General features: G+C 63.1%; 41 protein-coding genes. 27 read left to right on the top strand and 14 right to left on the bottom strand.

The features are described 5' to 3' along the window. Positions 1–365 precede the first annotated feature (365 nt). Genes KBA32_RS03125 through KBA32_RS03140 form a run of 4 tightly spaced genes read right to left on the bottom strand, consistent with a single transcriptional unit; the run spans position 366 to position 3,808 of the window. Positions 366–1,493: a sodium ion-translocating decarboxylase subunit beta gene (locus KBA32_RS03125; RefSeq protein ID WP_294355156.1), complete on the bottom strand. Its 1,128-nt coding sequence runs from the start codon at positions 1,491–1,493 to the stop codon at positions 366–368. Positions 1,494–1,496: 3 nt separating this feature from the next. Next, the gene (locus tag KBA32_RS03130) at positions 1,497–1,919 is read right to left on the bottom strand and encodes a biotin/lipoyl-containing protein (protein WP_294355158.1); all 423 of its coding nucleotides are present in this window, start codon (positions 1,917–1,919) and stop codon (positions 1,497–1,499) included. After that, positions 1,919–2,239, bottom strand: a complete 321-nt coding sequence (locus KBA32_RS03135; protein WP_294355160.1) for a hypothetical protein — start codon at positions 2,237–2,239, stop codon at positions 1,919–1,921. The genes KBA32_RS03130 and KBA32_RS03135 overlap by 1 nt, the downstream gene beginning before the upstream one ends. 15 nt (positions 2,240–2,254) lie before the next feature. After that, a complete protein-coding gene (locus KBA32_RS03140; RefSeq protein ID WP_294355163.1) occupies positions 2,255–3,808 on the bottom strand; it encodes an acyl-CoA carboxylase subunit beta in 1,554 nt (517 codons plus the stop codon). A gap of 219 nt (positions 3,809–4,027) precedes the next feature. On the opposite strand from KBA32_RS03140, the gene fusA reads away from it, so the two are divergent. Both fusA and plsB read left to right on the top strand, forming a co-directional pair. Beyond that, complete coding sequence (fusA, locus tag KBA32_RS03145) at positions 4,028–6,082, top strand: elongation factor G (protein WP_294355165.1); 2,055 nt, start codon at positions 4,028–4,030, stop codon at positions 6,080–6,082. A 40-nt stretch (positions 6,083–6,122) separates the two neighbouring features. Beyond that, positions 6,123–8,597: a glycerol-3-phosphate 1-O-acyltransferase PlsB gene (plsB, locus tag KBA32_RS03150; protein WP_294355168.1), complete on the top strand. Its 2,475-nt coding sequence runs from the start codon at positions 6,123–6,125 to the stop codon at positions 8,595–8,597. An 18-nt stretch (positions 8,598–8,615) separates the two neighbouring features. On the opposite strand, the gene KBA32_RS03155 is transcribed toward plsB, so the two are convergent. Continuing rightward, the gene (locus KBA32_RS03155; RefSeq protein ID WP_294355171.1) at positions 8,616–9,392 is read right to left on the bottom strand and encodes a lytic transglycosylase domain-containing protein; all 777 of its coding nucleotides are present in this window, start codon (positions 9,390–9,392) and stop codon (positions 8,616–8,618) included. 470 nt (positions 9,393–9,862) lie between these two features. Between KBA32_RS03155 and KBA32_RS03160 the strand changes: the two genes are divergently transcribed. The 8 genes from KBA32_RS03160 to KBA32_RS03195 all read left to right on the top strand — a co-directional run bounded on the left by KBA32_RS03160 (position 9,863) and on the right by KBA32_RS03195 (position 21,452). Continuing rightward, complete coding sequence (locus KBA32_RS03160; RefSeq protein WP_294355173.1) at positions 9,863–10,909, top strand: VanZ family protein; 1,047 nt, start codon at positions 9,863–9,865, stop codon at positions 10,907–10,909. Between the two features lie 96 nt (positions 10,910–11,005). Next, positions 11,006–11,314, top strand: coding sequence for a ferredoxin (locus tag KBA32_RS03165; RefSeq protein WP_294355176.1), 309 nt, complete (start codon positions 11,006–11,008; stop codon positions 11,312–11,314). Further along, entirely contained in the window at positions 11,311–11,949 is a 639-nt protein-coding gene (locus KBA32_RS03170; protein WP_294355177.1) for an alpha/beta fold hydrolase, read from the top strand. Before KBA32_RS03165 ends, KBA32_RS03170 begins: the two co-directional genes overlap by 4 nt. 292 nt (positions 11,950–12,241) lie before the next feature. Continuing rightward, on the top strand, positions 12,242–12,601 hold the full coding sequence (locus KBA32_RS03175; RefSeq protein ID WP_294355267.1) for a response regulator: 360 nt from the start codon (positions 12,242–12,244) through the stop codon (positions 12,599–12,601). A gap of 40 nt (positions 12,602–12,641) precedes the next feature. Then, positions 12,642–13,004: a response regulator gene (locus KBA32_RS03180; protein ID WP_294355179.1), complete on the top strand. Its 363-nt coding sequence runs from the start codon at positions 12,642–12,644 to the stop codon at positions 13,002–13,004. A 14-nt stretch (positions 13,005–13,018) separates the two neighbouring features. Next, positions 13,019–13,528, top strand: coding sequence for a chemotaxis protein CheW (locus KBA32_RS03185; RefSeq protein ID WP_294355182.1), 510 nt, complete (start codon positions 13,019–13,021; stop codon positions 13,526–13,528). A 200-nt stretch (positions 13,529–13,728) separates the two neighbouring features. Beyond that, positions 13,729–15,768 carry a methyl-accepting chemotaxis protein gene (locus tag KBA32_RS03190; RefSeq protein WP_294355184.1) on the top strand — a complete coding sequence of 680 codons (2,040 nt, stop codon included), beginning with the start codon at positions 13,729–13,731 and terminating at the stop codon, positions 15,766–15,768. A 35-nt stretch (positions 15,769–15,803) separates the two neighbouring features. Beyond that, a complete protein-coding gene (locus KBA32_RS03195) occupies positions 15,804–21,452 on the top strand; it encodes an Hpt domain-containing protein (protein WP_294355187.1) in 5,649 nt (1,882 codons plus the stop codon). Here KBA32_RS03195 and KBA32_RS03200 read toward each other — a convergent pair. Further along, complete coding sequence (locus KBA32_RS03200; RefSeq protein ID WP_294355190.1) at positions 21,430–22,878, bottom strand: deoxyribodipyrimidine photo-lyase; 1,449 nt, start codon at positions 22,876–22,878, stop codon at positions 21,430–21,432. The genes KBA32_RS03195 and KBA32_RS03200 overlap by 23 nt on opposite strands. 47 nt (positions 22,879–22,925) lie before the next feature. Between KBA32_RS03200 and KBA32_RS03205 the strand changes: the two genes are divergently transcribed. The 5 genes from KBA32_RS03205 to KBA32_RS03225 are packed head-to-tail and all read left to right on the top strand — an operon-like array spanning position 22,926 to position 26,675. Beyond that, the gene (locus KBA32_RS03205) at positions 22,926–23,486 is read left to right on the top strand and encodes a YqgE/AlgH family protein (protein ID WP_294355196.1); all 561 of its coding nucleotides are present in this window, start codon (positions 22,926–22,928) and stop codon (positions 23,484–23,486) included. Continuing rightward, the gene (ruvX, locus tag KBA32_RS03210) at positions 23,479–23,949 is read left to right on the top strand and encodes a Holliday junction resolvase RuvX (RefSeq protein WP_294355202.1); all 471 of its coding nucleotides are present in this window, start codon (positions 23,479–23,481) and stop codon (positions 23,947–23,949) included. Before KBA32_RS03205 ends, ruvX begins: the two co-directional genes overlap by 8 nt. After that, entirely contained in the window at positions 23,939–24,445 is a 507-nt protein-coding gene (gene pyrR, locus KBA32_RS03215; protein WP_294355205.1) for a bifunctional pyr operon transcriptional regulator/uracil phosphoribosyltransferase PyrR, read from the top strand. The genes ruvX and pyrR overlap by 11 nt, the downstream gene beginning before the upstream one ends. Continuing rightward, the gene (locus tag KBA32_RS03220; RefSeq protein WP_294355208.1) at positions 24,438–25,397 is read left to right on the top strand and encodes an aspartate carbamoyltransferase catalytic subunit; all 960 of its coding nucleotides are present in this window, start codon (positions 24,438–24,440) and stop codon (positions 25,395–25,397) included. The genes pyrR and KBA32_RS03220 overlap by 8 nt, the downstream gene beginning before the upstream one ends. A 3-nt stretch (positions 25,398–25,400) precedes the next feature. Then, the gene (locus KBA32_RS03225; RefSeq protein WP_294355210.1) at positions 25,401–26,675 is read left to right on the top strand and encodes a dihydroorotase; all 1,275 of its coding nucleotides are present in this window, start codon (positions 25,401–25,403) and stop codon (positions 26,673–26,675) included. Here KBA32_RS03225 and KBA32_RS03230 read toward each other — a convergent pair. The 4 genes from KBA32_RS03230 to KBA32_RS03245 are packed head-to-tail and all read right to left on the bottom strand — an operon-like array spanning position 26,672 to position 29,015. Next, the gene (locus tag KBA32_RS03230) at positions 26,672–26,962 is read right to left on the bottom strand and encodes a DUF167 domain-containing protein (protein WP_294355214.1); all 291 of its coding nucleotides are present in this window, start codon (positions 26,960–26,962) and stop codon (positions 26,672–26,674) included. The genes KBA32_RS03225 and KBA32_RS03230 overlap by 4 nt on opposite strands. A gap of 2 nt (positions 26,963–26,964) precedes the next feature. Further along, positions 26,965–27,498, bottom strand: a complete 534-nt coding sequence (locus KBA32_RS03235) for a YggT family protein (protein WP_294355217.1) — start codon at positions 27,496–27,498, stop codon at positions 26,965–26,967. Positions 27,499–27,513: 15 nt separating this feature from the next. Then, entirely contained in the window at positions 27,514–28,329 is an 816-nt protein-coding gene (gene proC / locus KBA32_RS03240; protein WP_294355219.1) for a pyrroline-5-carboxylate reductase, read from the bottom strand. Continuing rightward, positions 28,326–29,015 (bottom strand): YggS family pyridoxal phosphate-dependent enzyme, encoded by a 690-nt coding sequence (locus tag KBA32_RS03245; RefSeq protein ID WP_294355269.1) that lies wholly within the window; start codon positions 29,013–29,015, stop codon positions 28,326–28,328. Before KBA32_RS03245 ends, proC begins: the two co-directional genes overlap by 4 nt. 66 nt (positions 29,016–29,081) lie before the next feature. Between KBA32_RS03245 and KBA32_RS03250 the strand changes: the two genes are divergently transcribed. From KBA32_RS03250 to hydE, 12 genes are all read left to right on the top strand, one after another. After that, positions 29,082–30,128, top strand: coding sequence for a type IV pilus twitching motility protein PilT (locus tag KBA32_RS03250; RefSeq protein ID WP_294355222.1), 1,047 nt, complete (start codon positions 29,082–29,084; stop codon positions 30,126–30,128). 24 nt (positions 30,129–30,152) lie between these two features. Beyond that, complete coding sequence (locus tag KBA32_RS03255; protein WP_294355225.1) at positions 30,153–31,289, top strand: PilT/PilU family type 4a pilus ATPase; 1,137 nt, start codon at positions 30,153–30,155, stop codon at positions 31,287–31,289. 150 nt (positions 31,290–31,439) lie between these two features. Then, complete coding sequence (locus KBA32_RS03260) at positions 31,440–32,141, top strand: 2-oxoacid:acceptor oxidoreductase family protein (RefSeq protein ID WP_294355228.1); 702 nt, start codon at positions 31,440–31,442, stop codon at positions 32,139–32,141. Beyond that, positions 32,134–33,387 carry a transketolase C-terminal domain-containing protein gene (locus KBA32_RS03265; RefSeq protein ID WP_294355230.1) on the top strand — a complete coding sequence of 418 codons (1,254 nt, stop codon included), beginning with the start codon at positions 32,134–32,136 and terminating at the stop codon, positions 33,385–33,387. The genes KBA32_RS03260 and KBA32_RS03265 overlap by 8 nt, the downstream gene beginning before the upstream one ends. Positions 33,388–33,397: 10 nt before the next feature. After that, on the top strand, positions 33,398–34,411 hold the full coding sequence (locus tag KBA32_RS03270) for a thiamine pyrophosphate-dependent enzyme (protein ID WP_294355233.1): 1,014 nt from the start codon (positions 33,398–33,400) through the stop codon (positions 34,409–34,411). Beyond that, positions 34,411–36,030 (top strand): NAD(P)-binding protein, encoded by a 1,620-nt coding sequence (locus tag KBA32_RS03275; protein ID WP_294355235.1) that lies wholly within the window; start codon positions 34,411–34,413, stop codon positions 36,028–36,030. The genes KBA32_RS03270 and KBA32_RS03275 overlap by 1 nt, the downstream gene beginning before the upstream one ends. 248 nt (positions 36,031–36,278) lie before the next feature. Beyond that, a complete protein-coding gene (locus KBA32_RS03280) occupies positions 36,279–38,306 on the top strand; it encodes an FAD-dependent oxidoreductase (RefSeq protein WP_294355240.1) in 2,028 nt (675 codons plus the stop codon). 6 nt (positions 38,307–38,312) lie between these two features. Beyond that, positions 38,313–40,127, top strand: coding sequence for a 2Fe-2S iron-sulfur cluster binding domain-containing protein (locus KBA32_RS03285; RefSeq protein ID WP_294355243.1), 1,815 nt, complete (start codon positions 38,313–38,315; stop codon positions 40,125–40,127). Between the two features lie 16 nt (positions 40,128–40,143). Beyond that, positions 40,144–41,541 carry a [FeFe] hydrogenase H-cluster radical SAM maturase HydG gene (gene hydG, locus KBA32_RS03290; RefSeq protein WP_294355246.1) on the top strand — a complete coding sequence of 466 codons (1,398 nt, stop codon included), beginning with the start codon at positions 40,144–40,146 and terminating at the stop codon, positions 41,539–41,541. 15 nt (positions 41,542–41,556) lie between these two features. Then, the gene (hydF, locus tag KBA32_RS03295) at positions 41,557–42,813 is read left to right on the top strand and encodes a [FeFe] hydrogenase H-cluster maturation GTPase HydF (RefSeq protein WP_294355249.1); all 1,257 of its coding nucleotides are present in this window, start codon (positions 41,557–41,559) and stop codon (positions 42,811–42,813) included. A gap of 158 nt (positions 42,814–42,971) precedes the next feature. Then, the gene (locus tag KBA32_RS17065) at positions 42,972–43,295 is read left to right on the top strand and encodes a GIY-YIG nuclease family protein (RefSeq protein ID WP_367113736.1); all 324 of its coding nucleotides are present in this window, start codon (positions 42,972–42,974) and stop codon (positions 43,293–43,295) included. Continuing rightward, on the top strand, positions 43,292–44,452 hold the full coding sequence (gene hydE, locus KBA32_RS03300) for a [FeFe] hydrogenase H-cluster radical SAM maturase HydE (protein WP_294355253.1): 1,161 nt from the start codon (positions 43,292–43,294) through the stop codon (positions 44,450–44,452). The genes KBA32_RS17065 and hydE overlap by 4 nt, the downstream gene beginning before the upstream one ends. Before the next feature lies 1 nt (position 44,453). Here hydE and KBA32_RS03305 read toward each other — a convergent pair whose 3' ends face one another. From KBA32_RS03305 to KBA32_RS03320, 4 genes are all read right to left on the bottom strand, one after another. Further along, positions 44,454–46,955 (bottom strand): mechanosensitive ion channel domain-containing protein, encoded by a 2,502-nt coding sequence (locus KBA32_RS03305; RefSeq protein ID WP_294355256.1) that lies wholly within the window; start codon positions 46,953–46,955, stop codon positions 44,454–44,456. A gap of 27 nt (positions 46,956–46,982) precedes the next feature. Further along, positions 46,983–47,771 (bottom strand): ABC transporter permease, encoded by a 789-nt coding sequence (locus KBA32_RS03310; RefSeq protein ID WP_294355259.1) that lies wholly within the window; start codon positions 47,769–47,771, stop codon positions 46,983–46,985. 2 nt (positions 47,772–47,773) lie between these two features. After that, positions 47,774–48,706 carry an ATP-binding cassette domain-containing protein gene (locus KBA32_RS03315; RefSeq protein ID WP_294355261.1) on the bottom strand — a complete coding sequence of 311 codons (933 nt, stop codon included), beginning with the start codon at positions 48,704–48,706 and terminating at the stop codon, positions 47,774–47,776. A 1,045-nt stretch (positions 48,707–49,751) separates the two neighbouring features. Further along, on the bottom strand, positions 49,752–50,605 hold an 854-nt coding region (locus KBA32_RS03320; protein WP_294355265.1), incomplete at its 5' end, for a hypothetical protein.

Raw genomic sequence — 50,605 nt, forward strand, 5'->3', positions numbered from 1 at the left:
CACGAGCGATGGCATGAAAGCTGGCGTAACCCCATAGCTCGGCAAGTTCTTGGCGCGAGTAGGTGGCACCTTTATTGATCCGGCACGAAGAAGTCTCAACTCCCGTTCGGGCTGAGCCTGTCGAAGCCCGCCCCCCCCTCGACAAGATCAGGGCGAACGAACTTCAATCATTACCGCGCCGAATCAATAGTTATCTTGGCAAATGAGATGGGCATGATGCTCCCTGAGTGGTACGTCGATATGGGATAGAACGTGGCGTCCGTGTGTATTGATGTCCAAGCGGAAATTATGTGATCTGTATCTCGTGTGAAACAAGAGCACTATGCCTCAAGGCGACAGCTTGCTGCCGCAAATGCTTAACGTCCTCACCCCCCCGCCCCCATCAACGCCAGCAACACCCCGCCGGCAACCACACTCGCGACCTGACCCGCCGCATTCGCGCCCATCGCGTGCATGAGCAGGTAGTTCTCGAAATCCTCTTCGTGCGCCATGCGCTGCACGACGCGCGCGGCCATCGGAAAGGCGCTGATGCCGGCAGCGCCGATCATCGGGTTGACCTTGCCGCCGGAGAGCCCGTTGAGCAGCTTGGCGAAGAGGACGCCGGCGGCGCCGTCGAGGATGAAGGCGAGGAGACCGAGGACGAGGATGAACAGCGTTTCCTTCTTCAGGAAATCGGCGCCGACCATCGTCGAGCCGATGGCGAGGCCGAGGAAGAGCGTCACCGTGTTGGCAATCTCGGTCGAGGACGCTTTGGTCAGGCGCTCGACGACGCCGGATTCCTTCATCAGGTTGCCGAGCATCAGCATGCCGATCAGCGGCGTGGCGAACGGCACAAGGATGCCGACGACGACGCTGACGACGATCGGGAACAGGATGCGCGTGCGCCGGCTGATCTTGCGCGAGCGATAGGGCATGCGGATCTGCCGCTCGCGCCGCGTCGTCAGCAGGCGGACGACGGGCGGCAGGATGATCGGCACCAGCGACATGTAGCTGTAGGCGGCGACGGTGATCGGCCCGAGCATGTGCGGCGCGAGGATGCCGCTCACGTAGATCGACGTTGGTCCGTCGATGGCGCCGATGATGCCGATCGACGCGGCTTCCGGCTGCGTAAAGCCGAGCAGCAGGGCGAGGATCAGCGTGAGGAAGATGCCGAACTGCCCGGCGGCGCCGAGCAGCACCAAGCGCGGGTTTTCCAGCAGCGGTCCGAAGTCGGTCAGCGCGCCGATGCCGATGAAGATGAGCAGCGGAAACAGCTCGTTGCCGACACCCACGTCGTAGAGAATCCTGAGCATTCCATCGGGCGCGATCAGCGGCGAGAGCGGCAGGTTGGCGAGCAGGCAGCCGGCGGCGATCGGCAGCAGCAGCAAGGGTTCGTAGTCGCGCACGATGGCCAGGTACATGAGCACGCAGGCGATGGCCAGCATCACCAGCGATTGCCAGGAGACGTTGGCGACGCCTTGCAGCAGCAGGTCGAGCGTGCGTTGGTCGATCATCGCTCACGTCTCCCGGTACTTGAGGATCAGCTCGCCGTGGTCGACCGTCTGCCCCGCCGCGACGAGCACTTCGGCGACGACGCCGGTCTGCGGCGAGGCGATCGTGTTGTGCATCTTCATCGCGTCGAGCACGGCGACCGGCTGGCCACGCTCGACCGCGTCGCCGGCCTTGACCTTGACTTCTAGGATGACGCCGGGCATCGGCGCGGTCAGCGCACCCTTGCCGCCGGCAGTGACCGCTGGCCTGGACGGCGGTAGTGCGACTGTCGGGCGCGGCGCGATGCTGACGGCCGATGGATTCGCATCCTCGGCCAGCGTCACTTCGTACGCTTCGCCGCCGACGGACACCGCGTAGCGATCAGCCGTCTGCTCCTGCACGTCGATGGCGAATTCGCGTTCGCCGACCTTGAGTCGATAACGTCGCATCATTTCCCCCTCGGCTGCCAGCTCGCGTTCTGCCGCGTCCTCCCGGTTGCCACCCAGCGGCTGGCGGTGGCGTCTTCGTTTGCAGTGGAACCGCGCGCAAGCCGCAGCGTCGAGCGGTGCTTGAGCACGGCGATGGAGATTGCGGCGACGAGGTCGGCTGGCAGGCCGGTTTGCTTGTCCTCATGCGGCGTCAGTGTGGTTTCAGGTGTCCTGTCGAGCGCAAGCGCCAGCGTCAGCAGTCCCCAAAGCAGGGCGAGCAACAGAAAAACCAGCCCCATGCCGAGAACGGTCATCTGCAGGCCCCAAGCCAGGTTTTCCATGTTGGCCTCCGCCGCCTAGACCGGGCTCAGCCCGTGCTTTTTGGGTGGATTCTGCTGCACCTTGGTGCGCACCACTTCGAGCGCGCGCGCCAGGCGCGGCCGCGTTTCGCGCGGTTCGATCACCTCGTCGATCTGGCCGACGTCGGCCGCGCGATACGGGTTGAAGAACTTCTCGCGGTACTCGTCGAGCAGTTCGGCCTCGCACGCTGCCGGATCGGCGGCCTTCTTGATCTCGTCGCGGAACAGCACGTTGACCGCCGCCTGCGCGCCCATCACGGCAATCTGCGCCGTCGGCCAGGCGAAGGTGATGTCGTTGCGCATCTGTTTGGAACCCATCGCGACGTAAGCGCCGCCCATCGCCTTGCGCGTGACGATGGAGATTTTCGGCACCGTCGCCTCGCAGTAGGCGTAGATGATCTTCGCGCCGTGCCGGATCACGCCGCCGTACTCCTGCGCCGTCCCCGGCAGGAAGCCCGGACAATCGACAAAGGTGATGATCGGCACGTTGAAGGCGTCGCACAGGCGAATGAAGCGTGAAATCTTGTCGGACGCATCGATATTGAGTGCACCGGACATGAAAGCCGGCTGGTTGGCGACGACGCCGACCGGGTAGCCGTCGAGCCGGGCGAAGCCGATCACCGCGTTGGCGGCGAAGATCGGCTGGATTTCGAGGAAGCTGCCGCGGTCGAAGATCGCTTCGATCGCGTCGCGGATGTCGTAGGGCTGGTTCTCGTCGTCCGGGATGAGCACGTTCAGGGTGTCGTCCATGCGTGTCAACGGGTCGTCGCAGGCGACGGTCGGCGGTTCCTCGTTGTTGTTCTGCGGCAGGTAACCGAGCAGGCGCTTGGTCAGAACAAGGCCTTCTTCCTCGGTCGCGGCGGCGAGGTGAGCGACGCCGCTGCGGCCGGTGTGGACTTCGGCACCGCCGAGATCCTGCGCGGTGACCTGCTCGCCGGTCACCGCCTTGATGACCTCCGGTCCGGTCAGGAACATATAGCTATTGCCAGCCATGACGATGAAGTCGGTGAGCGCCGGCGAGTAGACGGCGCCGCCGGCGCACGGCCCGAGAATGACCGAGATCTGCGGCACGACGCCGGAGGCGAGCACGTTGCGCACGAACACTTCGCCGTAGGCGGCGAGGCTGCGCACGCCTTCCTGGATACGCGCGCCGCCCGAGTCGTTGAGGCCGATCACCGGGATACCGGCCTCGAGCGCCATGTCCTGGATGCGGCTGATCTTCTGCGACTGCACTTCCGAGAACGAGCCGCCCATCACCGTGAAGTCCTGCGCGAACACCGCGACGCGCCGGCCGTTGACCTTGCCGAAGCCGGTGACGATGCCGTCGCCCGGAAAGCGCTGCCGGTCGAGACCGAAGGCGGTGAATTCATGTGTGGCCAGCGCGCCGAACTCCTGGAACGAGCCTTCGTCGAGCAGTAGCGCCAGCCGCTCGCGCGCCGTCAGCTTGCCGCGTTCGTGCTGCTGGTCGATCCGTTTCCGGCCGCCGCCGAGCACCGCCCGACCGCGCATCTCGCGCAGCGTTTCGAGGTGCCTCCTTGTCTTTCCCGCCATCGCACACTCCTGCTGAACCCTTTCGACAACGTTTTAAACATAGCTCGCCGGCATGGAAAATGCCCACGAAAAGATGCATTACGCGCACTTTGCTAATTCATGACAAGGCGTAGAATGAATCTGGCTTTCCGATCAATCTTGCGTAGTCAGTTGCTCTCCACGGGGCAGTTTCTGGTCTCTCGCCCCACGTTGAGTGCTTACACATCACTGGGAGAAATCATGGGTCAGAACACTGCAAGTCTTCGTACTGTCGCACTCGTAGGCCACGGTGCCGCCGGAAAGACGACGCTGGCGGAAACGCTGCTCGCCGCTTCCGGCGCGATCACCACCCGCGGTTCAGTTGAAAAGGGCAACACCGTCTGCGATTTCGATCCGCAAGAAAAAGAACTCGGTCATTCGCTCAATTCCGCCGTTTGCAGTTTCTCCTGGCAGGACGCCCAGATCCACCTGCTCGATACCCCCGGATACCCCGACTTCGCCGGGCAGGCGATCGGTGCGCTCGCCGCCGTCGATACGGCGCTGGTCGTCATCAACGCGCAGACCGGCATCGAACTGTCGACCGAGCGCATGATGCGTTTTGCCGCCGCGTGCAACGTCTGCCGCATGATCGTCATCAACAAGATCGACGCCGACAACGTTGATCTGCCGAAGCTGGTGGGCGAGATCCGCGAGCGCTTCGGCCGCGAATGCATGCTGCTCGACCTGCCAGCGCATCACGGCGCCGACGTCATTGAGCTGCTCGCCCACGACAGCGGCGAGAGCGATTTCGACTCGGTCGCCGACGACCATCGCGCGCTGATCGACCAGATCGTCGAGGAAGACGAGGACATGCTCGCCCGCTACCTCGACGAAGGCGCCGATCCCAGCCCGGACGAACTGCACGCGCCGTTCGAGAAGGCCTTGCGTGCCGGGCACCTGATTCCGATCCTCTTCGTCTCGGCGAAGACGGGCGCCGGCATCCCGCAGCTGCTCGACGTGCTCGCCAAGCTGGCGCCGAACCCGGCCGAAGGCAATCCGCCGCCGTTCTACAAGGGCGCGCTGAACGACCCGAACGCCGAAGCCTTCCACGCCGAACCCGATGCCTCGAAGCACGTGCTGGCGCATGTGTTCAAGGTCGTCAGCGACCCGTTCGTCGGCAAGCTCGGCGTGTTCCGCGTGCATCAGGGCACGATCAAGAAAGAGTCGCAACTGCTCGTCGGCGATGCCAAGCGTCCGTTCAAGGTTGGCCATCTTTATCGCCTGCAGGGCAAGGACTACGTCGAAGTCGAGTCGCTGGTTCCCGGCGACATCGGCGCCATCGCCAAGGTCGAAGAGATCGAATTCGACTGCGTCCTGCACGACTCGCACGACGAAGACCACATCCACCGGAAGCCGCTCGAATTCCCGCAGCCGATGCAGGGCCTCGCCGTCGAAACGAAGAAGAAGGCCGACGAGCAGCGCCTCTTTGACGTGCTGCACAAATTGGAACTCGAAGATCCCTGCTTCAAGGTCGAGCGCCATCCGACAACCAACGAGACGGTGATCCGTGGTCTCGGCGAGATGCACCTGCGCGCAAAGCTTTCGCGCATGGCGCAGCAGTTCAAGATCGAACTCGACACCAAGCCGCCGCAGATACCCTACCGCGAGACGATCAGCGGCAAGGCCGAGGGCCACTGCCGGCACAAGAAGCAGAGCGGCGGCGCCGGCCAGTTCGGCGAAGTCATGCTGCGCGTCGAACCGCTCGAGCGCGGCGCCGGCTTCGAATTCGTCGATATCGTCAAGGGCGGTACCATCCCCGGCGTCTTCATGGCCGCCGTCGAGAAGGGGGTGCGTCAGGCGCTTGAAGATGGTGTCGTTGGTGGCTTCCCAGTGCACGACGTGCGCGTGATCGTGCACGACGGCAAGTCGCACTCGGTCGACAGCAAGGACATCGCGTTCTATACCGCCGGCCGCAAGGCGACAATCGAGGCGATCCGCGCGGCGACGCCGATCATCCTCGAACCGGTCGTCGAGATCGAAATCCTCGCGCCGGACGAGGCGGTCGGCGATCTGGCCGGCGACCTCTCGAGCAAGCGCGGCCAGGTCACCGGCACGCAGCCGCGCGGCACCGGCAGCATGGCGATCGGCGGCAAGGTGCCGCTCGCCGAGCTCGACGATTATCAGGGGCGGCTCAAGTCGTTGACGGGAGGGCAGGGTTCCTACAGCATCGCGTTTTCGCACTACGCCCCGGTGCCTGCCAACACCCAACAACAACTCGCTTCCCAGTTCAAGATGGTGGCGCTCGACGACGACTGACCTCCGCTGAACCGGAAGAAGCTCAGACAAGAACAACGATATGACTGGCTTCTTTGATCTGCCCGGCTGGGCTCTGCCGCTGGCCCGCCGGGTTTTGTATTTCTGGGTACGTCCGACCGTTTTTCCGGAAAGCCCGCAGGAACTGGGGCTCGATCCGGAAAAGCCGGTGTGCTACGTCCTGCAGGATCACCATCTCTCGAACCTGCTCGTGCTGTTCAAGGAATCGCAGTCGGCCGGGTTGCCGCCGGCGATCGCGCCGCTACGCATCGGCAGCAAGCTGTTTCCGCACACCGCGTTCTTCCTCAACCGCAAACACTCGTTGAGCGCCACGGCGCGCCAGCGCTACGCGCATTCGACGCTGATGACGGCGCTGATGCGCGAGGCGCTGGGCAATCCGGAACTCGACATGCAGATCGTTCCGGTCGTTATCCTCTGGGGGCGCAGTCCCGACAAGCAGGACTCGATTCTCAAGGCATTGTTCTCGGAAACCTGGCGCCAGCCGGGGCCGTTGCGCCGCTTTCTGACGATTCTGCTGCACGGGCGCAACGTGCTCGTGCGCTTCAATACGCCGATTGCGTTGAGCTCGATTTCGCGCGAAGGGCTCAACGAGGAACAGGCGCTGCGCAAGTTCTCGCGCGTGCTGCGCGTGCATTTCCGCCGCCAGCGCGAAATGGCCATCGGGCCAGATCTTTCACACCGCAACACGCAAGTCGAGACCTTGCTCGCCGCGCCGACGGTACGCCAGGCGATTGCCGACGAGGCAGAAAAGCACGGTATTCAGCCGGATGAGGCGAAGCAGCGCGCGCGCCGTTTCGCGCTGGAGATTGCTTCTGACTATTCCTATGGTGCGGTGCGCGCCCTCGAGCTGTTCCTCTCCTGGCTGTGGACGCGCCTCTACGACGGCATCGAAACGCACAATCTCGACGTCCTCACGCGCATCGCGCCCGGGCAGGGAATCGTCTATGTGCCGGCGCATCGCAGCCACATCGACTACCTGCTGCTTTCCTACCTGCTGCACGACAACGGTTTCACGCCGCCGCACATCGCCGCCGGCGCCAATCTCAACCTGCCGCTCGTCGGTCGCCTGCTGCGCCACAGCGGCGCCTTCTTCCTGCGCCGCTCGTTCAAGGGCGAGCCGCTTTACGCGGCGGTTTTTCACGAATACCTGCACCTCATCCTGACGCGCGGTTTCCCGCTCGAGTACTTCATCGAGGGCGGGCGCAGCCGCAGCGGCCGGACACTGAACCCCAAGGCCGGCATGCTGGCGATGACGGTGCGCAGCTTCATCCGCGAGCACACGCGGCCGCTGGTCTTCGTCCCCGTCTATATCGGCTACGAGAAGGTGATGGAAGGCCGCACCTACGTGCGTGAACTGGCCGGTAAGCCGAAGCAGAAAGAGTCGCTGTGGGTGCTGTTGAAGAGCGCGCGCCAGATCAAGCGGGTGTTCGGCAAGGTGCACGTGAATTTCGGCGAGCCGCTGCCGCTCGCCGAGTTCCTCGAACGCAGCCGCCCGGGCTGGGCCGGCGAAGACCTCAGCGGTGCGGATGGCTGGTCGCGCGAAGTCACGCAGGGGGCCGCGCTTGAACTGGCGCGCCGGATCAATTCCGCGGTCGTCATCAACCCGGTCAATCTCGTCGCCCTGGCGCTCCTTTCCACGCCGCGCCACACGGCCGACGAACAGGTGCTCGACCGTGTGCTGGCGCACTATCAGGCGCTCGTTGCCGAGGCACCGTATTCGACGACGATCATTCCCTGCCATCTCGCGCCGCGGCAGATCGTCAGCCATGTCGAGCGGCTCGGTATCATCGAGCGCATCGCGCACTCGCTCGGCGACCTGATCCGCATCCCCGAGGGCGACGCGCCGTTGCTCGCCTATTTCCGCAACAACGTGTTGCATGTCTTTGCGCTGCCGGCGCTGATCGCCTGCCTGATCAACCAGAACCGCCACCTCGACGAGCGGCGCGTCAATGAAGCCGTCGTCGGCATCTATGGTTTGATGGCTACCGAACTGTTCCTGCGCTGGTCGCCCGATGAGTTGCCGGCGGTCACGGCGACGGTGATCGAAGTGCTGGTCCGCCGCGGCCTGTTGCAGCGCAACGCGTCAGGACGCCTGCTCGCGCCGGAAACCAGCAGTCAGGAATTCGCCGAGCTGCGTCTGTTGGGAGAGACGCTACGGCCGATTCTGGAACGCCACTTTCTGACGCTCTCGCTGCTGCAGCACTATGGAACGGGTCGCCGCGCGCGCCGTGACCTGGAGAACGATTGCCACCTGCTCGCCGGCCGTCTGGCGCTGCTCTATGACTTCAATACACCGGAGTTCGCGGAAAAGGCGACCTTCTCGGCGCTGATCGGGAATCTGATCGAAGCTCAGGTGCTGCGCGAGGACGAAACCGGGCTCCTGCACTTCGACGAGCAAATCGGGACGCCGCTGGCGCAGGCCGAACTCGTGCTGCCGGTCGAAGCGCGGCAAACCATCCGGCGCATGGCAAGCGCCGGACTGGTGATGCCGGACTGAAGTCTGCGGGAGAGGCGGTCAGGCTGCGCCGGGGATGACCACGGCGCCGCTCTTGCGCCGAGCGGCCTGTTCGAGCCGCTCTTTTTCGGCCAGCACCTTCGCTGCGTAGGCACCTTCCGGGTCGGAAGATCCGGCGTATTGCTGCAGACCGGCGACCAGTCCGCCTTGGCGGCGGATGGCTTCCTCGAGCACTTTTACGCCGACCTGGACGTTGATCACCGGGTCGAGCAGCGAGCGCTCGCTTGCGCCGGCCGGCAACTTGTCGGTGTGGAATCGCGGAATGACCTGCATCAATCCCTTGGCACCCATCGAGCTCTCGGCAAATGGGTTGAAGCGCGATTCGATGGCGATGATCGAGAGAATGAGCATGGGATCGATGCGTCTCTCCTTGCCGATGAGTTGGGCGACCTCAAACACCGGTGTCAGGGCTTCGGGCGACACCTTGTAGCGGCGATGTACGTAGCCGAGCGCGTTCTGCATCTGTGGGGAAAGAACGGGGGCTGCCGGCAGAGGGGGCGTCGTGTCCTGACTCAGCGCAGCCTGTACCGGTAGTACAGGTTGAGCGACTTGCGCCGGGATTTCCTTCCTGAATGTCACGGTGGTGACAGCCGCATCCAAGGAGACGGGTTGCGGTTCCTGCTCCATCACTTCGGCAGAAGGTTGTTTGTTGAGGAAGAGGTGGGTCATGCCGACGAAAAACAAGAAAGCGGCAATGACCAATAAAATTTGAATCAGGTCCAGCGCGACGTTACTGCTGCGCGCCATCGGTTTTTTGAGCGAGATCGTTGCAGACATGCTCTCTCCTTCACTGTTGTCATCGCGCAACCAATACTGCATGCCGGGCGACAAAGGTTTCAGGGGGGTGCAGAGCCCAGTTTTGTGACGGTGAAAAGACCGCTGGGCGAGGACTACGAATGCTGCTAAAGAGTAAGAACTGAAAGTTCTGGTACCAGGGAAATGCCAGAGGTCGAATGGTTTTCAGCCAAAAAAAATGCAATGCGCTATCAAACGCATTGCAACGGAAAACGCAGTCTATTGATTAAATTGATGTTTGTCAACCAGGCCAAAAATTCGGGCTGTTGGCGTTCGCGGAAATGTCGCTGCCTGCGCTTGCGGAAGCGCCCGTGTTCAAGCGCCGTTGCGGCTCGGGCGCCGATGGCGTTGCGAGGCTAGAATGACTCCATCAATCGTCCCGTTACCACCCGATCTCTCCCTTGGATAAGAGCGCAAGAACTGATTCGCAAGCGACTCAGGCCATATCACCGATGCGGCAATCGAGCGCTTTGCCTCGCTACGCCGCACTCGCCTATGCCGCGCTGATCATTTACGCGAGCCTGCATCCATTTTCGGGGTGGCGTGATCCCGGGCTCCCTCTGCTCATTTTCCTCGACGCCGGCTGGCCGCATTACTGGACCGGTTTCGACATGGCGGTCAACATCATCGCCTATGCGCCGCTCGGTTTCCTGCTGGTGCTCTCGTTACGCCGCTTGCCCTGGCGCTGGTTGCAATTCCTGCTGGCGTTGCTTCTCGGTTCCGGGCTGAGTCTCGGCCTCGAAAGCTCGCAAACGTGGCTGCCATCGCGTGTCGCCTCGAATCTCGATCTCGCTTGCAATACCTTGGGTGCCGCACTTGGCGCGCTCGTCGCCTGCATACAGGGCGACCGCCTTTTCGTCCGCCTGACGCAGTTGCAGCATCACCCGCTTGCGCCGACGCGGCAGGCAGAAGCCGGTCTGGTCCTGATCGGTGTCTGGTTGCTGACTCAGTTGTCGCCTGAAACAATCCTCTTTGGTGCCGGCGACCTGCGCCAGTTGCTGGAGATTCGGCCGACCGTTGCCTACGCCGCGCCGTCGTTCTTTGCCATCGAAACCGGAATCATCGTCTGCAATACGTTGGCCATCGGCCTCGTCGCCCGGACGTTGCTGGCGCGGACATCGCCGCCTTATCTTGAACTGTTCGCGTTCTTTGTTTTTGCGCTGGCGATTCGCACGCTGGCCGCGGCCATCCTTGTCGGACCGGCCGAAGCGCTCGCCTGGCTAACGCCCGGTGCCGGACTTGGCTTGATGATTGGCGGCGGCGTTTTGTCCATCTTCCTGCTTCTGCCCGGTGGGTTGCGCCACGTTGCGGCCGGTCTGGCGCTGATGGCCGGGACTGTGCTGGTCAACCTGGCGCCGCCCAACCCCTATTCCGCCGTCGCTTTCAGCGTCTGGCAACAGGGGCATTTCCTCAATTTCAACGGTCTGACGCGCTTGTCGGCCAGCCTCTGGCCTTTCTTCGCCCTGGCCTACCTGACAACGCTCGGGCGCCGGAACTGAGCCGGTTGAATCGATCCGTCCGGTGCCGGTCATAATGGGCGGAGACCGTAAGTGCTGATAGCAGTCAAACCCGATCACAACGAGGCGGATACACACATGAGCTATTTCAAACATCACGTTTTCTTCTGCTGCAACCAGCGTGGCGACGGCGAGGATTGCTGCAACAACCTTGGCGCCACCGAGGCGCAGACCTACGCCAAGGACCGCATCGGCCAGCTTGAACTCAAGGGCAAAGGCAAGATCCGGATCAACAAGGCCGGATGCATGGATCGCTGCGACGACGGGCCGGTTATCGTCGTCTATCCGGAGGAAGTCTGGTACCGCTACGTCGACAAGGACGACGTCGAGGAGATCATCCAGGAGCATCTGATCAATGGCCGTGTCGTGGAGCGCCTGAAGATATGAATCGCAACGAGGAAGTCATACTCATCGACGGTCCGGTCGGCGCCATCGAAACACTGGTCGAAAATCCCGGCGCCCCGCGCGGCATCGCGCTCGTCTGCCACCCGCATCCGCTTTTCGGCGGGGCCAACACCAACAAGGTGACGCACGCGCTGGCGCGCACGTTTACGCGTATGGACTATGTCGCTCTGCGGCCCAATTTTCGTGGCGTTGGCGGCAGTGCCGGAAAACACGATGAAGGGCGCGGAGAGACTGAAGACATGCTCGCCGTGCTCGCCGAGGCACGTCGTCGTTTTGGCGACCTGCCGGTCGCGCTTGCCGGTTTTTCCTTCGGGGCCTATGTGCAGACGCGAGTGGCGCAGGCGCTTGCCGAGGCCGGCCATCCGGCGCAGCGGCTGGTGCTGGTGGGCACGGCCGCCGGGCACGTCGAGGGGGCGCGCAAGTACGAAACCAGGGCAGTCGCCAGCGACACCATCGTCATTCACGGCGCGCGCGACGACACCGTGCCGCTCGCCAACGTGCTGTCCTGGGCGGAACCGCTGGAACTCCCGGTCATCGTCGTCCCCGGCGCGGACCACTTTTTCCACCGGCGGCTACACGTCATTCGCGACATCGTGACGCGCGCCTGGCGTCATTAGTCCCCATGCGGGCGCACAATAGATGCTTGGCACGGTGGAGCGTCTTTGGCTAGAATCGACCTCGCCCTGGTTCTCCAATCAACTCGAATTTCCGCCGGTACAATGCACTGAGCGAACGGACCAAGGCATCCTGTACGTTGATAAGTGCCTCAGATTGCTTGAGGAACAAGCTGTTGATGTATAGTGCAGGTCTGGTTGTAACGGCCGGATCGGAATTCTGTACGCGACCCAACCGAAGGGCTTCTGGAGGTAGGAATTGTCCGACGCAGCAAACCTGAGCGGCATCAAGGTGATGATCATCGATGACAGCAACACCATCCGGCGCAGCGCGGAGATATTCCTCGTGCAAGCCGGTTGTCAGGTGGTGCTGGCGGAAGATGGATTCGACGCGCTTGCGAAGATTGCAGATCACCAACCAGCAGTCATCTTCTGCGACATCATGATGCCGCGTCTCGATGGCTATCAGACCTGTGCGCTGATCAAGAAAAACCAACGGTTCCGCAGCACCCCGCTGATCATGTTGTCGTCCAAGGACGGTCTGTTCGACCGGGCACGCGGGCGCATGGTCGGATCCGATCACTACCTGACCAAACCGTTTACAAAGGACAGCCTTTTGAAGGCTGTCGCAACCTACGCGCCTTCACAGGCCTGACTCACGCTAACATCCGAGAGTAACTCAGGGAGAAATCGAAATGCCCGTTAAGAAAGTCCTCGTTGTCGACGATTCGCCCACGGAACGGCACGTTTTGGTCGAGCTATTGACCAGGAATGGTTACCAGGTCATCACCGCGGAGAGCGGTGAAGAGGGAATCGAAAAGGCGAAGTCCGAATTGCCTGACCTGGTATTGATGGATGTCGTGATGCCGGGCCTCAACGGCTATCAGGCAACCCGGACGCTGACACGGAATGAGACGACGAAGCACATCCCGATCATCGTTTGTACGTCCAAAGGTCAGGAAACCGACAAGATATGGGGCTTGCGGCAAGGAGCTCTGGACTATCTGGTGAAGCCGGTCAACGGCGAAGAACTGCTGTCCAAGATCGCTGCGCTCTAGCCGTCAGCCTTTGTATGGCTAAGCGAGGCAGTCTTCGAGAATTTCAGGCGCACCTGGCGACGCGGCTGGCCGGTGTCGGCGACAAGAGTGCGGCAGGTTTGCTTGGGGTTCAGGCCGGCAATGACTTCTGGCTGCTCGATTTGACGGACTCCGGCGAAATCGTTCCCTTGCCGCCGCTAACGTCGGTGCCGCTGACGAAACACTGGTTTGTCGGGATCGCGAACATCCGCGGAAGCCTGTATTCGGTCGCTGATTTCTCCGTTTTCCAGGGCAAGGAAGCGACCCCCCAGAATGCAAGCTCACGCCTTCTCCTCGTCGGCACCCGGCACGGTAACAATGCTGCGCTGCTGGTGACGCGAATGCTCGGATTGCGCAATGAGGACAACTTGACGCCGGTTGCCGTCGAGCCCGATGCGCCCGCGTGGGCTGCGCGGGCTTTCACCGACAGCGAGGGGCGTCGGTGGAAAAAACTCGATGTTCGCGCACTGCTCGCTGACGAAGGGTTTATGGATATCTGTGCTTGAATTTCAGTTCGTCAAATCGTAATTACCAATAAATATCCCGTCCATTTGAAACGGTGAAATCGGAGAGTCTGATGGCGTTCGAGTTGAAGTTACCTGCGTTCTTGTCTGGCCGAAAAGGTTCAATAGAGCAAACCGTCTCGGCGGCAATGGGTGTGGGCAAGGAACCTTCTCCAACTGCGCGTGCAGGGAAGAAATTCGGCTTGAATTTCCTCGGGCAGTATTCGGTCACCAAACAGTTGCAAATCCTCGGTGGTGTACTTCTTGTCTTGATGTTCCTCGTTGCGGGCATCGTCTATCACGATAGCCGCGAGTCGACTTACAACACGGCATATGTGGCAACGGCGGGCGAAATGCAGATGCTTTCCCAGCGGCTGGCAAAGGCTTCGAGTCTTGCGCTGCAAGGAAATTCGATCGCGTTCAAGCAGATGCGTGACTCGCACAGCCAGTTCGCCACGAACCTTGACCGGCTGATGAACGGCGGCGAACTGGCTGGAACGTCGGTGCCGCCATCACCGGATAATGTTCAGCCGCAGTTGCAGGCTTTGGCCAAGGCGTGGAGTGCGACCGACAAGGATTCGGCCCAGATGCTTGACATGGAGAACTATCTGGTCAAGTTGGGTCAGGACGTGACGGACATCGTCGAGAAGAACTCGCAGATGCTTTTTCTGGCCGAGCAAGTCGCGGCGCTCAAACTGCAAAATGGCGCGAGTGCTGGAGAGATCGCCGCTGCCAACCAGATGGTGATGTTGACGCAGCGTATTGCCAAGAACGCCAGTGCGTTGCTGGTTGGAGATGTAATCAGCCCGCAGACGCCGTTCCAGATGGCGAAGGATACGAACACTTTCAAGGATCTGTTGGGAGCCCTGATCAAGGGAAGCGACATTCTCGGTACATCGGCGACGAATGACCTGGAGACGCGCACCAATCTGACGCAACTCGAGATCAGCTACAAGGAATACCAGGAGTCCGTTAAAGGCATTCTGGACAGTATGCAGCGCCTGGTCGAAGCAAAGCACGCCGGATCGAAGATCTTCCGCGATAGCGAAGAACTGCTTGGCTCGTCCAAGGTGCTGGCAGAAGCCTATCAGGGCGGTATTGCCGAGCGAGCGACCTATGGTGTGATACTGGCCGTTCTGGTCGTTCTGGTTCTAGCTACGCTGATTCTCATGGCCAAGATTTACCTTGACGACACACGGCGCCAGGCTGAGGTTGCCGAGCAAAGCCGACTGGTCAGCGAAATGGTCAACCGACAAAACCAGGACGCCATTCTGCGCTTGATGAATGAACTGGGTGACTTGGCCGACGGCGACCTGACCGTTACCGCAACCGTGTCGGAAGACATCACCGGCGCGATTGCCGACTCGATCAACTACACGGTTGAAGAACTGCGGGTGCTGGTCGGGCGAATCAACGATGCGGCGGGTCGCGTGACCCAGGCAACCGAAATCGCCCAGCAAACCTCGGCTGAACTGCTCGCCGCTGCCGAGCGGCAGTCGGTGGAAATTCAGGATGCCGGCCGTTCGGTTCTGGCCATGGCGAGTTCGATGACGGAGGTGTCCGGGAGCGCGAACCTGTCGGCGCAGGTGGCGCGCCAATCGCTGGCGGCCGCCGGCAAGGGGACGGTCGCGGTGCAGGACTCGATCAAGGGCATGAACGAGATTCGCGAACAGATTCAGGAGACATCGAAGCGGATCAAGCGTCTCGGCGAGTCGTCGCAAGAGATTGGCGAAATCGTTGAACTGATTTCCGACATTACCGAGCAGACCAACGTGCTGGCACTCAATGCCGCAATTCAGGCGGCGTCCGCGGGCGATGCGGGGCGAGGCTTTACCGTGGTTGCTGAAGAAGTGCAGCGCCTGGCTGAGCGCTCCGGTGAAGCGACCAAGCAGATCGCGGCCATCGTGAAGACGATTCAGACCGACACGCAGGGCGCGGTCTCCGCTATGGAAGAATCGACGCGCGGTGTGGTCGAAGGGGCCAAGCTCTCGGATGCTGCTGGGCAGGCTCTGGCTGAGATCGGCGAAGTTTCGCAAAACCTTGCGCAACTGATCGAAAGCATTTCGGACGCAACACGGACGCAGGCTGATTCGGCGACGAACGTTGCGGGCAAGATGCAGGACATTCTCCGGGTGACGGAACAGACAACAGCAGGTACGCAAAAAACAGCGATTGCCGTCGGCGAACTGGCCGGTCTGGCGACTGAACTAAAGGGTTCGGTTGCCGGCTTCAAGGTGGGCTGATAGCCCTGCGTAAAAATCGGAGATAGCGCCCCATCATGAATGCAGCGACAGAATTTGATGTCGGCCCGTTGACCTGGGTCAAGAGCGAGATCGATCTTGCTCTGGGGCGCGCCGATCAGGCGCTTGAGCAGTACGCGAAAAGCCTCGAGGCCGGTGAGGGCGACCTGACGCAAATCCGCTTTAGTCGTACGCACCTGCATCAGGTGCAGGGCGCACTGACGATCGTCGGACTCGACGGTGTCACGCAGTTTGCCGAAGCGCTGGAAGCGATGCTGCTGTCGATCGAGGAGCGGGCGTTCGCTGGAGATGCCGCGAGCATTGCGCTCGCGCATCGAGCCTTGGCCATGATCGGTCACTACCTCGATGGCCTGATCAATGGCCAGCCGAACCAACCGTTGCGCTTGCTCGCCGTCTATCGGGAGATCCAGGCGGCGCGCGGTCTGTCGCGGATCTCGGCGACCGATCTCTTCTTCCCCGACTTGTCGGCACGTCCACCCCGGCGCGACACGCCGGCGACGAAGCTGGCGCAGGAGGGGTTCCACAAACTCTTGCGTCTGGAGCGCGGTCGTTTCCAGCGGGGATTCCTTGCCTGGTTGCGTAATCCAAAGGACCGAAGCGGGCTGTCCGATATGCTGGCGGCGGTCCGCAGAATTGAAGATACACAGGAATCAGCGGCGGCTCGGTCATTCTGGTGGGTGGCGACAGGCTTCCTCTCGGCGCTTGCAGAGGGCGCGGTGCAGGATGAGGTCAATGCCAAGCAGCTCTGCGCACGCATCGATCTGCAAATCCGCCGACTGCTCGATGGCTCGAGGAACGTTGCCGAACGGCTGGTGCGCGATGCCCTTTACTTCGTAGCGACGGCCGATTCCAGCAGCGATGCTGTTCAATCGATCAAGAGCGCTTACCAGTTGCAGTCAGCGGTCCCCGGCGCGGATGCCGAGGCGCCGGTTCCGGAAGAGACGCTACGCAGGAAGCTGCGCGAGGTCATCACGAGCACGGAGGAGGCTTGGAACAAGTTCTGTGCCGGGAGTGCGCAGGCCTTGCCCTTATTCAGGGAGCATGCTAACGGCTTGTCGGCGCTTGTCGATCGGTTGGGGAACACGGATTTCCGCCGTCTGGCGCAGGCGATCGCGGCGGCGGCGAAGTGGCTGGCGGAAGACGGATCTCGTCATTCCGAAGCGCTGGCCATGGAAATTGCGACGGCCATCCTGCTGACGCAGAACGCGCAGGAAAACTTTCAGCGGCTCGGCAGTGATTTTGCGCATCAGGTGGACGTCACCGTTGCACGCATTCACGGCTGCATTGCAGGCAAATTGCCGCCACCCGGTTCGGAGATTCCCCTGCTTGACGAGATGTCCCGACAGGCGCAGGAAAAGCTGCTGATCGGACAGGTCGCCAAGGAAATCCAAAGCAATCTTGTTCAGATCGAGCAAGTCCTCGACGGCTTCTTCCGCGACGTGGCCAAGAGAAACGAGCTTGAGGGGCTCGATGTTCCCCTGAAGCAGGTGATCGGTGCGTTGACGATGATGCGCCAGGACGCGGCGGTTGCTGCCTTGCGCGACTGCGCCGACGAGATTCGTCGTTTTGTCGATACCGGATATGAACCGCAGGAAGCGGATTTCGAGCAGGTCGCCGATCGCCTGTCGATGATCGGCTTCTTCATCGATGCCATGCAGCACGGCGCCGCAGATTTCGCCGAGTTCTCGCGGCGAATGCAAGCGCATCTGGCCGACGAGCCGGAGGACGCAGAAGAAGTCGCCGCCGATGAGGTGAGCGTTTCGGTCGAGCAGGAGGTCGAGCAGCAGAAGGTCGAGGCGCGCGCATTGCTTGACGCCTTGAAAGCGCAGCCCGAAGACAGCCAGCTGCGCGAAGAACTCAAGAGCAACCTGACGGCGCTGAAGAACGATGCCGACCTGGTGGCTGATTCGTCGCTCGCAGAACAGGCCAAAGCAGTGCTTTCCGTTCTCGAGAGAGGCGGTGCCGCAGCGCCGCAACTCGAGCTGGCGATGGCTTCGCTCAAACCGCAGCAGGCCGACCTGCCAGCACCTTCGGCCGAGACGATCGAATTGTCGCAGGCAAGTACCGAGGAAATTGATGCCGAACTGCTCGATATCTTCCTCGAGGAGGCGAACGAGGTACTCGCCACGATCGACGAAAACACCCGGCTGCTGCAGGGTCAGACGCACAATGTCGAGTATCTGACGACCATTCGTCGCTCCTTCCATACGCTCAAAGGTAGTGGCCGGATGGTCGGGCTCAAGGACGTCGGCGAGGCCGCCTGGGCGGTGGAACAGACGCTCAACCTGTGGCTGCGCAAGGAACTCGAAGTCGGTACGGCGTTGCTCGACATGATTCGCCTCGCCTACTCGCTGTTCTCGAACTGGGTGCGTTTACTCGAAACCCGGGAAGGTGCCGCGCCGGATCCGACCGCCTTGATTGCCCTTGCCGAGTCGTTGCGCCTGAGTGGCGAAGAGGGGGGGGCGATTCCGCCGGTCGTCCAGGATCTTGCCCAACCGGCAGCGCCCGAACCTGCGCCGACGCAAGGTGGCGAGATCACGATTCCGGAATTCGGCGAAGCGCCGCAGAACGATCTCGATACCTTGGCGACGATCGTTGCGCAGGAAGGCGCCGAGATCATCACCGTTGATTTTTCGCCACTGGAAGCCCCTCTGGCCGCGAACGAAGACGACGGCTTCGGCATTCCCGAAGCGGACGAGCGTGGGCTCGCTGAAACGAGCGCACAAGAATCGCTGGCAATCGAAGGCGTCGGTCCGATTGCCGAGATGCTGGCCGAGCCGACGACCGCATCGCCTGCGGGTGAGGTGCAGGACATACCTGTACGACCGCACCAGACGGTCACCATCTCGCCTGTGCTGTACGAAATCTTTTCGGAAGAGGCGAGTGGACATCTTGCGACGTTGCAAAAGGAACTCGCCGCCCTCGAGCGGAACGAGCTGTTGCCGACGCCACACGCGATGTACCGGGCAGCACACACGCTGGCGGGGATTTCGGCTACCGTTGGCCTGGATCCGATCAACCGTCTTGGTCTGGCACTCGAACACGCCTTGTTGCGGCGTGACAACTCGGCGCAGCGTGCCAGCGCCGAAGCGATTGCCACGGTCGCCTGCGCGATCGGCGAGCTGAACGCGATGCTCGAGACGGTGACCCTCAAGCGGGTGCCGGACGAGGCTGGCGAACTCGTTGGCTCGCTGGACGCACTCTATCCGGTCGTGACCCTTTCGGCGCCAGCCGCACCGGCGGATTCGGCCGAACCGGAAGTCCTGGCGGAAGCAGCCGCAGGAGCCGGACCGGATGCCGCGAAACCCGAGGCGGCAACGCCGTCGGCACCGGTCGACAGCATTCCGCAATTGCCCGACGAAATCGACGAGCAGTTGCTGCCGATCTTCCTCGAGGAAGCGCTCGACCTCAGTCAGAGCATCGCCGCGCAGATGCGCGCGTGGCGCAGCGATCCCGCCAGTGCCGAGCCGGTGCGTACGCTGGCCCGCCTCCTGCATACGCTCAAAGGTAGTGCGCGCATGGCCGGCGCAATGCGCCTGGGTGAAATTACGCATGCGATCGAGACGCGCGTAGACGAAGCGAGCCGCTCCGGCGCTGTGACGCTGGAGACTATCGACGAAATTCACGCGTCGCTCGACGCCGTACAGCAGATCATCGAACGCCTGCAAAGCGGCGAATCGCTGGCGCAACCGCTGGCGACCACGCCCGAGCCGGACGCAGTTCCGGTACCCTCGGCTGTCTCCGCCGCGGCGACGCCTGCCGAATCAGGCGCCGTCTCAACGCAGGCAGAGCGCCGGGCGGATCGTGCGCGTATCGCGGAAGTGGAGGCGGAAGCCGACCCGACGGCGCAGCGATCAACGCTGCGTGTTCGCTCCGATCTGGTTGATCGCTTGGTGAATGAGGCTGGCGAGTTGTCGATTGCGCGTTCGCGGATCGAAGGCGAGATGCGCAGCCTGAAGGAGTCGTTGCTCGACTTGACGGAAAACGTCATTCGTCTGCGTCGCCAACTGCGCGAGATCGAAATTCAGGCCGAATCGCAGATGCAGTCGCGGACGGCGCAGGCCGACGAACATCATGCCGGCTTCGATCCGCTGGAGTTCGACCGCTTCACCCGCTTCCAGGAATTGACGCGGATGATGGCCGAGTCGGTCAACGACGTGGCGACCGTTCAGCAGAATCTCCTGAAGAACCTGGACGACGCCAACGCGGCGATCATCGCCCAGGCGCGTCTGAACCGCGAGGTTCAGCAGGAATTGATGTCCGTGCGCATGGTCCCTTTCGGCAGCCTTGCCGATCGCCTCTACCGTATCGTCCGCCAGACCTCGAAGGAGCTGAACAAGCGCGTCAATCTTGAAATCAAGGGTAGCCAGGTCGAACTCGACCGCAGCGTGCTGGACAAGATGGCTGCGCCGCTCGAGCACTTGCTGCGCAATGCCGTCGTGCACGGTGTCGAGGACCGCGAGACGCGAGTGCAGCAGGGCAAGCCGGAGATCGGCGAAATCTCGCTCGCCCTCAAGCAGGAAGGCAACGAAATCATCCTCAGTTTTGCCGACGACGGTGCCGGCCTCGATTTCGAGCGGATTCGCGCGCGCGGTATCGAAGCGGGCCTGCTGCAGGCCGATGAAGAGGTTGATGCCGAACGCCTGGCGAACCTGATTTTCACGCCCGGGTTTTCCACCGCGTCAGAGGTGTCGCAAGTTGCCGGCCGCGGTGTCGGCATGGATGTGGTGAAAACCGAGGTCGGCAGCCTTGGCGGCCGGATTGAAACGCTCTCCACGCAGGGGGGGGGGACGGAGTTTCGTCTCTACATTCCGCTGACGCTTGCCGTAACCAAGGCGCTGATCGTGCGCGCGGGCGGCAAGCGCTACGCGATTCCGTCGGTGATGATCGAGCAGGTGCTCGATCTGAAGGAAGCTGCGTTGAGCCGTATTCGCGAAGCGGGAACCGCCGAATGGATGGGGCACCACTATCCGTTCAGCTATCTGCCGCATCTCCTCGGCGAGCAGCAGGCGTTGCCGGAACAGCGCCGACAGTACTGGACGCTCCTGTTGCGCAGCGGCGATCGGAGAATTTCCGTCCAGGTCGACGAGTTGATGGGCAACGAGGAAATCGTCGTCAAGAACATTGGCCCGCAGCTAGCGCGTGTGGTCGGCATCAACGGTGCCACGGTGCTCAGCGGTGGTCAGGTCGTTCTGATCCTCAATCCGGTCGCACTGGCTAGCCGTGCACGGAGCATCGAACCGCAGAACCATTTGGCAGCGATGCCGGAGGCTGCCGAGGTTTCGACGTTGCCGACGGTCATGGTTGTTGATGATTCGCTGACCGTGCGCAAGATCACCGGCCGCTTGTTGGCGCGCGAAGGCTATCAGGTGCTGCTGGCGAAGGACGGCGTCGAGGCGCTGGAGCAACTGCTCGACATCGTCCCGGACGTCATGCTCGTCGATATCGAGATGCCGCGCATGGACGGCTTCGATCTAACCCGCAACGTGCGCGCCGACGAGCGCCTGAAATCGATACCGATCATCATGATCACGTCGCGCACGGCCGAAAAGCACCGCACCTACGCGTTCGAGATCGGCGTCAATCACTACCTCGGCAAGCCGTATCAGGAAGACGAACTGCTCGGCCTCGTCGCGGACTACGTCACGAAGCAACGGCACGTTTGACGATGGCGTAGCGGGCCAGTGTCGCTCGCCGCGCCGCGTCGTGTTCGACGATCGGGGGCGGCGTGTCGCGTCCAACAATCACGCCGCATGCCGATTGCAGGCTGGCGTCCATCATCCACGGCGCGTGGATATACCGGTCCGGTACGTTGGCGAGTTCGGGCAGGTAGCGGCGGATGAAACGACCGTCGGGGTCGAAGCGCTCCGATTGCGTTATCGGATTGAAAACGCGGAAGTACGGCCGTGCGTCACAACCGCTCGATGCGGCCCATTGCCAACCTCCATTGTTGGCCGACAAGTCAAAGTCGTTGAGGTGCTGGGCAAAGTACGCGTCGCCGCGTCGCCAGTCGATGCCAAGATCTTTGGTCAGGAACGAGGCGACGACCATGCGCAGGCGGTTGTGCATGTAGCCGCGTCTGTTCAGCTGTCGCATGGCGGCGTCGACCAGCGGATACCCCGTTTCGCCGTTGCACCAGGCGGCGAATTGCGCGTCGGCGAGCGCGCCTTGCTCCCACTCGATCGCATCGTGCTCGGGCTTGAATGATCGTTCGACCACGTGCGGAAAGTGGTCGAGGATCATGAAGTAGAACTCGCGCCAAACCAGCTCCGAGAGCCACGTGGCTGCACCATTGTCGCTCTGCGCCGCGCCGCGGGTGAGCGCCTGCGCGACCAGTTCCCGGATCGAGATCGTGCCGAAACGGAGATGCACTGAGAGATAAGAAACGCCCTTGATCGCAGGATAGTCGCGCCGCTCGGCATAGTGCGCGATGCGCCTTAAGAAGTCGTCGGCCAGACCGCGTGCACCGCGCATGCCGGGCGTGATCCCGAGGCTGCCGAGGTTTGTCGGCTGGAAACCGAGTTCGCGCAGCGATGGCAGTGCGTTGAGACCGGCTGGTTTGGCCAGTGTGCCGTGCTCGGAGAGATGGGGCGCCAGATCGTCGTCGGAGAGGCGCTTCAGCCAGGCGCGCTTGTAGGGGGTAAAAACCGTGAAGGGATTGCCGGCGAGCGATAACACCTCGGGCCCGTCAAGGATCACTTGGTCCTTGAAGCACTCGAAGCCGATGCCGTGGCGCTCCAGTTCGGCCGAGACGCGCGCGTCGCGGGCTTTTGCCTGCGGCTCGTAGTCACGGTTGGCGAACACGGCGTCAACGCCGAGTTCTCGCGCTAGTTGGGGGATTGCGTCTACTGCGCGTGCGTGCCTGACGATGAGGCCTCCGCCGCGTCGCTGAAAAGCCAAGTCGAGTTCGGCGAGCGAGCTGTGAATGAATTCGACACGGCGGTCATGCGCGTTCGGCAACGCGTCGAGAATGTCGCGGTCGAAAACGAACGCGCAAAACACCGAACGCGCTCGGCGCAGGGCCGCGCTGAGCGCGGCATGATCGTAGTCGCGCAGATCGCGCCGGAACCAGACGAGGACGGAGTCGAACATGGATTACCTTTGTCTGAGTCGCATGCGGCGTTTAAAATAGGTCGGCTATGCAAAGCATGAATCTCACCAATCATTTTCTCATCGCCATGCCGGCGATGGATGACCCTTATTTTTCCGAGTCGCTGATCTTTATCGCCGAGCACAACGATCAGGGCGCATTGGGTTTGATCGTCAATCGTCCGATCGAACTCAACCTCGCTGCGCTGTTCGAGAAGATCGACGTGGCGCTGGAAGCCGCGGATGTTGGCAAGCTCCCGGTGTACTTCGGCGGCCCGGTGCAGACCGATCGCGGCTTTGTCCTGCATCGCCCGCTCGGCAACTGGCAATCGACGCTCGCTGTGACGCCCGAGCTTGGGCTCACGAGTTCGCGCGACGTTCTCCAGGCGCTGGGCCACGACGGCGAACCCGGCGAGATATTGGTGACGCTTGGGTACTCCGGCTGGGGGGCAGGGCAGCTCGAGCACGAGCTGGCGCAGAACGCCTGGCTGACGGTGCCGGCGAATCTCCACATTCTCTTCGAGTTGCCCTTCGAGGAGCGCTTGCCGTCGGCGCTGGAGGCGCTCGGCGTCGATTTTGCCAACCTGTCCGGGATGGCTGGGCATGCCTGAGGCGCCTGTTCGCCAAGCCGGCACCATTCTGGCCTTCGATTTCGGGGTGAAACGGATCGGCGTCGCGGTCGGCGAATGGCCGCTGGCGCAGGCGCACCCGCTGACGACGATTCACGGTGAGGCCAACGCCGTGCGCTTTGCCGCGATCGAGGCCCTGCTCAAGGAATGGCGGCCGGTTTCGCTCGTCGTCGGCCTGCCCCTGGCGCTCGATGGCAGTGCGCACGAGATGACGGCGCGTTCCACCCGCTTTGCCAACCAGTTGCGCGGCCGCTTCGGTCTGCCCGTCGATTACGCCGAAGAGCGCCTCAGTTCGGTCGAGGCCGAGGGGCGTTTGCGCGCCGGCGGCCATAACGCCAAGAGCGCGCGCGAACACGTCGACGCGCTGGCCGCGCAGATCATCTTGCAGTGTTTTTTTGAACGATTTTCCGAAGAATCCAGGAACCCAGCCTACCATGTTGCCTAACCAACTCCCGGACGCCGAAGCGCAGTGCGTCGAACTTGCCAATCTCATTCGTCCGCAACTGCAGCCGAACACCGTGCTCGTCGGCATCCATAGCGGCGGCGCCTGGGTCGCACGCCGGCTGCGTGAACTGCTCGGTCTGGAGGGCGAAGTCGGGCTGATCGACGTTTCGTTCTATCGCGACGATTTCGGTGAAAAGGGGCTGCATCCGCAGGTGAAACCGACGTCGATCCCCTTCGACGTCGAGGATCGGCCGATCATCCTGGTCGACGACGTCCTCTACACCGGGCGCACGACGCGCGCCGCGATCAACGAGTTGTTCGATTACGGACGCCCCGCCAACATCAAGCTCGCCGTGCTCGCCGACCGCGGTGGGCGGGAGCTGCCGATCTGCGCCGAGTTCTGCGCCTGGCAGGCTGAACTTGACGACGCCGAGGAGCTTGTTCTGGTGCCGGCTGAAGATGGCCGGCTGCAATGGAGGTGCGACGGCCATGCATAACCCGCAACTCAACGCCAACGGCGAACTGGCGCATCTCCTATCGATCGACGGCCTGCCGCGCTCGATCCTGACGCAGATCCTCGATACGGCGTCGAGCTTTCTCGAAGTCTCCGACCGCGACGTGAAGAAGGTGCCGCTTCTGCGCGGCAAGAGCGTCTTCAACCTGTTCTTCGAGAATTCGACGCGTACGCGCACGACCTTCGAAATCGCTGCCAAGCGCCTTTCGGCCGACGTCATCAACCTCGACGTCGCGCGTTCGTCGACGGCCAAGGGCGAGACGCTGCTCGACACCATCGACAATCTCGTCGCCATGCACGCCGACATGTTCGTCGTCCGCCACGCTTCGTCCGGCGCGCCCTACCTGATCGTCGAACACCTGCGCCGCCTCGGGCGCTCCGACGTGCACGTGGTGAACGCCGGCGACGGCCGGCACGCGCACCCGACGCAGGGCTTGCTCGACATGTACACGATCCGTCACTACAAGAAGGATTTTGCCAACCTCACCGTCGCCATCGTCGGCGACATCCTGCATTCACGCGTCGCGCGTTCCGACATTCATGCGCTGACCACGCTCGGTGCCGCCGAAGTGCGCGCCGTCGGTCCGCAGACCTTGCTGCCGACGGCGATCGAGAAAATGGGCGTGCGCGTCTGCCACGATCTCAAGGAGGGGCTCGCCGGTTGCGACGTGGTCATCATGCTGCGCCTGCAGAACGAGCGGATGAACGGAGCATTGCTGCCCTCGGCGCGCGAGTACTTCAAGTGTTACGGCCTGACGCCCGAGATGCTGGCGCTGGCCCGGCCGGACGCCATCGTGATGCATCCGGGACCGATGAACCGCGGCGTCGAGATTGCCTCGGAAGTCGCCGATGGCGCGCAGGCCGTCATCCTTCCGCAGGTCACCTTCGGTATCGCGGTGCGCATGGCGGTCATGAGTATTCTGGCGGGGAACTGAGTAATGCAAGATCAAGTGAAGAAAATAAGGGTACATATCCAGGGCGGACGGGTCATCGATCCGAAGTCGGGCTTCGACGCCCTTGCCGACCTCTATATCGCCGATGGACTCATCGCTGCCATTGGCGCGCGGCCTGAGGGATTCGAGCCCGACACCGTCATCGATGCAAGCGGCAGGATCGTCTGCCCAGGCTTGGTGGACCTGTCCACTCGCCTTGGCAGTCTTGGCTCGGAACTCGCAGCCGCCGTTGCGGGTGGCGTGACCGCCGTCGCCTGTCCGCCGGACACCAATCCGCCGCTCGACGAACCGGGGCTTGTCGAACGCCTGGTGCGGCACAGCGAAGCGCTCGGTCTGGCGCGCGTGTTTCCGATCGGTGCGCTGACCCAGCAGCTGGCCGGCGAGAAACTGTCCGAGATGAACAGCCTGGCGCGTGCGGGCTGCCTTGCTTTCTCGCAGGCCAAGGAGCCCATCCTCGACACGCAGATCCTGTTCCGTGCCATGCAGTATGCAGCGACCTTCGGCTACACGGTCCATCTGCAGCCCGAGGATCACTACCTCGCGCGCGACGGCGTCGCACACGACGGCGAGGTTGCTTCGCGCCTCGGACTTGCCGGGATTCCGGTCTGCGCCGAGACGGTGGCGATCTCCACCGCGCTGCAACTCGCCGGCGAAACCGGCGCGCGCTTGCACTTTGCGCGTCTGTCGTCGGCGGCCGGTGTCGCGCTGGTGCGCAAGGCCAGGCAGCAGGGTGCGAAAGTCAGCTGTGATGTGGCGGTTCATCACCTGCATCTGTCGGAGGTCGACATCGGCTATTTCGACAGCCACGCGCGCTTCGATCCGCCGCTGCGCTCGGGTGCCGACCGCGCGGCCTTGCGCGAAGCCGTCGGCGAGGGCTTGGCCGCGGTCTGCTCGGATCACTCGCCGGTCGACGAGGATGGCAAGCTGCTGCCGTTTGCCGAGGCGGTCCCCGGGGCGACCGGTCTCGAGTTGCTGTTGCCCTTGACCCTGAAACTCGCCGAGGAAATGAAAATCCCGTTGGTCGCGGCGCTGGCGCGTGTGACCTGCGACCCTGCGGCCGTCCTCGGTATCGACGCCGGGACGTTGACGGTCGGCAAACCTGCCGACATTTGTGTTTTCGATGCACACGAACCTTGGCGCGTTCTACCCGATGCGCTGAAAAGCCAGGGCAAGAACACGCCGTTCATCGGCTACGAGATGGCCGGCCGCGTCAGTGCGACGCTGGTCGGTGGTCGCCTCGTTTTCGCGCGCCAGGGTTAGTCAGGCAGCAGCCGCTGTGCCGTATCGCGCGGCGCGGCGCTGATTTCCAGAACCTTGCGCCGCGACGTCTGGCCGCTCTTGAGCGAAACCGCCGATTTGGCGAGATCCAGCCGCTCGGCGACGAAGTCGACCAGGGCTGCGTTGGCTTTGCCGTCGACGGGCTGCGCGGCGAGGCGAATCTTCAGCGCGTCGCCATGCAGGCCGGCGACCTCCGTTTTCTTGGCACCGGGTTGTATGTGCAGGGTCAGCGTCGTGCGTCCGCCGCTTTCCCTGAGCCAATCCGCCATCGTCAAATGAAGATGAGGATGACCTGCGCCAGCAGGATGGCAACCAGCGGCGACAGATCGATGTTGGCGATCGGCGGTACGACGCGCCGGATCGGGCCGAGGAAGACCTGCGTGATCTGATTGATCGGCCGGCCGATGGGCGAGTAAGGATTGACCCAGGAGAGCACGGCTTGCACGATCAGGAGGCCGATCAGCAGATAGATGCTGGTACGCAGGAGGGCGCGCAGGGCGCCGAAGAGGATAACGACGACGGGCACATCCGGCCCCGCCTGCAGGGCGACGGCGGCAAACAGAACGATGACCTGCAGCAGGTAGGCTGGCAGCAGGCTCGACAGGTCGAGACCGAAAACGCCGGGAATAACCTTGCGCAAGGGCAGGACCAGCCAGTTGGTCAGCTGCACGACGAAGGCGCCGATCTGGTTGCTGAACGAAACCCGGAAGAGCTGCATGAAGAAGCGCATCAGCAGCAGGATCGACAGGAACTCGGCGAGGGATTTCAGCAGGAAGAATCCGGCTTGATTGATAAGGTCGAACATCGGATGTGTTGTCGTTCAGTCGTCCTTGCCCAGCAACTCGCCCAGCTCGGCACCGCGTGCGTTGGCGGCCATCGCACCGGCGACGATGCCTTCCTTGACCATGCATTCGGCCATCGCGCGCAGCGCGGCTTCGGTCGTGCCACCTTTGGAAGTGACGCGTTCGCGCAGGATGCTGGCCGGCTCCTCGGACTGCGCGGCCAGACGGGCGGCGCCGAGCGTCGTTTCGATCGACAGCTGACGTGCCTGCTTGGGCGTGAAGCCGAGTTCCATCGCCGCCTGTTGCAGCGCCTCGATGAAGAGGAATACGTAGGCCGGACCGCTGCCCGATATCGCGGTCACCGCGTCGATCTGCGACTCGAGGTTGACCCAGACGGTGCTGCCGACTGCGTTCAACACGCGCTCGGCCCCAAGGCGTTCGGCTTCGGAGACGCTCGGCAGCGCATAGAGTCCGGTGACGCCCGAACTGATCAGCGCCGGCGTGTTCGGCATGGCGCGCACCAGCCGATCGTGGCCGCCCAGCCAGCGCGACAGTGCGTCGAGGCGCAGGCCGGCAGCGATGCTGATGACCAACTGCGTTTTCAGGTACTTCTTGACCGCCAAGCAGGCGTCGCGCATCTGCTGCGGCTTGACCGCCAGGACCAGCGCGTCGCAATGCATCGAGACCGGGTCCGGCTCGGCGTAACAGCGCACGCGGTACTCGCGTTCGAGGCGTGCACGGTTCTCGGCGTTGATTTCGATGACGGCGATTTCGCTCGGCGGAATACCGTTGTTCTGCAAGCCGCCGATCAGCGCGCTCGCCATGTTGCCGCCACCCAGGAATGTAATTTTCATGCCTTGTTTCTTTCACCAAAAATTGCGGTGCCCACGCGCACCATCGTTGCGCCTTCGGCGATCGCCGCTTCGAGGTCGTGCGACATGCCCATCGACAGCGTGTCCAGCGACAGACCTTCCTTGTTCAGTCTCTCAAAAACTCCACGTACGCGACGAAACGCTGCTCGCTGCCTGGCAAAGTCATCGACCGGTTCGGGAATGGTCATCAACCCGCGTAATTGGATATGTGGCAACTCGGCCACACCGTGTGCCAGCGCTGACGCCTCATCCGGCGAAACGCCGCTTTTCGATGTCTCGCCAGAGACGTTGACCTGAATACAGACTTGAAGTGCCGGAAGACTGTTCGGTCGTTGCCCGGACAGACGTTCGGCGACTTTCAGCCGGTCGATCGAATGCACCCAGGCGAAGGTCTCGGCGACCGCGCGCGTCTTGTTGCTTTGCAGTGGCCCGATGAAGTGCCAGTCGAGATCGAGCGCGACGAGCGTTCTGGCCTTGTCTACGCCCTCCTGGACGTAGTTTTCGCCAAAGGATCTTTGTCCAGCCAACGCCGCTTCGCGCACGTCCGCAGCCGGCCAGGTCTTGCTTACCGCCAGCAGCGAAATGTCATCCGGATTCCGCCCGAATTGCCGCGCCGCGGCTTCAATACGCGCGATGACGGCTTGCAGGTTGGCGGAAATTGTAGTCATAATCGGCCGTTCGTATAACTTTTGAAGTATAGCACCGGCCCTGACCGCCGCTGAGGATGAACTCCGATGGACATAACCGAACTCCTTGCCTTCAGTGTAAAAAACAAGGCGTCTGACCTGCACCTTTCGTCGGGGTTGCCGCCCATGATTCGCGTGCATGGCGACGTACGGCGCATCAACCTGCCGGCCATGGAGCACAAGGATGTGCACGCCATGGTTTACGACATCATGAACGACGGTCAGCGCAAGCACTATGAAGAGACGCTTGAGTGCGACTTCTCGTTCGAGATTCCGAATCTCGCGCGTTTTCGTGTCAATGCCTTCGTGCAGAACCGGGGCGCTGCGGCGGTCTTCCGGACGATTCCGTCCAAGGTGCTGACGCTCGAGGATCTCGGGGCGCCCAAGATCTTCAAGGACATCGCCGAGTATCCGCGTGGTGTCGTGCTGGTCACCGGACCGACCGGCTCCGGCAAGTCGACGACGCTCGCGGCGATGGTCAATCACATCAACGAGAACGACCACGCGCACATCCTCACCGTCGAGGACCCGATCGAATTCGTGCACGAATCGAAGAAGTGCCTGATCAACCAGCGCGAGGTCGGGCCGCACACGCTGTCGTTTTCCAACGCCTTGCGCTCGGCATTGCGCGAAGACCCGGACGTGATCCTCGTCGGCGAAATGCGCGACCTCGAGACGATCCGTCTGGCGCTGACGGCGGCTGAAACCGGCCACCTGGTATTCGGCACGCTTCACACCTCCAGTGCGGCGAAGACGATCGACCGCGTGGTCGACGTGTTCCCGGCGGCGGAAAAGGAAATGGTGCGCTCGATGCTCTCCGAATCCTTGCGCGCGGTTATTTCGCAGACGCTGCTCAAGACCAAGGACGGCGCGGGGCGGACGGCGGCGCACGAGATCATGATCGGCACGCCGGCGATCCGTAACCTGATCCGGGAAAACAAGGTGGCGCAGATGTATTCGGCGATCCAGACCGGTGCGCAGCTCGGCATGCAGACGCTCGACCAGAATCTCCTGGACCTCGTTCGCCGCAATATCGTTTCCGCGGCCGAAGCGCGTGCTCGGGCAGCCAACAAGGATGCTTTCCCCGGGGCGTGAAGCACCGGCAAAGAGAGGTAAATCATGGAACGCGATCAGGCTCTAAAATTCATGCACGACCTTCTGCGCCTGATGTCGCAGAAAAACGGGTCCGACCTTTTCATCACCGCCAACTTTCCGCCGGCGATCAAGGTCGACGGCAAGATCATGCCGGTCTCAAACCAGGTGCTGGCGCCGACGCATACGGCGGAGCTGGCGCGGGCGATCATGAACGACCGGCAGGCGGCCGAGTTCGAGTCGACCAAGGAGTGCAACTTCGCCATCTCGCCGTCGGGCATCGGGCGCTTCCGCGTCAATGCGCTGATCCAGCAGGGGCGCGTTGCGGTCGTCTGCCGCACGATCAACCTGACCATCCCGACGCTCGACGAGCTCGGCTTGCCCTCGGTGCTGAAGGACATCGCCATGACGAAACGCGGTCTGGTGATCTTCGTCGGCGGCACGGGTACCGGCAAGACGACGTCGCTGGCCGCGCTGGTCGATCATCGCAACAAGAACAGCCACGGCCACATCATCACGATCGAGGATCCGATCGAATTCATTCACGACCACAAGGGCTGCATCGTCACGCAACGCGAGGTCGGCGTAGACACCGACACCTGGGAAGCCGCCCTGAAGAACACCTTGCGTCAGGCGCCGGACGTCATCCTGATGGGCGAAATCCGTGACCGGAATACGATGGACTACGCCGTGGCCTTTGCCGAGACCGGCCACCTTTGTCTGGCGACGCTGCACGCCAACAGCACCAACCAGGCGATCGATCGCATCATCAACTTCTTCCCCGAAGAGCGGCGCCATCAGTTGTTGATGGACCTCTCGCTGAATCTGCGTGCGCTCGTCTCGCAGCGCTTGCTGCCGAAGAAGGACGGCAAGGGGCGCGTCGCGGCGATCGAGATCATGCTCAATTCGCCGCTGATTTCCGACCTGATCTTCAAGGGCGAGGTGCACGAGATCAAGGAGATCATGAAAAAGTCGCGCGAACTCGGCATGCAGACCTTCGACCAGGCACTCTTCGACCTCTACGAGGCCGGACGTATTACTTACGAAGATGCGCTGCGCAACGCCGACTCGATCAACGACTTGCGCCTGCACATCAAGCTGCACGGCAAGGAGTCGAAGGATCGCGATCTCAGCTCCGGGATCGGGCACCTCGAAGTGGTGTAGTCCGCAGGTTCGAGTCGTTCATGCCAAGTAAAACGGCCGCGATTTTCGCGGCTGTCTTGCGTTTACGGCGCGGATTCGAGGGGTGGGCTGACTCAGCCGTTTTGTCCACATTGAGCGATCTGAAACGCTATCTCAGTATCCGCAAGGATATTGGTAGAATTATTGGTTCCAGAGTTTCATCTATTAGTTCCGCAATCACATCAAGTGATCAAGCGGACCCATTCCGGGAACTCACGAAGAGGAGCACACATGTTCGAGGTACGTATACACGGCCGAGGCGGCCAGGGCGTTGTGACCGCGGCAGAGATGCTGTCGATCGCAGCATTTGAGGAGGGGCATCACGCGCAAGCGTTTCCAAGTTTCGGTTCCGAGCGGACCGGAGCGCCGGTGGTGGCTTTTTGCCGCATTGCCGACAAGGAGATCCGCTTGCGTGAACCGATCATGCAGCCTGATGCACTGATCATTCAGGATCCGACGCTGCTGCATCAGATCGACGTCTTTGCCGGGTTGAAGAAAAACGGCTTCATCCTGATCAACACGACCAACACATTCGAAGAGTTGGGACTGAGCGACTTCGTTCGCGACTTCCCGGCCGATCGGCTGTGCACGCTGGCGGCGACTGCACTGGGGCTCAAGCACGTCGGTCGCCCGATGCCGAACGTGCCGTTGCTCGCCGGCTTTGCCGCGCTCTCCGGCAGCATTAAGCTCGAATCCGTCTGCCTGGCGATCAACGCCAGGTTCTCGGGCAAGGTCGCGCAGGGCAACGTCGCCGCCGCGACCGAGGCTTACGAGACGGTACGTGCCCAGGTCGAAGGCGTACAACTCGCTCGCCAGGAGGTGGCCCATGCTTAAGCAGATGGAAGGTTCACACGCCGTCGCCAAGGCCGTCGCGCTGTGCCGGCCGGAAGTGATTTGCGCCTACCCGATTTCGCCGCAGACGCACATCGTCGAAGGCATCGGCGAGATGGTGAAGTCGGGCGAACTGCACGACTGCGAGTTCATCAACGTCGAGTCCGAGTTCGCCGCGATGAGCGTCGCCATCGGCTCGTCGGCCGCGGGCGCGCGCACCTACACGGCGACCGCGTCGCAGGGTCTGCTGTTCATGGTCGAGGCCGTCTATAACGCCTCCGGCCTCGGTCTGCCGATCGTGATGACCGTCGCCAACCGCGCCATCGGTTCGCCGATCAACATCTGGAACGACCACTCCGACTCGATCTCGCAGCGCGACAGCGGCTGGATCCAGATCTTCGCTGAGACCAACCAGGAAGCGCTCGATCTGCACATCCAGGCTTTCAAACTGGCCGAGGAACTGAGCCTGCCGGTGATGGTCTGCATGGACGGCTTCATCCTGACGCACGCCTACGAGCGCGTCGATATGCCGACACAGGAGCAGGTCGACGCCTTCCTGCCGCCGTACGAGCCGCGTCAGGTGCTCGACACCGACGCACCCGTGTCGATCGGTGCAATGGTTGGCCCCGAGGCCTTCACCGAGGTGCGCTACCTCGCCCACGTCAAGCAGATGCAGGCGCTCGACCTGATCCCGAAGCTGGCCGGCGAGTTCAAGACGGTTTTCGGGCGCGATTCCGGCGGTCTGGTGCGCTCCTATCGCACCGACGATGCGGAAACGATCGTCGTCGCGATGGGCTCGGTGCTCGGCACGATCAAGGATACGATCGACGAGATGCGCGATGCGGGCGTCAGGATCGGCGTGCTCGGCGTCATCTCCTTCCGCCCCTTCCCGCTCGAAGCCGTGCGCGCCGCGCTCAAGAACGCCAAGCGTGTCGTCGTTCTCGAGAAGACCTTTGCCGTCGGCATCGGCGGCATCCTGGCGACCGACGTGCGCACCGCGCTGGCCGGCATCCAGCACGCGAGCTACACGGTCGTCGCCGGTCTCGGCGGTCGCCCGATCCTCAAGAAGTCCTTGCACGAGATGCTCGACAAGGCCGGACGCGACGAGCTCTCGGGCCTCACCTTCCTCGATCTCGACTGGAAGGTGGTGAACAAGGAACTCGAGCGCGAACGCCAGAAGCGCCGTTCGGGGCCGATCGCGGAAAACATCCTGCGCGACGTGAACAACGTCGCCGCGCACGGCGTTTGAGGAGCAGACCATGAGCTATCAACCGATCAAGTTCTACCAGACCGGCACTTTCACCGTCGGCAACCGCCTGCTCGTGCCCGAAGAGCGCAGCGTGCAGGCCGACATGGAGCGCACCAACTCGCTGAACTCCGGCCACCGCGCGTGCCAGGGCTGCGGCGAGGCGCTCGGCGCGCGTTACGCGATCGATGCGGCGATGCACGCGACCAACAACCAGCTGATCGCCGCCAACGCGACGGGCTGCCTGGAAGTGTTCTCGACGCCGTATCCGGAAACCTCGTGGCAGATTCCGTGGATTCACTCGCTGTTCGGCAACGCGCCGGCGGTCGCCACCGGTATCGCGGCGGCGATCAAGGTCAAGCGCCAGAAGGGCGTGATGAACGACGTGCGCGTCGTCGCCCAGGGCGGTGACGGCGGCACCACCGACATCGGCTTCGGCTGCCTCTCCGGCATGTTCGAGCGCAACGACGACGTGCTCTACATCTGCTACGACAACGGCGGCTACATGAACACCGGCGTCCAGCGCAGCTCGGCGACGCCGCCGGCGGCACGCACGGCGACCACCATGCCGGTCGGCCCGGAGCCGGGCAACGTCTTCGGCCAGGGCAAGTTCCTGCCGGCGATCGCCATGGCGCACGAGATTCCCTACGTCGCCACGGCGACCGTCGCCGACCTGCGCGACCTCGAATACAAGGTCCGGCGGGCGATGACCTTCCGCGGTGCACGCTACATCCACATCCTCGTGCCCTGCCCGCTCGGTTGGGGATCCGCTTCGCACGACACCTTGCGTCTCTCAAGGCTGGCCAAGGAAACCGGCGTCTTCCCGGTGTTCGAGGCCGAGCACGGCGAACTGAAGACGTCGACCAAGATCCGTCGTCTGCTGCCGGTTGAGGAATACCTGCGTCCGCAGAAGCGCTTTGCCCACCTGTTCGGCAAGACGCCGGCCGTCGACACGATTGCCCGCCTGCAGGCGCTGGCCGATAAAAACATCCGCAGATACGATCTGCTCAGCAAGGAGGCGTACTGATGAAGCCGTTTGCCATCACACTCGATCCCGGCTCGTCGCTCGCCAACCGCACCGGCTCCTGGCGCACCGAGCGGCCGGTCTATCTCGACAAGCTGCCGCCGTGCAACAACCAGTGCCCTGCCGGTGAGGACATCCAGGGCTGGCTGTTCCACGCTGAATCCGGCAACTACGAAAAGGCCTGGCAACACCTGACCAGGGACAACCCCTTCCCGGCGATCATGGGCCGCGTCTGTTACCACACCTGCGAAGGCGCCTGTAACCGCGGGCAGCTCGATTCGCCGGTCGGCATCAACTCGGTCGAACGCTTCCTTGGCGATGAGGCGATCAAGCGGCGCTGGAAGCTGGCCGAGCCGACGAGCGAATCCGGCAAGCACGTGCTGATCGTCGGCGCCGGCCCGTCGGGCATGTCGGCGGCGTATCACTTGCGCCGGCTCGGCCACCAAGTGACGGTGTGCGAAGCCGGCCCGCTGATGGGCGGCATGATGCGCTTCGGCATTCCGAAGTACCGCCTGCCGCGCGAAGTGCTCGACGCCGAGATGCAGCGCGTCGTCGATATGGGCGTCGAGGTCAGGCTCAACACCAAGGTCGACAACATTCTCGAAACGATGCAGGAAGGCCAGTTCGACGCCGCCTTCCTCGCCGTCGGCGCGCACATCGGCAAGCGCACCAACATCCCGGCCGGCGCCGTTTCGAAGATCGTCGATGCTGTCTCGGTGCTGCGCAGCATGGAGGGCGAAGAGAAGCCGATGCTTGGGCGCAAGGTCGTCGTCTACGGCGGCGGCAACACCGCGATCGACGTCGCGCGCACCGCCAAGCGCATGGGCGCCGAGCCGATCATCGTCTACCGCCGCACGCGCGACAAGATGCCGGCGCATGACTTCGAGGTCGAGGAGGCGATGCAGGAAGGCGTGATGATCAAGTGGCTGTCGACGATCAAGCAGGCCGGCGAATCGAGCATCACGATCGAGAAGATGGAGCTTGATTCCTCGGGCTTTCCGCAGCCGACCGGCGAAATCGAAACGCTGGAAGCCGACTCGGTCGTGCTGGCGCTCGGTCAGGACGTCGATCTCGGCCTCCTGAACGGTGTGCCGGGGCTGGAGGTGACCGACGGCGTGGTCAAGGTCGATGCCAACATGATGACCGGCCACGCCGGAATCTTCGCTGGTGGCGACATGGTGCCGGCCGAGCGCAACATCACGGTCGGCGTCGGGCACGGCAAGAAGGCGGCGAAGAACATCGACGCCTGGCTGCGCGGGACGACCTACGTCGCACCGCCGAAGCACCAGCTGGCCACCTTCGAGAAGCTCAACACCTGGTACTACTCGGATGCTCCGAAGACCGTGCGGCCGACGCTCGACATCATCCGCCGTCAATCGACGTTCGAGGAAGTGCAGGGCGGGCTCGACGAGAGCACGGCGCTGTTCGAGGCGCGCCGCTGCCTGTCTTGCGGCAACTGCTTCGAGTGCGACAACTGCTACGGCGTCTGTCCGGACAACGCGGTGATCAAGCTCGGGCCGGGCAAGCGCTTCGAGTTCAACTACGACTACTGCAAGGGCTGTGGCCTGTGCGTGGCCGAGTGTCCGTGCGGCGCGATCAACATGGTGCCGGAGAACCGCTGAGCGATTCGGCTGTCACGAAGTCGCGGCAGGAAGAGGGCGGGTTTCCCTGGTCGGGATTCCCGCCCTTTTTGTTAATAAATCACTTTTTGTTATGGATAATAAGTTTAGCTTTAAATAAAGATCCTTCACTCCTACACTGAAGGGACAAAAACAGCCCTGCGTTGTCGCGACGCGGGCGACCAATAGCACTAGCCGAAGCGTTGTTCCACGTCACACAGGTTGCACTCGGGTTGATTCGGGGGGTGGAAGTGGCTCATTCAGTGTATGGGGTCTGGGACGGGAAGGTTCACGATTTCCGTTCTCAAGGATCGGCCGGTTTTGAAGTAGCCCTGGCCGGGCTCGACGATTTCGCGCCGGACAATCCGACCAAGGCGTTCATCGCCAATCGTGGTTTCCTTGTCCTTGATCCGGATATTTCGCTCGCCGGAGCGCTCTGTCAGTACATGAGCCACGCGGCCGGCGAATCCTGCGGCCGGTGCACGCCGTGTCGCGTCGGCACGCAGCGCATGCGCGATCTGTTGAAAGGCGTCGTCAACGGTTCGGCCCCCGCCGGCGTGTTCAAGGAACTTGAGGAGCTCGCCGAGCAAGTGAGCAGCACGTCGCTGTGCGGGCTGGGACAGAGTTGCGCACGTGCGCTGCTCGACGCGCTGCGCAACTTTCGCGACGAGCTGAGGCCGCTGTCGCCGGCGCAGGCGGTTTTCCAGCACAGCTTTGCCTACACGACGGCGCCGTGCATCGAGGCGTGCCCGTCGAAGATCGACGTGCCGAAGTACATCGACGGCGTGAAAGGCGGCAAGTTCGACTTCGCGCTCGGCGTCATTCTCGAAAAATACTCGATGGCCGCCACCTGCGGACGCGTCTGCGTGCGCTTCTGCGAGGACGCCTGCCGCCGCGCCGGGGCCGAAGGCGCGGTCGGCATTCGCATGCTCAAGCGCTACGCGGCCGACCAGGCGTTGGCCAACGATCGACTCAAGTTCACGCGGCCGGCCGTGCAGCACAAGCAGCGCGTCGCGGTGATCGGCGCCGGTCCGGCCGGGATCACCTGCGCCTACAAGCTGCTGCTCGACGGCTTCCAGGTCGACGTCTTCGATGCGCAGCGATCATCGGGCGGGATGGCGTCGATCGGCATCCCGAGCTATCGGTTGCCGAAGGATGTGGTCAAGGCCGAGAGCGAAGACATCATCCGCCAGCTCGGCGGCAACTTCTTCTACGGCAAGGTGCTCGGCCGCGACTTCGCGCTGGATACCTTGCTGGCGAGCGGCTATGACGCGGTGTTTCTCGCCTACGGCGCCAGCCAGGGAGCGACGCTCGGCGTGCGCAACGAGGAGCAGAAACCGGAGGGCTACACCTCGGGCGTCGACTTCCTGCTCAAGGTGCACAAGCATGTCGAATACGGCGAGCCGTTCGCGGTCGAGGGCGACGTGGTCGTCGTCGGCGGCGGCAACGTGGCGATGGACTGCGGGCGTTCGGCGCGGCGCATGGGGGCGAAATCGGTGCATCTCGTCTACCGGCGCACCGTCGACGACATGCCGGCGGCACACGATGAAGTCCACGCGGCGCAAGAAGAAGGCGTCATCTTCCACTGTCTCGTCAATCCGTCGGCGCTGGTCATCGAAAACGGCCGGCTGCAAGGCGTCGAACTCGTACAGATGCGCCAGACCGAAGTCGACGCCAAGGGCCGGCGCGGCGTCGAGCCGATTCCTGGCAGCGAATCGTTCATGAGGTGCGATCTCGTCATCGCGGCGATCGGCCAGCAGGTCGACAAGAACGCCCTGCAGCCGGAAGAAGGCGTCGCGCGCGACCGCTGGAACTGCATCACGGTCGATCCCGATACGCTGGCAACCACGCGCCGTGGCGTCTTTGCCGGCGGCGACTGCGTGCTCGGGCCGCAGACGCTGGTCAATGCGCTTGATCATGGCGAACGGGCGGCGGCGAGCATCCGCGACTACCTCCTGCACGGCGAGATCCGCCTAACGCCGGCGTTCCGCATGCAGAAGCTGCTCGCCAGGAACCATCTGCTTGACGGCGAGTGCCTGAACAACCCGGTGCTGCAACGGCCGCGCCTGCCGGTTCCCGAACGCGACGCCGGCGAGCGCATCGCGAGCTTCGCCGAAGTCGACGGCGTGCTGGCCAAGGAGGATGCCTACGATGAGGCGCGGCGCTGCCTGCGCTGCTATCGCATCTATTCGATCGTGACCGCGAAGTCGTTGAAGAACGGCAACGGAAATGGGCACGCCGCGGCTCACGAACAGCCACTCACAGCCATTGCGGGGTAGTCATCCATGTACGCCAACATCAACGGCCGTGAAGTCGAATTCAGTGCCAACGAAACGATCCTCGACGTCGCGCGCCGCAACGACGTTCATATCCCGACGCTGTGCGAACTCCACGACATCGACCACGCGCCTGGGACATGCCGTGTCTGCCTCGTCGAGGTGCACGCAGGGGCGCACGCCGGTGACGACCCGACGCCGCGCTATGTGACGGCCTGCGACACGCCGATGGTTGAAGGCTCGAACGTGATGACGCGGACGCACAAGGTGCAGGCGATGCGCCAGCTGCAGATGGAAATGACCATGGCCGACCATCGCCAGGATTGCGCCACCTGTCCGCGCACCGGGCGCTGCGAGCTGCTGGTCGCGGCCAACTCGGTTGGCCTGAAGCAAGTGCGTTTCCGCTACACCGAGGGCTGGAAAGACCTGCCGCCCGACACGGGTAGCCAGCCGATCATCTACGACCGCAGCCGCTGCATCCGCTGCGCGCGCTGCGTCGCCGTCTGTCGCAAGATCCAGGACGTCGACGCGCTCGAGCTCTCGGGCTGGGGCAACACCGCCGGCGTCCGGCTCAAGGGCGGATCGGTCGACGCTTCGCCGTGCGTCACCTGCGGTCAATGTGTCATGGTCTGCCCGACCGGCGCCTTGTCCGAGCGCGACCAGACGCAGGAAGTGCTCGATTACCTCGCCGACCCGGACATCGTCACCGTGTTTCAGACGGCGCCGGCGATCCGCGTCGGCTTCGGCGAGGAGTTCGGCCTGCCGCCCGGCTCCAACGTCGAGGGGCAGATCATCGCCGCGCTGCGCAAACTCGGCGCCGACGTGATCCTCGACACCAACTTCGGCGCCGACGTGGTGATCATGGAGGAAGGCACCGAACTGCTCGGCCACCTCAAGGCGAAGAAGCGCCCGACCTTCACCTCGTGCTGCCCGGCGTGGATCAACTTCGCCGAGAAGCATTACCCGGAGGTGCTGCCGATGCTGTCGACGACGCGCTCGCCGCAGGCGGTGATGGGCAAGGTCGCCAAGACCTATCTGGCGCGAAAGCGCGGCATCGACCCGAAGATGATGCGCATGATCTCGATCATGCCGTGCACGGCGAAGAAGGGCGAGGCGGCGCGCGAACAGCTCACGACCAACGGCATCCCGGACGTCGACATCGTGCTGACCATGCGCGAATTCGCCCGCCTGCTGCGCCGCGAGGGGATCAACTTGAAGCAGCTCGAACCGTCGACCTACGACGATCCGCTGATGAGCGAGTACTCCGGCGCCGGCGCGATCTTCGGCACCACCGGCGGCGTCATGGAGGCGGCGGTGCGCACCATGTACTACGTGGTCAACGGCAAGGAGCTGGAGCACGTCGAGGTGGCGCAGCTGCGCGGCTTCGAGAACGTGCGTTCGGCGCACGTCAATCTCGGCGGCGAATTCGGCGAGATCAAGGTCGCCATGTGCCACGGCCTCAAGGGCACGCGCAAGCTGGTCGAGGCGGTGCTCGACGGCTCGGCGGATTTCGACTTCATCGAGATCATGGCCTGCCCGGGGGGGTGCGTCGACGGCGGCGGCACGCTGCGTTCGAAGAAGGCCTATATCCCCTACGCGATGAAACGGCGCGAGACGATCTTCGACATCGACCGCACCAAGGTGCGCGTGCGCCAGTCGCACAACAACCGGCAGGTGCAGAAGCTCTACGCCGACTACCTCGAAAAACCGCACTCGGAAAAGGCGCACCACATGCTGCATACGCACTACACGTCGCGTCCCTGCGGCGTGGAAGCGAACGTCCAGGCCGAGTGGGACGAGATCGACGCGCAGGGCAAGCGCTGACGCGGAGAGCTTCGAGATGACGCAACAGCAGACAAGCGATTGGCTCAACGCCGGTACGGTCGACGACATCCTGCACAGCGCGGTGCGTGACGACGGACGAATTCGCGAGGTGCTGCAGAAGGCGCGCGAACTCAAGGGCCTCGACATGGCCGACGTCGCGGCGCTCTGCCACATCGCTGCGCCTGAGCAGATCGAGGAGCTGTTCGCCACGGCGCGCCGCGTCAAGGAAGAGATCTACGGGCATCGCATGGTGCTCTTCGCCCCGCTCTACATCTCCAATGTGTGCGGCAACGAATGCACCTACTGCGCTTTCCGCGCGTCGAACAAGGCGTTGAAGCGTACCGCGCTCGACATGGAAGGCATCAAGCGCGACACCGCCGAGCTGGTCAGGCAGGGGCACAAGCGCCTGCTGCTGGTGGCCGGCGAAGGCTACTCGGCGGCCAACGGCGGCTTCCGGTACGTGCTCGACGCCATCGCCGCCGTCTACGACGTGACCGACGCCAGCGGCAACATCCGCCGCCTCAACGTCAATCTCGCGCCGTTCGACGTCGACGAGTTCCGCCAGCTCAAACAGGCGGGCATCGGCACCTACCAGCTCTTTCAGGAAACCTACCACCGCCCGACCTATGCCGCGGTACACACCGTCGGCAAGAAGCGCGACTACGACTGGCGGGCGACGGCTCTCGACCGCGCGATGCATGCCGGCATCGACGACGTCGGCATGGGCGTGCTCTTCGGCCTGCACGACTGGCGCTTCGAACTCCTCAGCCTGATGCAGCACATCGCCCATCTCGAGGAGGTGTTCGGCGTCGGCTGCCACACGATCAGCGTGCCGCGCATCGAACCGGCCGATCATTCGGACGTCTCGCTGGCGCCGCCGGCGCCGGTCAGCGATCTCGACTTCAAGAAGATCATCGCCATCCTGCGGCTCGCCGTGCCCTACACCGGGCTCATCCTGTCGACGCGCGAATCGGCGGCGATCCGGCGCGAATGCTACGCGCTCGGCGTCTCGCAGATCTCGGCCGGCAGCCGGACCAATCCCGGCGGCTATAGCGGTGAGGAATCGGCTGCCGGACAGTTCCAGCTCGGCGACCACCGCTCGCTCGACGAGGTCGTGCATGAACTGTCGACGATGGGCTTCATCCCCTCGTTCTGTACGGCGTGTTACCGGCTCGGCCGTACCGGGCAGGATTTCATGGATCTCGCCAAGCCCGGCCTGATCAAGCTCAAGTGCGATCCGAACGCGGTGACGACCTTCCAGGAGTACCTGATCGACTACGCCTCGGAATCGGCGCGTTGCGACGGCGAGAGAGCCATCGATGGCGAACTCTCCGGCATGAGCGCCAAGGCGCGAAAGACTTCCGAACGCATGCTCGCGCGCATCCGCGACGGCCGGCGCGACGTCTACTGCTAGGCCGCCGGGTGGCACATGCTTGAAACGCCCAAGGGATTGCGTCTGCACATCGGCCTCTTTGGCCGTCGCAACAGCGGCAAGTCGACGCTGATGAACGCGCTGATCGGCCAGTCCATTTCGATCGTCTCCGACCAGCCCGGGACGACGACCGATCCGGTCGAGAAGACGATGGAGCTGTCGCCGCTCGGGCCGGTCGTCTTTGTCGATACGGCCGGCTTTGACGATGTCGGCGAACTCGGCGCGTTGCGCGTCGGGAAGTCGCGCGCCGTGCTCGAACGCGTCGATGTCGGCCTCGTCGTCGTCGGCGCCGAGGGGCTGGGGCCGTTCGAACACGAGATCATCGACGCCCTGCGCGACGCCGGAACGCCGCTGCTCGTCGTCTTCAACAAGTCCGATCTCGCGCGGCCGGGGGCGGAAACGCTGGCGCGTCTCGAAGAGGATGGCATCGACAGCGTGATCGCCGCGGCTGGTCGCGGCGACGGCATCGAACGCGTCAAGGAAGGCCTGTTCCGGCAGGTGCCGGACGCCTGCCTCGTCGACCCGCCGTTCGTCGGCGATCTCGTGTCGTCGGGCGATACGGTCGTTCTCGTCGTGCCGATCGATCTCGGCGCACCCAAGGGGCGCCTGATCCTGCCGCAGGTCCATGCGCTGCGCGACCTGCTCGACCACGACGCGCTGGCCCTGATCGTCAAGGAAAGCGAGCTCGCCGCTGCCCTGGCGCGGCTCAATACGCCGCCGCGGCTGGTCGTCTGCGATTCTCAAGTGGTGCAGCGCGTCGCCGCCGAGACACCACCGGAAATCCGCATGACGACCTTCTCCATCCTCATGGCGCGCATCAAGGGCGACATGCTCGGACTGGCCGCCGGCGCCGGGGCGCTATCGCGGCTCAAACCGGGCGACCGCGTGCTGATCGCCGAAGCCTGTACGCACCATCCGCGCGAAGACGACATCGGGTGCGTGAAGATCCCGCGCTGGCTCGCGCACTACGCCGGCGGTGCGCTCGATATCGATGTTCGCGCGGGGAAAGATTTTCCTGAAGACCTCACGCCTTACGCCCTCGTGGTGCAGTGCGGCGGCTGCACCGTCACGCGCAAGCAGATCCTCGTGCGCCAGTACCGCGCCGCGCGCCAGGGCGTACCGATGACCAACTACGGCATGGCCATCTCGGTGTCGCAGGGCGTCATCGAGCGCGCGCTGGAGTGTTTTCCGGCGGCGCTGGAGGCGTATCGGCGAGGAACGGTAAGCTCAGAATCGGTTTCCCGTTCGTGGTGAGCTTGTCGAACCATGAACAGGCGCTCCGGGCGGAAAACGCGCCCTTCGACAGGCTCAGGGCGAACGGTGGTGGGGGTAAATCGGCGTCCGCTCATAAGACGCGCCTCTGCAAGGTAGTGGTCAGTTGGTGGCGTTTTGTCGAGGGGGAGAGAGGGGCTGTGAGCTTTTGGGTTTACATACTTCGTTGTTCGGACGGAAGCTACTACATCGGCTACACCGATAGTCTTGAACGCCGGATCGGGCAGCACTCGACAGGGGCGATTGCGGGGTGTTACACCTTCGACCGCCGTCCTCTCTCGCTTGTTTTCTCGCATGAGTTTTCTGCTCGCGAGGAAGCGCTGGCTTCGGAGAGGCAGATCAAGGGATGGGGACGCAAGAAGAAGGAAGCAATGATTCGCGGCGACTGGGACGAGGTCTCGCGTTTGGCCCACTCGTCCCGTGATGGTTTGCCAGTCTCGCGACCCGGGAAGGACGGAAAATGACTGCGCGGATCGCCATCAAGTGGGCTGCTTCGGAACCAATACCGGCGCCGGTCGAACCCGGGCTTTCCGCCGAAGCCCGCATGCTCGCGGCGAACCTCGATTGCGGCCGGCCAAATCGCGAACTGTTGCGTCGTATCCTCTCGGTGCAGACGGCCGACGAGGTCGAGGTTGTCCGCCGCGCCGCCGAACGGACGCTGCTCGAACACTGCGGCGATACGGTGCGCCTGCGCGGCCTGATCGAGTTCTCCAATCGCTGCACTTCCGATTGCCACTACTGCGGTATCCGACGCAGCAATCGCGCGCCGACGCGCTACACGCTGCGGCAGGACGAGATCGTCGAAACGGCGTGCTGGTGTGCCGGGCAGGGCTACGGCTCGGTCGTCCTGCAATCCGGCGAACGGCGCGACGCCCGGTTCGTGCGCTTCGTCGGCGACGTGGTGCGCGCGATCAAGGCGGCAACGCTATCGGAGGTTTTGCCCGAGGGCGTTGGCATCACGCTGTGCGTCGGGGAGCAGTCGCCTGAAACCTACGCCGAGTGGTTCGCCGCCGGTGCGCATCGTTACCTGTTGCGCATGGAGACTTCCTCGCCGCGCCTGTTCGCTGCCTTGCACCCGGCCGACCAGCGCTACGACTCCCGCGTCGATTGCCTGCGGGCGCTCAAGGCGATCGGTTATCGCGTCGGTACCGGCGTCATGATCGGCTTGCCGGGGCAGACGCTGGATAGCCTCGTGGATGACCTCTTCTTTTTCCGCGACATCGGCGCCGACATGATCGGCATGGGGCCGTACATCCCGCACGAGCAGGCGGTGTTGACCGGAACGATTCCTGATGTGCCGACGCGCCTCGGGCTGGCGCTGCGCATGATCGCCGCGACGCGTCTACTGCTGCCGGAGATCAACATCGCCGCGACGACGGCCTTGCAGACGCTGACGCCTGATGGCCGCGAGCAGGGCCTGCGCTTCGGCGCCAACGTCATCATGCCGCAGGTGACGCCCTTGCATGTCCGCCGCGACTACACGCTCTACGACGGCAAACCGTGTCTTGACGACAGCGCCGGGCAGTGCGCCCGTTGCCTCGAAAACCGCATCGCATCGGCCGGACGGCGGATTCTGCGCAACGCCTGGGGCGACCCGGCCGCGGTGCGGCCGCCTGGCTGACTCAGGCGTTTCGTTCCGCGGCCGCGCCAGTAGCGGTGGGTGCCATGGCGGAGACGACGCCGGCATCGACCGAGCGGATGTGCAGGTCGCGCTGCGGGAAGGGGATCTCGATGCCGGCCGCCTGCAGCGCCGCGTGGATTTCGAGCGCCATCTCGCTGCCGATGTCGCCGCCGAGATCGAAGTCGTCCGTCCACACGCGTACCACGAAATTCAGCGAACTTTCGCCGAAGCCGGTGAACAGCACCGACGGCGGCGGATCGAAGCTGATGCCGCGGATTTTGTTGGCTACCTCAAGCAACAGCGCCTGCACGTCGCGTGGCGCGCAGCCGTAGGCGACGCCGACCGGCACTTCGATACGCCGCCGCCGATTGCTGAGCGTCCAGTTGGTGAGTTTCTCCGAGAGCAGCAGGCCGTTCGGGACCAGCACGTCGGCGCCGTCGAAGGTCGTGATCGTCGTCGTGCGGATGCCGATGTCGCGAATCCTGCCCGTGGTTCCCGATAACTCGACCGTGTCGCCCGGCTGGACCGGCCGTTCGATCATCAGGATCAGGCCGCAGACGAAGTTGTTGATCACCGTGTTCAGGCCGAAACCGATGCCGACGCTGAGCGCGCCGACGACCAGCGCCAGTTGCGACATCTGGAATCCCGCGGCGGTGAGCGCCACCAGCAGGCCGAGCATCAGCAGCGTGTAGTAGGACATCGTCGACACGCTGTTGGCGACGCCGCGCGGCAGCGTCATCTTGGGCAGCACGTCTTCCGCGAGCACGCTGCGGATGGTCCGGGCGATCCAGAACGAGAGATAGACCGAGCCGCAGAAGAGCACGATGCCGCCGATGGTGATCGAGAGGCTGCCTGCCTCGATCGTGAAGCCGGAGACGGCATGGAGCCTGGTCTTGACGAGGTCGAAGACGCGCAGCGAATAGAGCGTCGCCGTCACCCATGCCAGCCCCAACGCGAGATTGAGGATGCCAAAGATGGCCTCGAAGGCACGGCCGGTATGCTCGGCCCGGATCAGCGGGCGCTCCTTTCCTGACTTGGTCAGGATGTACGCGTAGGCATAGGCGTGAACGAGCTCGCGCGCGGCGCACAGGAAGAGCGCGAGATAGAGGTTGTTGAGCGCGGCTTCGGTGAGCAGCGTGGCCAGATGAATGCCGCCAAAGACGTTGGCCACGACGGCCAAGGCCAGTCCCGTGCCGGTCGCGCCAAGCAGCAGCAAAGCGATCTTTCGGGCGCGCAGATCCTGCGTCGGCCGGACGCGGGCGAGGCGATAAGTGAGCCAGAGAAGCGTTCCCAGCAGCAGCACCCCGTTGATGAGCAGCGTGATGCGGTAATCGACGGACAGCGTCGTGATCAGCTGGCTGAAGAAACTGACGGCGAAGAAGAAGGCCGTGGCGTAGATCCAGCCGCCGATGTGGCGGCGGACCCACTTCGGCTGCAGGCGCATGACCGGCAGCCACGCGAGCGCCAGCAACAGCCGCAGGCCGAACCAGGGACCATCGAAATCGACGGCCAGGAGGCACATGATGCAGAACAGCAGCCACGCCGAGAACGGTCGGCTGAGCGTCTTGCGGTAATGTTCCAGCGTGGCGTCGCTGCCGACGATGCGTTTGGCCCAGCGTGACAGGAGCATGAACAACGGCAGGGCGAGCAGCGCCAGTACGGCGAGAGCCGTATGCCGCGTGCGCGCAGCGTCGCTGTAGGCCTTCATGAAGTCGGCCTGGATCGCAAATCCGCTGACGACGCTCTGCACGCCGCCCTGGACTTGGTCGGACTCGTCGTCGAGCGCGGCGATCAGGTTCTCGGCGTCGAAGTTCCAGAGCTTGCGGTCGATCGCGTTGGTTCGTTCGCGAATGGTCGCCAGGGCCTTGCCGACCCTTTCCTGCAGTGCGTTGGCGTCCCGGTTCAGGTCGAGCAGACGGGAAAGCGGCTTCGAGACCGCGTTGGCGACCTGGCTGAACTCGCGGTTCAGCGCATCCATGTCGTTGAGCAGTTCGGGTGCGATGAAGGCCGCCGATTGCTGACGGGTCTCCTGCCAGAGCCTGCGCCGCTGAGCCAGCTCTCCGGCATCGGCGGACAAGGGGCGGGTACTCGCTTGCAGGTCGTCCTGCAACTGCGTCAGTCTCTTGTCGAGAAACAGCAGGTGGCGTTGCAGCGCCTCAAGCCCGGAGTACGGGAGCGTATCGAACTCCTTGCTCACGATCTTGCTGCCGAGCGTTCCGACGCTGCGCTTGATGTCGCCGATTCGGCGTTCGAGCGCGTCGATTTTCGCGCCCGCGTCGTTCCGCTGCGCGGCCTGTTGCAGGAACAGGTTCTCCTCGAGCAGACGGCGGGGAAGCTCGCCCACTTCGATCGTGGCCGGCGCTTCGGGTTCGGCGGTTTTCTCGGCCGTGGTCGTTGGCTTCAGGCTCAAGCCGGGGAGCTGGGCGAAGGCACATCCCCAGCTCAGCAGCGACAGAAGAAGCGCGAATCTGGCGACGTAGGGTGCAAGCGATCGGTGGCTCATTGCGAGAACATCCTTATGGTCGGGCGATCACTTCAGCAACCGCCGCCGCGTCAGCGCGCTGGCGATGTAGAAGGCGACGAACGCGATGGCGAGCAGCGCCGAAACGTGCATGAGCGCGTTCTCGGGGATCTGGCCGAGCAACAGCGGCCGCGCCAGTCCGACGGCGTGCGACAGCGGCAGCCACGACGCCACGGCATGGACGATCGCCGGCAACTGGTCGGCCGGGAAGAAGACGCCGGAGACGAGCAGCATCGGCGTGATGAAGAGCGTGAAGTAGTACATGAAGAAGTCGTAGGACGGCGCCAGCGCGCAGACGATCAGGCCCATCGCAGCGAAGGTGACGCCGGTGAGGAAGATGACCGGGACCGCCCACAGCGCGAGCGGCGAGGTCGTCAGGCCGAGGGCGAAGATGACGACCAGGATCGCCAGCCCCGAGAGGAGGCTCTTGCTGGCCGCCCAGACGAGTTCGCCGGCGAGCACGTGGTCGAGCGACAGCGGCGTGTTGAGGATCGCGTCCCACGTTTTCTGCACGTGCATGCGCGAGAACGACGAATAAAGCGCCTCGAAGGTCGCCGCGTTCATCGTGCTGGCGACGACGGTGCCGGCGGCGAGAAAGGCGACGTAGCTCACGCCGTTCATCTGCGGCAGCATGCCGCCCAGCCCGTAGCCGAGGCCGAGCATGTAGATCAGCGGGTCGGCGAGGTTGCCGAGCACCGAGGGAATGGCCAGCTTGCGCCAGACAAGAAAGTTGCGCCGCCAGACAGGCAGCCAGCGCAGGCCGGGGCGGGGAATCGCGTAAAGGTTCGGTGTCGTCATGGTTAATCCCTCAGCTCGCGTCCGGTCAGCTTGATGAAGACGTCTTCCAGGCTGGCGGCGCGGTGCAGGTAGCGCAGGGCGGGTTCGTCGGCCAATGCGGCGAGCAGCGGCGCGGTGTCGTGGCAGTAGTAGAACGCGGTTTCGCCGGCGACTTCGAGACGTTCGCCGAGCTGGCTGCGCGTGCGCGCCCAGCTGCCGGCCTCGTCGCCGAAGACTTCGACCACATGCGGTTCGATGTGCGTCGCGATCAGGTCGCGCGGCGCGCCCTCGGTGACCATGCGCCCGTGGTCGATGACGGCGAGGCGGTCGCACAGGCGCTCGGCCTCGTCCATGAAGTGCGTGGTCAGGATCAGCGTCTTGCCGCGCGCCGTCAGCTGCTTAAGGCGATCCCAGATCAGGTGCCGCGCCTGCGGGTCGAGGCCGGTCGTCGGCTCGTCGAGGAAGACGATGTCCGGGTCGTTGACCAGCGCGCGCGCCAGCGTCAGGCGCCGCTTCATGCCGCCGGAGAGCGTCTGGATGCGCGCGTTCTCCTTGCCCTTGAGCCCGGCGAATTCGAGCAGATCGGGAATGCGCGCGCGGGTCGCAGCGCTCGACAGGCCAAAGTAGCCGCCGAAGATCAGCAGGTTCTCGCTCACCGTGAAGTCCGGATCGAGGTTGTCGAATTGCGGTACGACGCCGACCTGCTCGCGCGCCTTCGCCGCGTCGGACGGGACGGCAAAGCCGCCGAGCCGGATGTCGCCCGCGTCGGGCGCCGTCAGCCCAAGGCAGCAGCGCAGCGTCGTCGTCTTGCCGGCGCCGTTCGGACCAAGCAGCCCGAAGCAGGTGCCGCGCGGCACGCTGAAGTCGATGCCGCAGACGACTTCCTTGTCGTCGTAGCGCTTGTGCAGGTTGGTCACGTGGAGCGCCGTCAGGTTGTTCTCTTGGGATGGATTCATGTGGTCGGGCGATCGGTTACGGCGCGCAAGCCGCCAAGCGGACGTTGACAGCGGTGAAGCGGATGAGTGCTGCATGGTAAACCACTTGCCCGATCACGGTGTTTCAGCGCGCTGTATGTGGTATCTGCCAACTGTTTACGAGGTCAGAAAACTACTGACGGGCCTCGTTCTTCCTTTCTTCGCCCGCGTAAAACCTCTGAACGGAGCGGGGCAAAGAACCAATGGCTCGCGTGGCGTGAGCCATTGGTTATCCGCAACCCCGAACGCGACAGCATCATCAAAGCGCATTCGGAAAACAACAATAGTCAGCTGTCAACTGCATGACCGAGGCGACAACTACCTTGACGCGCGCCGAACTCCTGCCAGCGCGGCTGATCGGGAAGTGCTTCATCAATCAGTCGCAACAACTCCGTGTTGAGTGGATCGAGAACATTCGCAAAGAGGCGGCCACGCGCCTTCGAGAACGCGCTGGCTGTAACCTCGCGAGACAAGCGAAGCGGGTTCGCCGCGCCAGCAACGTGAAGAATGCATCGAGTTCGCCCTGAACGGCACCGCGCACACCGCTAAGCAGGAAAGCGATCAGATCGGTGAAGGGCAAGCCACGCGTACGCGTGAAATTCCGGGAGTCGCGGCGAGCCGCTTCGAGAAAGGCGGGGCTCTGGATGAAGTCCGCAAGCCGAGAAAGTACGTTGACATATTTAGGCCGTCATATTTAACCTATAACTATCAATCGGTTACGAGATCCTATTGTAACCCGGTACCGCCCTTTTGTCGCAGTGTTCGCCAGATATGCAAAAGTGCTAAGTCACGAGGATTGGGGCGGAACTCCTGTTGGATCGGCAATAAATGGTGGTGCGTCCCGTGTTTCCCGCGTGTTTCCCGTCTGGACGGTGGCCGGCGGGTTGTAGGCGGCGGTACTCCTGCCGGTATCGTCGCGGCCTTTCTCGTGATCGCGCCAGTACGAGGTGACGGTGCCCGTATCCGTAATTCGAGCCTGGCCCCTTTGATTTGCGCCTCTGATTTGTTCTTTGATTTGTTGTGCTCATTAGCGTAACAGCTTGATCGTTGCCGGAATCTCCACTGGTTCAATCGGTTCGAGCACAACGGACTCAATCATTTGGTGAAACAGATCGACTGTCTGGCGGTGTTTTTCTGGATAGTGAAAGGAGCCGACTTTGAATGGGCTGGTCTCTCCAGTTCCAGAAGCCAAGTGCAACGAGAACCAATATGGTGTATCGGGTATCTGTAGAACCCAAGTTTCGACTGGACCGCTGTCGCGTCGGATTTCCTTCCTTGTAGGCCACCAGTCCTTAATCGGTTCTGCCTTGCGCAACCAACGCAGTCCATTCACCGTCACTGGCTCTGCACCACGTATCCATTCATCCGTACCCTTGGCGGGGTCGGGCTTGATGAGATAGATTCCAACGCCATCCAAGGTATCCCTGAAGTAATGGAGACACAACGCCGAATAGCCATTGAACTCGTTCTCTCGGCCTTTTCTTGTAGGTGTCCCGTAAAACAATTCGTCGTGGCGGTACCAAAAGAACTCGCCTTGATGGACACCAAGCCTATGCAAGCGATTATCCCTCTCACCAATGGCTGTGCCCTTTTCCGATTTCAGTGCTTCCGGAACCGCCCCATAACGAAATGGTTCCCCTTCACTCCAGCAGCCGCGTATCTCTGTCGGTCCAACGAGCCATTTGTGGCTGACCCGCCATTTATCGACGAATCGAAACGAGATGGACTTATTGAGACCAAGCGGCGCTGGGCGAATGTTGCCGGCTGCGCAAATCCGTAGAAATTTGGCGGCATAGAATGGCGGCTGAATTTGGCGTCGAGAGGTGCACGAAATTGGGGCCCATCGGGCCCCGTGTTTTGATGTCGCGGTTGTTCGCCTCA

The organism is Propionivibrio sp. (genome assembly GCF_017995515.1).
Taxonomy (GTDB): Bacteria; Pseudomonadota; Gammaproteobacteria; order Burkholderiales; family Rhodocyclaceae; genus Propionivibrio.

Excerpts from the sequence above, each read along its gene's own strand:
- KBA32_RS03265 (WP_294355230.1), top strand. The coding sequence starts at position 32,134 with ATGCTTAAGCAGATGGAAGGTTCACACGCCGTCGCCAAGGCCGTCGCG.
- KBA32_RS03255 (WP_294355225.1), top strand. The coding sequence starts at position 30,153 with ATGGAACGCGATCAGGCTCTAAAATTCATGCACGACCTTCTGCGCCTG.
- hydE (WP_294355253.1), top strand. The coding sequence starts at position 43,292 with ATGACTGCGCGGATCGCCATCAAGTGGGCTGCTTCGGAACCAATACCG.
- KBA32_RS03195 (WP_294355187.1), top strand. The coding sequence starts at position 15,804 with ATGAATGCAGCGACAGAATTTGATGTCGGCCCGTTGACCTGGGTCAAG.
- KBA32_RS03200 (WP_294355190.1), bottom strand. The coding sequence starts at position 22,878 with ATGTTCGACTCCGTCCTCGTCTGGTTCCGGCGCGATCTGCGCGACTAC.
- KBA32_RS03130 (WP_294355158.1), bottom strand. The coding sequence starts at position 1,919 with ATGCGACGTTATCGACTCAAGGTCGGCGAACGCGAATTCGCCATCGAC.
- hydF (WP_294355249.1), top strand. The coding sequence starts at position 41,557 with ATGCTTGAAACGCCCAAGGGATTGCGTCTGCACATCGGCCTCTTTGGC.
- KBA32_RS03245 (WP_294355269.1), bottom strand. The coding sequence starts at position 29,015 with ATGACTACAATTTCCGCCAACCTGCAAGCCGTCATCGCGCGTATTGAA.
- KBA32_RS03275 (WP_294355235.1), top strand. The coding sequence starts at position 34,411 with ATGAAGCCGTTTGCCATCACACTCGATCCCGGCTCGTCGCTCGCCAAC.
- KBA32_RS03175 (WP_294355267.1), top strand. The coding sequence starts at position 12,242 with ATGATCATCGATGACAGCAACACCATCCGGCGCAGCGCGGAGATATTC.
- plsB (WP_294355168.1), top strand. The coding sequence starts at position 6,123 with ATGACTGGCTTCTTTGATCTGCCCGGCTGGGCTCTGCCGCTGGCCCGC.
- proC (WP_294355219.1), bottom strand. The coding sequence starts at position 28,329 with ATGAAAATTACATTCCTGGGTGGCGGCAACATGGCGAGCGCGCTGATC.
- KBA32_RS03230 (WP_294355214.1), bottom strand. The coding sequence starts at position 26,962 with ATGGCGGATTGGCTCAGGGAAAGCGGCGGACGCACGACGCTGACCCTG.
- KBA32_RS03160 (WP_294355173.1), top strand. The coding sequence starts at position 9,863 with ATGCGGCAATCGAGCGCTTTGCCTCGCTACGCCGCACTCGCCTATGCC.
- KBA32_RS03140 (WP_294355163.1), bottom strand. The coding sequence starts at position 3,808 with ATGGCGGGAAAGACAAGGAGGCACCTCGAAACGCTGCGCGAGATGCGC.
- KBA32_RS03220 (WP_294355208.1), top strand. The coding sequence starts at position 24,438 with ATGCATAACCCGCAACTCAACGCCAACGGCGAACTGGCGCATCTCCTA.
- fusA (WP_294355165.1), top strand. The coding sequence starts at position 4,028 with ATGGGTCAGAACACTGCAAGTCTTCGTACTGTCGCACTCGTAGGCCAC.
- KBA32_RS03250 (WP_294355222.1), top strand. The coding sequence starts at position 29,082 with ATGGACATAACCGAACTCCTTGCCTTCAGTGTAAAAAACAAGGCGTCT.
- KBA32_RS03180 (WP_294355179.1), top strand. The coding sequence starts at position 12,642 with ATGCCCGTTAAGAAAGTCCTCGTTGTCGACGATTCGCCCACGGAACGG.
- KBA32_RS03185 (WP_294355182.1), top strand. The coding sequence starts at position 13,019 with ATGGCTAAGCGAGGCAGTCTTCGAGAATTTCAGGCGCACCTGGCGACG.
- KBA32_RS03310 (WP_294355259.1), bottom strand. The coding sequence starts at position 47,771 with ATGACGACACCGAACCTTTACGCGATTCCCCGCCCCGGCCTGCGCTGG.
- KBA32_RS03270 (WP_294355233.1), top strand. The coding sequence starts at position 33,398 with ATGAGCTATCAACCGATCAAGTTCTACCAGACCGGCACTTTCACCGTC.
- KBA32_RS03205 (WP_294355196.1), top strand. The coding sequence starts at position 22,926 with ATGCAAAGCATGAATCTCACCAATCATTTTCTCATCGCCATGCCGGCG.
- KBA32_RS03135 (WP_294355160.1), bottom strand. The coding sequence starts at position 2,239 with ATGGAAAACCTGGCTTGGGGCCTGCAGATGACCGTTCTCGGCATGGGG.
- KBA32_RS03305 (WP_294355256.1), bottom strand. The coding sequence starts at position 46,955 with ATGAGCCACCGATCGCTTGCACCCTACGTCGCCAGATTCGCGCTTCTT.
- hydG (WP_294355246.1), top strand. The coding sequence starts at position 40,144 with ATGACGCAACAGCAGACAAGCGATTGGCTCAACGCCGGTACGGTCGAC.
- KBA32_RS03225 (WP_294355210.1), top strand. The coding sequence starts at position 25,401 with ATGCAAGATCAAGTGAAGAAAATAAGGGTACATATCCAGGGCGGACGG.
- KBA32_RS03165 (WP_294355176.1), top strand. The coding sequence starts at position 11,006 with ATGAGCTATTTCAAACATCACGTTTTCTTCTGCTGCAACCAGCGTGGC.
- KBA32_RS03315 (WP_294355261.1), bottom strand. The coding sequence starts at position 48,706 with ATGAATCCATCCCAAGAGAACAACCTGACGGCGCTCCACGTGACCAAC.
- KBA32_RS03125 (WP_294355156.1), bottom strand. The coding sequence starts at position 1,493 with ATGATCGACCAACGCACGCTCGACCTGCTGCTGCAAGGCGTCGCCAAC.
- KBA32_RS03170 (WP_294355177.1), top strand. The coding sequence starts at position 11,311 with ATGAATCGCAACGAGGAAGTCATACTCATCGACGGTCCGGTCGGCGCC.
- pyrR (WP_294355205.1), top strand. The coding sequence starts at position 23,939 with ATGTTGCCTAACCAACTCCCGGACGCCGAAGCGCAGTGCGTCGAACTT.
- KBA32_RS03285 (WP_294355243.1), top strand. The coding sequence starts at position 38,313 with ATGTACGCCAACATCAACGGCCGTGAAGTCGAATTCAGTGCCAACGAA.
- KBA32_RS03155 (WP_294355171.1), bottom strand. The coding sequence starts at position 9,392 with ATGTCTGCAACGATCTCGCTCAAAAAACCGATGGCGCGCAGCAGTAAC.
- ruvX (WP_294355202.1), top strand. The coding sequence starts at position 23,479 with ATGCCTGAGGCGCCTGTTCGCCAAGCCGGCACCATTCTGGCCTTCGAT.
- KBA32_RS03235 (WP_294355217.1), bottom strand. The coding sequence starts at position 27,498 with ATGTTCGACCTTATCAATCAAGCCGGATTCTTCCTGCTGAAATCCCTC.